Annotated in this window: 46 protein-coding genes, 2 tRNA genes and 2 rRNA genes (2 of these 50 only partly in view); 13 read left to right on the forward strand and 37 right to left on the reverse strand. The window is 35.4% G+C overall.

The window, feature by feature from the left end; translation table 11 throughout:
* From ACRASX_RS03290 to ACRASX_RS03315, 6 genes are all read right to left on the reverse strand, one after another.
* Window positions 1-1600, reverse strand: a 23S ribosomal RNA gene (locus ACRASX_RS03290); it reaches 1286 nt to the left of the window's first position.
* A 157-nt stretch (window positions 1601-1757) separates the two neighbouring features.
* Window positions 1758-1831: transfer RNA gene (locus ACRASX_RS03295), tRNA-Ala, on the reverse strand.
* A gap of 88 nt (window positions 1832-1919) precedes the next feature.
* Window positions 1920-1993, reverse strand: a tRNA-Ile gene (locus tag ACRASX_RS03300).
* Between the two features lie 216 nt (window positions 1994-2209).
* A 16S ribosomal RNA gene (locus ACRASX_RS03305) occupies window positions 2210-3725 on the reverse strand.
* Together the 16S and 23S rRNA genes with 2 tRNA genes alongside form the textbook arrangement of a ribosomal RNA operon.
* Before the next feature lie 1021 nt (window positions 3726-4746).
* A complete protein-coding gene (locus ACRASX_RS03310) occupies window positions 4747-5982 on the reverse strand; it encodes an ABC transporter permease (protein ID WP_432222404.1) in 1236 nt (411 codons plus the stop codon).
* 108 nt (window positions 5983-6090) lie between these two features.
* Window positions 6091-6585 carry a YkgJ family cysteine cluster protein gene (locus ACRASX_RS03315; protein ID WP_432222405.1) on the reverse strand — a complete coding sequence of 165 codons (495 nt, stop codon included), beginning with the start codon at window positions 6583-6585 and terminating at the stop codon, window positions 6091-6093.
* A gap of 69 nt (window positions 6586-6654) precedes the next feature.
* On the opposite strand from ACRASX_RS03315, the gene ACRASX_RS03320 reads away from it, so the two are divergent.
* On the forward strand, window positions 6655-7362 hold the full coding sequence (locus ACRASX_RS03320) for a class I SAM-dependent methyltransferase (protein ID WP_432222406.1): 708 nt from the start codon (window positions 6655-6657) through the stop codon (window positions 7360-7362).
* 118 nt (window positions 7363-7480) lie between these two features.
* On the opposite strand, the gene ACRASX_RS03325 is transcribed toward ACRASX_RS03320, so the two are convergent.
* The 7 genes from ACRASX_RS03325 to ACRASX_RS03355 all read right to left on the reverse strand — a co-directional run bounded on the left by ACRASX_RS03325 (window position 7481) and on the right by ACRASX_RS03355 (window position 13928).
* Window positions 7481-8113 carry a 7-carboxy-7-deazaguanine synthase QueE gene (locus tag ACRASX_RS03325; RefSeq protein ID WP_066311190.1) on the reverse strand — a complete coding sequence of 211 codons (633 nt, stop codon included), beginning with the start codon at window positions 8111-8113 and terminating at the stop codon, window positions 7481-7483.
* A gap of 101 nt (window positions 8114-8214) precedes the next feature.
* A complete protein-coding gene (locus ACRASX_RS03330) occupies window positions 8215-9882 on the reverse strand; it encodes a tetratricopeptide repeat protein (protein ID WP_432222407.1) in 1668 nt (555 codons plus the stop codon).
* Between the two features lie 10 nt (window positions 9883-9892).
* Entirely contained in the window at window positions 9893-10813 is a 921-nt protein-coding gene (locus tag ACRASX_RS03335; RefSeq protein ID WP_066311192.1) for a substrate-binding domain-containing protein, read from the reverse strand.
* A gap of 232 nt (window positions 10814-11045) precedes the next feature.
* Entirely contained in the window at window positions 11046-11843 is a 798-nt protein-coding gene (locus ACRASX_RS03340; protein ID WP_066311196.1) for an energy transducer TonB, read from the reverse strand.
* A gap of 40 nt (window positions 11844-11883) precedes the next feature.
* Window positions 11884-12429 carry an ExbD/TolR family protein gene (locus ACRASX_RS03345; RefSeq protein WP_066311198.1) on the reverse strand — a complete coding sequence of 182 codons (546 nt, stop codon included), beginning with the start codon at window positions 12427-12429 and terminating at the stop codon, window positions 11884-11886.
* Window positions 12430-12448: 19 nt separating this feature from the next.
* Window positions 12449-13060 carry an ExbD/TolR family protein gene (locus ACRASX_RS03350; RefSeq protein WP_066311205.1) on the reverse strand — a complete coding sequence of 204 codons (612 nt, stop codon included), beginning with the start codon at window positions 13058-13060 and terminating at the stop codon, window positions 12449-12451.
* A 46-nt stretch (window positions 13061-13106) separates the two neighbouring features.
* Window positions 13107-13928, reverse strand: a complete 822-nt coding sequence (locus ACRASX_RS03355) for a MotA/TolQ/ExbB proton channel family protein (protein WP_066311206.1) — start codon at window positions 13926-13928, stop codon at window positions 13107-13109.
* 375 nt (window positions 13929-14303) lie between these two features.
* On the opposite strand from ACRASX_RS03355, the gene ACRASX_RS03360 reads away from it, so the two are divergent.
* Window positions 14304-15824, forward strand: coding sequence for a helicase HerA-like domain-containing protein (locus ACRASX_RS03360; protein ID WP_432222408.1), 1521 nt, complete (start codon window positions 14304-14306; stop codon window positions 15822-15824).
* Between the two features lie 45 nt (window positions 15825-15869).
* Here ACRASX_RS03360 and ACRASX_RS03365 read toward each other — a convergent pair whose 3' ends face one another.
* Both ACRASX_RS03365 and ACRASX_RS03370 read right to left on the reverse strand, forming a co-directional pair.
* A complete protein-coding gene (locus ACRASX_RS03365; RefSeq protein WP_432222409.1) occupies window positions 15870-17213 on the reverse strand; it encodes an FAD-dependent oxidoreductase in 1344 nt (447 codons plus the stop codon).
* A gap of 195 nt (window positions 17214-17408) precedes the next feature.
* Window positions 17409-19793 (reverse strand): penicillin acylase family protein, encoded by a 2385-nt coding sequence (locus ACRASX_RS03370; protein WP_432222410.1) that lies wholly within the window; start codon window positions 19791-19793, stop codon window positions 17409-17411.
* Window positions 19794-19881: 88 nt separating this feature from the next.
* Between ACRASX_RS03370 and ACRASX_RS03375 the strand changes: the two genes are divergently transcribed.
* A complete protein-coding gene (locus ACRASX_RS03375; RefSeq protein WP_432222411.1) occupies window positions 19882-21444 on the forward strand; it encodes a hypothetical protein in 1563 nt (520 codons plus the stop codon).
* Between the two features lie 84 nt (window positions 21445-21528).
* The gene (locus ACRASX_RS03380) at window positions 21529-23322 is read left to right on the forward strand and encodes a hypothetical protein (RefSeq protein WP_432222412.1); all 1794 of its coding nucleotides are present in this window, start codon (window positions 21529-21531) and stop codon (window positions 23320-23322) included.
* Window positions 23323-23381: 59 nt separating this feature from the next.
* Here the strand turns inward: ACRASX_RS03380 and ACRASX_RS03385 are convergent, their stop codons facing one another.
* The 7 genes from ACRASX_RS03385 to ACRASX_RS03415 all read right to left on the reverse strand — a co-directional run bounded on the left by ACRASX_RS03385 (window position 23382) and on the right by ACRASX_RS03415 (window position 32325).
* Window positions 23382-23816, reverse strand: coding sequence for a YMGG-like glycine zipper-containing protein (locus tag ACRASX_RS03385; RefSeq protein ID WP_066313400.1), 435 nt, complete (start codon window positions 23814-23816; stop codon window positions 23382-23384).
* A gap of 86 nt (window positions 23817-23902) precedes the next feature.
* Window positions 23903-25186 carry a kynureninase gene (kynU, locus tag ACRASX_RS03390; protein ID WP_432222413.1) on the reverse strand — a complete coding sequence of 428 codons (1284 nt, stop codon included), beginning with the start codon at window positions 25184-25186 and terminating at the stop codon, window positions 23903-23905.
* Window positions 25187-25389: 203 nt separating this feature from the next.
* Window positions 25390-26439, reverse strand: a complete 1050-nt coding sequence (queA, locus tag ACRASX_RS03395; protein ID WP_066311235.1) for a tRNA preQ1(34) S-adenosylmethionine ribosyltransferase-isomerase QueA — start codon at window positions 26437-26439, stop codon at window positions 25390-25392.
* Window positions 26440-26729: 290 nt separating this feature from the next.
* Window positions 26730-27953: a 3-phosphoshikimate 1-carboxyvinyltransferase gene (gene aroA / locus ACRASX_RS03400; RefSeq protein ID WP_432222414.1), complete on the reverse strand. Its 1224-nt coding sequence runs from the start codon at window positions 27951-27953 to the stop codon at window positions 26730-26732.
* A 76-nt stretch (window positions 27954-28029) separates the two neighbouring features.
* Complete coding sequence (locus ACRASX_RS03405; RefSeq protein ID WP_066311237.1) at window positions 28030-28356, reverse strand: nucleotide pyrophosphohydrolase; 327 nt, start codon at window positions 28354-28356, stop codon at window positions 28030-28032.
* Window positions 28357-28400: 44 nt separating this feature from the next.
* Window positions 28401-30413 carry a transglutaminase domain-containing protein gene (locus tag ACRASX_RS03410; protein WP_432222415.1) on the reverse strand — a complete coding sequence of 671 codons (2013 nt, stop codon included), beginning with the start codon at window positions 30411-30413 and terminating at the stop codon, window positions 28401-28403.
* Window positions 30414-30417: 4 nt separating this feature from the next.
* Window positions 30418-32325 (reverse strand): DUF3857 domain-containing protein, encoded by a 1908-nt coding sequence (locus ACRASX_RS03415; RefSeq protein ID WP_432222416.1) that lies wholly within the window; start codon window positions 32323-32325, stop codon window positions 30418-30420.
* Between the two features lie 228 nt (window positions 32326-32553).
* On the opposite strand from ACRASX_RS03415, the gene ACRASX_RS03420 reads away from it, so the two are divergent.
* The 6 genes from ACRASX_RS03420 to ACRASX_RS03445 all read left to right on the forward strand — a co-directional run bounded on the left by ACRASX_RS03420 (window position 32554) and on the right by ACRASX_RS03445 (window position 39350).
* Window positions 32554-32925 (forward strand): hypothetical protein, encoded by a 372-nt coding sequence (locus ACRASX_RS03420; protein WP_432222417.1) that lies wholly within the window; start codon window positions 32554-32556, stop codon window positions 32923-32925.
* Between the two features lie 102 nt (window positions 32926-33027).
* Window positions 33028-33534, forward strand: a complete 507-nt coding sequence (locus tag ACRASX_RS03425; RefSeq protein ID WP_432222418.1) for a hypothetical protein — start codon at window positions 33028-33030, stop codon at window positions 33532-33534.
* Between the two features lie 396 nt (window positions 33535-33930).
* Window positions 33931-35430, forward strand: coding sequence for an ankyrin repeat domain-containing protein (locus tag ACRASX_RS03430; RefSeq protein WP_432222419.1), 1500 nt, complete (start codon window positions 33931-33933; stop codon window positions 35428-35430).
* Between the two features lies 1 nt (window position 35431).
* Complete coding sequence (locus ACRASX_RS03435; protein ID WP_432222420.1) at window positions 35432-35914, forward strand: DUF2271 domain-containing protein; 483 nt, start codon at window positions 35432-35434, stop codon at window positions 35912-35914.
* A gap of 117 nt (window positions 35915-36031) precedes the next feature.
* Complete coding sequence (locus tag ACRASX_RS03440; protein ID WP_432222421.1) at window positions 36032-38218, forward strand: PepSY domain-containing protein; 2187 nt, start codon at window positions 36032-36034, stop codon at window positions 38216-38218.
* A 121-nt stretch (window positions 38219-38339) separates the two neighbouring features.
* Window positions 38340-39350 carry an FAD:protein FMN transferase gene (locus ACRASX_RS03445; RefSeq protein WP_432222422.1) on the forward strand — a complete coding sequence of 337 codons (1011 nt, stop codon included), beginning with the start codon at window positions 38340-38342 and terminating at the stop codon, window positions 39348-39350.
* 75 nt (window positions 39351-39425) lie between these two features.
* Here the strand turns inward: ACRASX_RS03445 and ACRASX_RS03450 are convergent, their stop codons facing one another.
* The 11 genes from ACRASX_RS03450 to ACRASX_RS03500 all read right to left on the reverse strand — a co-directional run bounded on the left by ACRASX_RS03450 (window position 39426) and on the right by ACRASX_RS03500 (window position 53395).
* On the reverse strand, window positions 39426-39824 hold the full coding sequence (locus tag ACRASX_RS03450) for a GlcG/HbpS family heme-binding protein (RefSeq protein ID WP_432222423.1): 399 nt from the start codon (window positions 39822-39824) through the stop codon (window positions 39426-39428).
* A gap of 166 nt (window positions 39825-39990) precedes the next feature.
* A complete protein-coding gene (gene dtd / locus ACRASX_RS03455) occupies window positions 39991-40443 on the reverse strand; it encodes a D-aminoacyl-tRNA deacylase (protein WP_432222424.1) in 453 nt (150 codons plus the stop codon).
* 82 nt (window positions 40444-40525) lie between these two features.
* Window positions 40526-41503 carry a ribosome small subunit-dependent GTPase A gene (gene rsgA, locus ACRASX_RS03460; RefSeq protein ID WP_066311270.1) on the reverse strand — a complete coding sequence of 326 codons (978 nt, stop codon included), beginning with the start codon at window positions 41501-41503 and terminating at the stop codon, window positions 40526-40528.
* Window positions 41504-41759: 256 nt separating this feature from the next.
* Complete coding sequence (locus tag ACRASX_RS03465; RefSeq protein ID WP_432222425.1) at window positions 41760-42842, reverse strand: chorismate mutase; 1083 nt, start codon at window positions 42840-42842, stop codon at window positions 41760-41762.
* Window positions 42843-42850: 8 nt separating this feature from the next.
* Window positions 42851-43711, reverse strand: a complete 861-nt coding sequence (locus ACRASX_RS03470) for a prephenate dehydrogenase (RefSeq protein WP_432222426.1) — start codon at window positions 43709-43711, stop codon at window positions 42851-42853.
* A gap of 121 nt (window positions 43712-43832) precedes the next feature.
* The gene (locus tag ACRASX_RS03475; protein ID WP_432222427.1) at window positions 43833-44978 is read right to left on the reverse strand and encodes a pyridoxal phosphate-dependent aminotransferase; all 1146 of its coding nucleotides are present in this window, start codon (window positions 44976-44978) and stop codon (window positions 43833-43835) included.
* A gap of 71 nt (window positions 44979-45049) precedes the next feature.
* On the reverse strand, window positions 45050-45889 hold the full coding sequence (locus tag ACRASX_RS03480; RefSeq protein WP_066311282.1) for a prephenate dehydratase: 840 nt from the start codon (window positions 45887-45889) through the stop codon (window positions 45050-45052).
* A 380-nt stretch (window positions 45890-46269) separates the two neighbouring features.
* Window positions 46270-48723, reverse strand: a complete 2454-nt coding sequence (locus ACRASX_RS03485; protein WP_432222428.1) for an AsmA family protein — start codon at window positions 48721-48723, stop codon at window positions 46270-46272.
* Between the two features lie 110 nt (window positions 48724-48833).
* A complete protein-coding gene (locus ACRASX_RS03490; RefSeq protein WP_066311292.1) occupies window positions 48834-51224 on the reverse strand; it encodes a ribonucleoside-diphosphate reductase subunit alpha in 2391 nt (796 codons plus the stop codon).
* Between the two features lie 287 nt (window positions 51225-51511).
* Window positions 51512-52489 (reverse strand): ribonucleotide-diphosphate reductase subunit beta, encoded by a 978-nt coding sequence (locus ACRASX_RS03495; RefSeq protein WP_066313402.1) that lies wholly within the window; start codon window positions 52487-52489, stop codon window positions 51512-51514.
* Window positions 52490-52813: 324 nt separating this feature from the next.
* Entirely contained in the window at window positions 52814-53395 is a 582-nt protein-coding gene (locus ACRASX_RS03500; RefSeq protein ID WP_432222429.1) for a DUF3109 family protein, read from the reverse strand.
* Window positions 53396-53580: 185 nt separating this feature from the next.
* On the opposite strand from ACRASX_RS03500, the gene ACRASX_RS03505 reads away from it, so the two are divergent.
* The 3 genes from ACRASX_RS03505 (at window position 53581) to ACRASX_RS03515 (ending at window position 55071) form a co-directional block, all read left to right on the forward strand.
* On the forward strand, window positions 53581-54159 hold the full coding sequence (locus ACRASX_RS03505; RefSeq protein WP_066311298.1) for a MarC family protein: 579 nt from the start codon (window positions 53581-53583) through the stop codon (window positions 54157-54159).
* 100 nt (window positions 54160-54259) lie between these two features.
* Entirely contained in the window at window positions 54260-54463 is a 204-nt protein-coding gene (locus ACRASX_RS03510) for a hypothetical protein (protein WP_066311301.1), read from the forward strand.
* A gap of 2 nt (window positions 54464-54465) precedes the next feature.
* Window positions 54466-55071 carry an FAD-dependent oxidoreductase gene (locus ACRASX_RS03515; RefSeq protein WP_432222430.1) on the forward strand — a complete coding sequence of 202 codons (606 nt, stop codon included), beginning with the start codon at window positions 54466-54468 and terminating at the stop codon, window positions 55069-55071.
* A 96-nt stretch (window positions 55072-55167) separates the two neighbouring features.
* Here ACRASX_RS03515 and ACRASX_RS03520 read toward each other — a convergent pair whose 3' ends face one another.
* The 4 genes from ACRASX_RS03520 to ACRASX_RS03535 all read right to left on the reverse strand — a co-directional run.
* Entirely contained in the window at window positions 55168-55389 is a 222-nt protein-coding gene (locus ACRASX_RS03520) for a hypothetical protein (RefSeq protein WP_066311306.1), read from the reverse strand.
* 88 nt (window positions 55390-55477) lie between these two features.
* The gene (locus tag ACRASX_RS03525) at window positions 55478-57052 is read right to left on the reverse strand and encodes a S41 family peptidase (protein WP_432222431.1); all 1575 of its coding nucleotides are present in this window, start codon (window positions 57050-57052) and stop codon (window positions 55478-55480) included.
* Window positions 57053-57083: 31 nt separating this feature from the next.
* Window positions 57084-57515, reverse strand: coding sequence for a deoxycytidylate deaminase (locus ACRASX_RS03530; RefSeq protein WP_432222432.1), 432 nt, complete (start codon window positions 57513-57515; stop codon window positions 57084-57086).
* A gap of 4 nt (window positions 57516-57519) precedes the next feature.
* A protein-coding gene (locus tag ACRASX_RS03535) for a HupE/UreJ family protein (protein WP_432222433.1) crosses the window boundary here: on the reverse strand, window positions 57520-57671 show its final stretch. The gene runs 442 nt beyond the window's last position; the window shows 152 of its 594 coding nt (coding positions 443-594); its start codon lies beyond the right edge, outside the window; it ends in the stop codon at window positions 57520-57522.

Genomic DNA, 57671 nt, shown 5'->3' on the forward strand with positions numbered 1-57671 from the left:
GGAAGCCCTTAGGCGCACTATCTATTTGTCCGAAGACTCCTAGTACTATCGTATTTCCCCAAGCCGCGTGGATTTGCCTGCGCAGCTTATAGGTAGGTACTTCAACGAACTATTCCGTCAGTTCGCGGCGCTTTCATCACTCCGTCACCCCATCACAGTAATCAGTAGTACGGGAATATTAACCCGTTGGCCATCGACTGTCCCTTTCGGGTTCGCCTTAGGTCCCGACTAACCCACAGCTGATTAGCATAGCTGTGGAAACCTTAGTCTTTCGGTGTGCGGGTTTCTCGCCCGCATTATCGTTACTTATGCCTACATTTTCTTTTCTAACCAGTCCAGCATGCCTAACGACACACCTTCAACCCTGTTAGAATGCTCCCCTACCACTTACAATAAATTGTAAATCCATAGCTTCGGTAATATACTTATGCCCGATTATTATCCATGCTCGTCCGCTCGACTAGTGAGCTGTTACGCACTCTTTAAATGAATGGCTGCTTCCAAGCCAACATCCTAGCTGTCTGGGCAGACGAACCTCGTTCTTTCAACTTAGTATATATTTGGGGACCTTAGCTGATGGTCTGGGTTCTTTCCCTCTCGGACTTGGACCTTAGCACCCAAGCCCTCACTGTTATGAAACATTATATAGCATTCGGAGTTTGTCAGGAATTGGTAGGCGGTGAAGCCCCCGCATCCAATCAGTAGCTCTACCTCTATATAACTTTACGCATAACGCTGCACCTAAATGCATTTCGGGGAGTACGAGCTATTTCCGAGTTTGATTGGCCTTTCACCCCTACCCACAGATCATCCCAAGACTTTTCAACGTCAACGGGTTCGGTCCTCCACTGTGTGTTACCACAGCTTCAACCTGTCCATGGGTAGATCACACGGTTTCGCGTCTAACACTACTGACTAAAGCGCCCTATTCAGACTCGCTTTCGCTACGGATCCGTGGCTTAACCACTTAACCTTGCCAGCAACGTTAACTCGTAGGCTCATTATGCAAAAGGCACGCCGTCACCCCACGAAAGGGCTCCGACCGCTTGTAAGCGTATGGTTTCAGGATCTATTTCACTCCGTTATTCACGGTTCTTTTCACCTTTCCCTCACGGTACTGGTTCACTATCGGTCTCTCAGGAGTATTTAGCCTTAGCGGATGGTCCCGCCAAATTCAGACAGGATTTCTCGTGTCCCGCCCTACTCAGGATACCACTATCCTTTACATTCATTACCTATACGGGACTATCACCCTCTATGGTTCTACTTTCCAGTAGATTCTAATTCTTCATGCAAGAAATATCGTGGTCCTACAACCCCAATATTGCCGTAACAACATTGGTTTGGGCTAATCCGCGTTCGCTCGCCACTACTTACGGAATCACTTTTGTTTTCTTCTCCTCCGCCTACTTAGATGTTTCAGTTCAGCGGGTTTGCCCACCTATCGGTGTACTATGTCTTCAACATAGTGGGTTGCCCCATTCAGGTATCTACGGATCAATTCGTGTGTGCCAATCCCCGTAGCTTTTCGCAGCTTATCACGCCTTTCATCGCCTCTGAGAGCCAAGGCATCCCCCATACGCCCTTATTTTGCTTATTGTACTACTCTTTAAGTCTAAAAAAATAAGTACTACGTATTAAGTTTACACCAAATACACAAAACTTACTCATTCATAACTAAAAAGTGTTCTTTCTACTTATTTTTTTACTATTTTCTTATCTCAATATGTCAATGAACTTTTTTCCTTTCGGAACTGTGGAGAATAACGGAGTCGAACCGTTGACCTCCTGCGTGCAAGGCAGGCGCTCTAGCCAGCTGAGCTAATCCCCCAATTTAATTATGAATTGTGAATTATGAATTATGAATACCATTCATAACTCCTCAACTCTAGAATTTCTTCTTCTTTTTAAGTAATTAGTTGTCTCGGACAGACTCGAACTGTCGACCCCTACATTATCAGTGTAGTACTCTAACCAGCTGAGCTACGAGACAATATGATCTTTTGATTTAAGTGATTTGATTCCCTTTGCTCTAGATCCTAAAATCCAGGGCTGAAAATCAGCATTAAACAATCATAAATCTGTACCTTTTACTTAATTGTATTATTTGAACTAACAGCAGAGTAATAAAATAAATCCTTTTTGAAACCAATAAAAATCTTCGTCTTTTTCCCAAGAGTGCAATAAATTGCTAACACTTAGGCTCTAGAAAGGAGGTGTTCCAGCCGCACCTTCCGGTACGGCTACCTTGTTACGACTTAGCCCTAGTTACCAGTTTTACCCTAGGCAGCTCCTTGCGGTCACCGACTTCAGGCACCCCCAGCTTCCATGGCTTGACGGGCGGTGTGTACAAGGCCCGGGAACGTATTCACCGGATCATGGCTGATATCCGATTACTAGCGATTCCAGCTTCACGGAGTCGAGTTGCAGACTCCGATCCGAACTGTGACCGGTTTTATAGATTCGCTCCTGGTCACCCAGTGGCTGCTCTCTGTACCGGCCATTGTAGCACGTGTGTAGCCCAAGGCGTAAGGGCCGTGATGATTTGACGTCATCCCCACCTTCCTCACAGTTTGCACTGGCAGTCTTGTTAGAGTTCCCGACATGACTCGCTGGCAACTAACAACAGGGGTTGCGCTCGTTATAGGACTTAACCTGACACCTCACGGCACGAGCTGACGACAACCATGCAGCACCTTGTAAATTGTCTTGCGAAAGATCTGTTTCCAAACCGGTCAATCTACATTTAAGCCTTGGTAAGGTTCCTCGCGTATCATCGAATTAAACCACATGCTCCACCGCTTGTGCGGGCCCCCGTCAATTCCTTTGAGTTTCAAACTTGCGTTCGTACTCCCCAGGTGGGATACTTATCACTTTCGCTTAGCCACTGAGATTGCTCCCAACAGCTAGTATCCATCGTTTACGGCGTGGACTACCAGGGTATCTAATCCTGTTCGCTACCCACGCTTTCGTCCATCAGCGTCAATATATTAGTAGTAACCTGCCTTCGCAATTGGTATTCCATGTAATCTCTAAGCATTTCACCGCTACACTACATATTCTAGTTACTTCCTAATAATTCAAGTCTAGCAGTATCAATGGCCGTTCCACCGTTGAGCGATGGGCTTTCACCACTGACTTACTAAACCGCCTACGGACCCTTTAAACCCAATGATTCCGGATAACGCTTGGATCCTCCGTATTACCGCGGCTGCTGGCACGGAGTTAGCCGATCCTTATTCTTACAGTACCGTCAAGACTCTACACGTAGAGTTGTTTCTTCCTGTATAAAAGCAGTTTACAATCCATAGGACCGTCATCCTGCACGCGGCATGGCTGGATCAGGCTTGCGCCCATTGTCCAATATTCCTCACTGCTGCCTCCCGTAGGAGTCTGGTCCGTGTCTCAGTACCAGTGTGGGGGATCTCCCTCTCAGGACCCCTACCCATCGTAGCCTTGGTATGCCGTTACCATACCAACTAGCTAATGGGACGCATGCTCATCTTTTACCGATAAATCTTTAATTACATCTTGATGCCAAGTCGTAATACTATAAGGTATTAATCCAAATTTCTCTGGGCTATCCCTTTGTAAAAGGTAGATTGCATACGCGTTACGCACCCGTGCGCCGGTCTCTAAGTAGCAAGCTACTTATACCCCTCGACTTGCATGTGTTAAGCCTGCCGCTAGCGTTCATCCTGAGCCAGGATCAAACTCTTCATCGTATATTGTGCGAGACAGATAAATCTATCTCTATTTATTTTTGACTCCGAATTATCTAGTGGTTATTCTCAAAATCTTTCGATTCTATTACTCTTATTCTTTGTTTTGAAATCTCTCTCAAAACGGCTGTCAATTCAATATGTCTAGGAACGTATTCTTCTGTATTTTAAAACCTCAATTCTCACTTGTTTAAGTGTCTCTCAAGGCGGCTGCAAAAGTACAAACTCTTTTCTAATCTCACAAGAAAAAAATGAAATTTATTTTGAGCCTTTTTACAAACTCTAAAACCATTCTTCCTTGTCAGTATCTCAAATAACTTGCGCCTTTAGCGGGGTGCAAATGTAAAACGTTTTTTCTTAGTACACAAACTTTATTTTGATATTATTTTTGAAGAAAATCTCCGCTGTAATATCTCAATTCGTAGTCAGTAAAAAGTAGAACGTGTCGCTGTTGCGGGTGCAAAAATAGTCACTTTATTTACATAAACAACCCTTTTTATTGCATTATTTCAATCTTTTTTTTAATAAATTCTTAACTCTTTGGAAACCTTAATCTTGTGAACACTTTACACTATTCTCTTTTTAGCCTTTTACATCGCTTTCGATCGGTTTCTTTGGATTTACGTGGGGTATTTGCTTTTATTCTACTCCTCTTTCCTGCTTCTGGTGGGATTTTATGAGAATATGTTGGGTATTAACTTTTAAGTTTTTTAAAACTTCACTGTTTTTATTGGGTTTTGAGAGGTTTCTTTGTCACTTTATAATAATGCTAGAACTTCGAACTCGATTCAGTTAATTTTACTGCTTTATTTACTCCTTATATATAGGTCGCAAAAACTTGCTTGATCTGAAACACAAAATTTAAACAGAATAGCTAAATCCTAGCCCTGGTAGCAGCGGCATCCTTCTATTGCTTTCTTTAAGCAATAGAAGATACAGCGAATGACAGGAAATAGCTCCTAAATATAAAAAACCTTCCTAAACCTATATATAAAGGAAGATTTTAAATAGTACAAAATTAGCTTTAGTCAAAACGGATCGCCTTGACCGGAGATATTTTTGTAATGATGTAGGATGGAATAAGTAGAACCACAAAACAAACAACAATCGTTAATCCGTTTAAAAGTAAAATGTACATCCAATTTAAATAAACTGGAGCTTGATCTACGTAATAATTTTCTGGATTGAGCTTTACGATTCCGAATTGTTGTTGAACTAGCAAAATTCCGACACCTATTAGATTTCCCCAAAATAGACCTCGCACTATTAGATAGAATGCATTATATAAAAATACTTTTCTGACCGTCCAATTGTTTGCACCAAGTGCTTTTAAAATTCCGATCATTTGAGTGCGCTCTAAAATAAGAACCAATAATGCTACTACCATATTAATTGTAGCCACTAAAATCATAATAACTAAAATAACAATGATATTAAAATCAAATAAATTAAGCCAGTCGAAAATGTAATTGTACTTCTCGATTATTGTCTTTGTATCTAACGAAGACGAAGTCTGTTCGTACACTTTTTCTCCAGTACTTTTTATTTCACTGAAATCATTGGTAAACAACTCAAAAGCTCCAATTTCATTTGGTTTCCATTTATTGATGCGTTGAATATGACGAATGTCTCCTATTATATAAGTAGCATCAAAATCTTGAAAACCTGAATTGAATAAACCAACAATTTGAAAACGGCGAATGTTGGGCATTTTATTTTGTTCTTCCTTAACAAAGAAGGTATTGAATTTATCGCCGACTTTGAGATGAAGCCTATTAGCGAGATAACTCGAAATTAACACTTCTTCATTGAGTTGATTGATAAAAATAGGCAACTGACCCGCGATTAGATATTCCTTTATATTATTCCAATCATAGTCAGTTCCCACTCCTTTAAAAATAATTCCTTCAAAAGCAGTTTCAGTTCTTATAATTCCAGCCTTTGTTGCAACAGCTTGCACATGAGTTACCTCAGGGACCGTTTTAAAATAAGGATAAAACTCTTGTTTTTTTGAAATTGGACTTAAGGTTACCTCCGATTGATTGTTATCGTAATTTGAAATTATTATTTGTCCGTTGAAAGCAGAAACTTTATCCCGAATCTTCTGTTGTAAACCGATTCCCGTTGCTACAGAGACAATCATCATAATCATACCAATGGCAATTGCCGAGATAGCAATCTTGATAATAGGCGCTGATATGCTACTTTTATTATCTTTTGAAGTAATGAGTCGTTTGGCTATGAAATATTCTAAATTCAATTTTAATGTCTGCGTTTAAAATTAATACCTGATTTTGTCATCATCAAAAATACATCTAAAATAGAGAACTCCTGACTGTTGGAAAATAATTATGAAAAGTTTAAAATTCTATAAGGGTAATCTCTTTTTCATTTCTTCTACAATATTAAAAGCAGCTGGGCACATTGCTACATTTTTTAAGGTAAGATCAGATATTTGCTGAAATTTCTTTCGGTCTGTATGCGGAAATTCTCGACACGCTTTGGGCCTAACATCATAAATCATACAATAATTCTCGTTATCCAAGAATGTACAAGGCACGGCTTGCAAGACATAATCACGATCTTCATCGATGCGTAAATACTGTTCGATAAACTGTTGTGGCTTTTGCCTAAGATGTTTTGAAATACGCTCGATATCAGCCAAAGTAAATAAAGGTCCGGTTGTTTTGCAACAATTAGCGCACGACAAACAGTTGGTTTTTTTAAATTCTGCTTCGTGAATTTCTTGCATCACGTAATCCAGATTTTTAGGCGTTTTCTTTTTTAACTTATCAAAATACTTTTTGCTTTCGATATGCTTATCTTTGGCTAACTTGCCAAGTTCGTTCAATTGTGGTTTCAAGTTTAAATTTTTAAAGTTGACTCGCAAAGTTACTCAACTTGAAAGATTGAACCTTAAACTTTAGATAAAATGTTAGATTTGTTCGGAAAAGCAATGTTGGATTATCAGACCAACAATAATCCAGAAGATATAATTACAGAAACTTCGATCTCAGATCCTGACGAAATGAGCATTTCCTACTTGTTTCGATCGTACAATGAAATGCCTGAAATTGAAAAAAAAGCATTACAACTCGCTAGAGGCAAAACGCTAGACGTTGGTTGTGGAGCCGGAAGCCACAGTTTATCATTACAAAATGATCGAAAGCTTGATGTATATTCCATCGATATTTCTCCAAAAGCAATAGAAACCTGTCGTCTTCGTGGTTTGCAAAATACAGAAGTTGAAAATATTTTAGATTATTCTGGAGAAAAATTTGATACTGTTTTGCTGTTAATGAATGGAACTGGAATTTTCGGCAAACTAGAGAATTGCAATTTGTATCTACAAAAGTTAAAATCGCTTTTAAATATTGGAGGACAAATTTTAATTGACAGCTCTGATATTATCTATATGTTTGACGAAGATGAAGATGGCGGAAAATGGATTCCTTCAGAAAAAGAATATTATGGTGAGTTGACTTTTACACTAACTTATAAAAACGAAAGAGAGATTCCATTTGACTGGTTGTATTTAGATTATAATACTTTGCAAAATGCCTCGATAGCAAATGGCTTGAAGTGTGAGCTAATTCAAGAAGGAGAACACTTTGACTATTTAGCTCGATTGACACTCTAATTTTTCACATTCACTTTCAATGAAAATTAAAATTAATTAAACTGCCGAACTTAAAAATAAAAAAGTCATTTCTTAAAAATTGAAATGACTTTTATTTGTGCTATACTTCTACAAAAACCTACGGAATGTTTAAGTATTTGTGCGTTTGCAATGAAACCCTCCATTTAGGGTTATTCATAACATAGTCAACAATAAGCGGCGTCATTTCGTCATTTTTACTCCACTCTGGTTGCAGAAATAAAATAGCATTTTCGTTCACTAAGCTCGCTTGCTCTTCGGCAAAAATAAAATCATGCTTATTGTAAATGATCACTTTAAGTTCGTGCGCATTATCATAAACGGTTTGAGTAGGTAACTTATTTTTCTTTGGAGAAAGACAAATCCAATCCCAAGTTCCAGACAGTGGATAAGCTCCAGAGGTCTCTATATGCACTTTTCTATTTTTTTCCTTTAATTGCTTTGTCAATAAACTCATATCCCACATTAAAGGCTCTCCTCCCGTTACTACGACTGTATCTGCAAACTTACTCGCGTTCTCCACTATAGTTTCGGTGCTTGTTGGCGGATGCAATGCTGCATTCCAACTTTCTTTAACATCACACCAATGGCAACCTACATCGCAGCCTCCAATTCTAATAAAATACGCGGCTGTTCCTGTATGATATCCTTCTCCTTGTATAGTGTAAAACTCTTCCATCAAGGGCAACATTGCTCCTTTATTTACAGCTAATTGTATTTCTTTTGATAACATTATAAAAATTTAAAGTGCAAAGATAGTGTTTTGAAAATGGAAAAATAAAAAACCCGATAGCTTAAAGCTATCGGGTTTACATATTGATTCTTTATCAATTCTTATTTTAATGCAGCTAGCGATTGAGTTGCATACGCATTAGTAGGATCTAACGCTAACGTTTTGTTTAAATACTCTATTGCTTTCGCTTTGTCAGTATTTGCATAACTTGATGCTATATTATTATATGCTTCAATAAACTTCGTTATTGTAGATGGATTTGCAAGTTCTTCAGCTCCTTTTTCTGTGGTTACAGCAATGTACTTGTCGTAGTTAGTAACCATTAGGTCATCTTTTTCTAACAATCTATTGATTCTAGCTTTAAAAAGATACGCTTCTTGATAGGTCGGTGAAGCAACAATTACTTTTTCAAAAGCAGCGTCCGCTTTTTGAAGAGAAGCTGTATCGATTTTATCAACACCGTTTACATTTGCGTAATAAAGTGACAAACCATAGTACACGTTATCATCTAAGTAACCATTTCCTTCTGGATTGTTTGCTCCAAATTCAAAAAATGCAGCAGCTTCTTTATATAATTTTTTACCAAAGAAAATTTTACCTTGATCACTTAACTCTTCAGAAGCTAGAGGTTCCATTTCTAAAGCTTTTTTAATATCCAACATTCCTGCCTCAAAAGCTGCTGGCTCAATTTTAGTACCTTCTACATTAGTGCCTTTTTTAATTTTTGCTAAACCTAGATAAATATAATCTTTCGCAATTACATTATTGGTAGGTGAATTAACAAAGTCATTTAAAGATTTGATAGCTAAATCTACATTACCGTTCTCATAAGCCGAATATCCTAAATATCTGTAAATTCTTGGATTTACTTTATCCAATTCGATCATTTTATTAGCCTCAACTTCAAGTGCTTTGTAATCTTTTACTAAAATTAAAAAATCAGCATGACGCATTCTTGAATCTAAAGAATAATCGGTAAGTGTCAAATATTTTTCATAATTCTGAATCGCTTTTTGCATATTTTCTTCAGACTTAGAAGGTTTATTTCTTCCCCATTTGTAATAAGTCTCTGCTAATTCTCTATAAACTGGACCGTAATTTGCATTCATTGCAATTACTTCATTAAAAGACTTAATCGCTTCGTCGTATGATTTAGCACCTTTTAGTAAAACCCCCAATTGCATTTTTGCTCTTAATAAAGTGTTATCTGCACTAAATGCATTACGATACGCTTTGTAAGCTTCATTTTGATTACTCTCTCCATAATAGGCGTCACCTAAAGAAAGTAATGCTTGCGAATTATTGGAATCAATAGCTAGCGCACGATTTAAAACTGTAATCGCATTCTTGTAATCTGGATTAGTAGAATTAATATATGCTCTACCAACGTAAATAAATTCCTCTACATCTTTACGACGCATCGGTTTTGTCGCTAAGTTGATATTTGCTTGCGCAGAAGCTACATTTTTATTATTTAAATCAAGTTGTGCTAAACCAATGTAATTGAAATTAGCATTGTCCGCCGCTTGTAATCCGTTTAAATAATAGATTTTAGCTGAATCAACGACTGCTTGATTTAAATATACATTACCTAAAATAAAATTTGCTTTTCCGCTTTTAGGATTTTCTTTAATAATAGTTTTCAATAACGATTTTGCTTTTTCAAACTGTTCTGCATCAATCGCTTTTTTTGCTTCTGTTAAATCTTGTGCATGACCTGCTCCAGCAGTAACCAATAATCCAAGAGTAAAAATTTTAAACTTATTCATCTTTTTTAATTTATTTTTTATCATTAATGATTTCATTTCTTATTATAATCTTTCTTCCAGGAGTCTTGTATGGTAACAATTCTGATTTCAAAATTATTCTTTGACCGATATCCCCAGCTACGAATGAAGAAATCCCCATTCCTAAACCAGCACTACCTTGACAGTTGACAATATACAATTCGCGTGCCAAAGGATAAAAACCTTTAGCTAAGCTGTTTTGTGTAGGCGCATAATACTTTTCGTCGTTAAGACCTCTAACACTTAATATATTAACTTTATTGATGAATTCATTCATCTCTGGCAAAGGCTGAGTCAACCAATTGACTCCAACTACTCCTATCATTCCTTCATTTTCTGCTACAAATTTAATAACCTCTTCGTTAGTTTTAAATGAATAAACTCCTTCAGTAGGAATTGCAGCAACTTTCGCTAAATCTTTCAAATAGCGTACGGTACTAGAATTTGGATTGTCAAACACTAATCCTTTGATACCTTTAGCAGATTTCCCTTCCATAAAACTAATCACGTCTTGTAACGCAATTAAAGTATCATTATTACTTTTATTACCAATCAATGCAATAGCATCGGTAGCAAAAGGAGTTACTCTAGGAACTATTTTCTTCTGTTCAAAAACCATTTTCTCTTTGTCACTTAAATTACGAGCCATAAAAGCTACTGCAAATTTCTGATTTAATAAATCATTTACAATTTCAGCTTCTGACTTTGAAACCACCGTAACTTTCGCTCCATAAATATCTTGAAAAATTAACATCTGGTCGTCAACAACTGGAGTTAATGTTTCATCTGTTAAAACGGTTACACTACCCTTAAGTATTGTTTCTTTGTCTTGTTTATCTTTATCGTTCTGATTGCATGTAATCAGCAATAGACTAAAACTTACCAACGCTAAAACTTTACTTTTATTTAACATACTTACTGCGTATTAGAATTAAAAAAACGAACAAATCGAATAAACGAATATACAATCAACAATGCTCCGAATGCAATACGATACTTTGGCTCCATTGCGATTGGAAGTGATTTTGAAAAGATTATTATCAAGCCCAATACCAAATATAGTAAAAAAAAGGACATTCCTAAAACAAGAAGAAACCGCTCGTGAAGCGATTTCTTCTTAATATTTTCAAGTATTTTCTTCAACATTAGTCAGCGCTTTGAATAGTAATTGGTAGTGAGTATAAAACTCTAACCTTTTTACCATTTTGCTCTCCTGGCTGCCATCTCGGACATTTCTTAAGTACTCTAATTGCCTCTGCTCCAGTTCCGTAACCGATATCTCTTAAAACCTTAATATCTGTTAATGAACCATCTTTTTCAACAACAAAAGTAACATAAACTTTACCTTTTAAACCTTCTTCTTCTGGCGCTCTATAGTTGTTTCCAACAAACTTGTAGAATTTCTCAATTCCTCCAGGAAATTCTGGCTTTACTTCGATACCCGCAGTGTTGTACACTTTGTTATCCTCTTCAACTACTGCTGCAGTTCCTGTACCAACAGGTTCTACAGTTAATACTGCATCTGGATTACCTTTTATTGTTTCTTTACCAACGTTTTTGTCCTTCATCTCCACAATCTTAGGCGGCTCTTCAGTTACTTCTTCTGTTTTAGCCACAACTGGCTTAACAAATTTCACTTGATCCACTTTAGGAGCGGGTGGTGGTGGTGGTGGTAAATTAGGCTTAATTGGTTCCACTTTCTTTGGCGGTAATTTTACTGTCGTAATCTTAACATCCATATTCACTACCTTATCTTTTGAACTTGGCAACAAATTGATGATAAGTGGAATAGCAACAGCCAAACTGAAAAGAAACGCTCCAATAATAAGTGCTTTTATTGTAGTCGATTTATTTTCTTTTCTTAACTGATATGCTCCGTAGATCTTATTACGACCTTCGAAAACAATGTCAAGCCATTGATTTTTTAAAATATCTAATTTCATCTTTCTTAATTATTAGGTTATTAAGAAAATAGGACAAAGCCTATTTTCCGTCTAACAATTTTGTTTCTTCTGGCGAAAAGTCATTTACAATTGCATATGTCTCTACTCCAGTAATTGCCATCTCATCTAATACATCAACTAAGTTTTTATATTTAGATTTCTTACTCGGTTTGATAATAACGATGATACCTTTATCTTTAGTACCTGTATACTCAATAACCGATTGTTTTCTTGCTACAAGCTCTGGACGGATTCCGTTTTTGCCATAAGCGATCTCTTTTGGTCCTGCAATTGGATTATCTAGTAACCCCATATAATAAACCAACTTCCCATTTTCACCTAATAACAAAGTTAAAGTTCTCTTTTCATCAACTTTAATTTCTGCGTTTAAATCAGGATTCTCGTCTTTATCTGGCAATGCCAAACTCATCGATTGAGGCTTTGACAACGTGGTAGTCAACATAAAGAAAGTAATCAATAAGAAGGCCAAATCTACCATAGCAGTTAAATCTACTTTTGAGTTTTGTTTTTTACTTCTTACTTTACCACCTTTACCGCCACCGTCGCCGGTATTTAATTCAGCCATTTTAGTGTGTTTTTTTTAATTAAAAGTCATGTCCTCTTTTACCGGTCACTAAACTAAAAGTATTTACTTTTTGATCTTGCAACATATCCATAATCTTTCTGATTGCTGGATATTCTTCTTTAGCATCTCCCTTTATAGCAAACTGTAATTCCTTATCGTTTACTTCTATGTTTGCTTTACGCGCACTGAAAACCCAGTCTTTCAACTGATTATCCAAAGAATCTTGAGGTATACCCGGTTGATCTGCTTTACTTCTATCTGCACCTTTCATTTCAATGATCGATTTCAAACTTGTCATAGGGACACCAAAATCATTCATTAAAGAAAAAGCAGTTTTATCGCCTTCAGAAAAAGTAACACCGTACTTCTCCTCCATTAACTCTAAAGTTTTAATTCTAACGTCTTTTCCTTTTAAATCAAAAAAGACTTTTCCTTTACCAACCGTTAGAGTAGCTAAATCAGAATCTGGTAATTTAGTCTCTACTGTTGAAGCAGGAGTATCCACTGGCAGTGCCTCTGGAACTTTAGAAGTAGCGGTCAAAATGAAGAACGTCAACAAAAGAAATGCAACATCACACATGGCAGTCATATCCGTAGACATAGACTTTTTTTTCATTTTTATTTTCGCCATTATCTTTTATTTTAAATTTGGCATTACTAGCATGCCAAAAAAATTATTATTGTTTTAAACTTCCTCTGAATTTTCTGTATGTGTTAACAATAGTAACACCAGCCTCATCAATAGAGTAAGTTAAATCATCAATTTTAGATGTAAAGAAATTGTAAGCAATAATTGCAAAGATAGAAGTAGCAATACCTGTAGCTGTATTTACAAGTGCTTCAGAAATACCTGTTGCAAGAGCTGCTTGGTCAGGAGAACCTGCAGATGCTAATGCACCAAACGCTTTGATCATCCCTGATACTGTTCCTAATAATCCTCCAAGAGTTCCTAAAGATACTAATGCAGAAATAATAGTCATATTTTTCTCTAACATTGGCATTTCTAATGAAGTTGCCTCTTCGATTTCTTTGTGAATTGTTTCAGAAGCTTCTTCAGAATTGAATCCTTCTTTTTTCACATCTTGGTATTTAACTAACGCAGATCTAATTGCATTTGCAACAGAACCTTGTTGTTTATCGCATAAAGCAATAGCTCCTTCGATGTTTCCTTCTTTAATGTTTCTTTGAACATTAGTCATAAACGTATCTAAATTAGATTTTCCAGCTGCTTTAGAAATAACAAAAAATCTTTCAAATGAAAATACAACAACCATTAACAACATACCTAACAAAATCGGTACGATAAAACCTCCGTGGTAAACCATTCCTAGCGTATTCAAAGGAGTTCCTTCTGGATTACCGCCTTCAAAGTTAGCTGGAGCACCCATGATAAATTCCCAAATTAACCAACCAACAAAAACACAAGCTACAATAATGATTCCTGAAACCATTCCTCCTCCATTTGAAGTGCTTTTCTTTTCAACTTTAACGTTTGCCATTTTTTTAATTTTAATAGTTTTAAATAATTTTATTTTTTAGTTATAATAAACTTGTAGTGGAGCAAATTTATATGTTTCATTGAAATAAAAAAACTTTTTTTAATTTTATTGCAATTAATTTAACGCAACAATCAAAAAAGCGACATCGTTTTCGATAGTGCATTGATGAAATAAAACATAAAAAATAATTTTTTATGAATAAAATTGCATCCTTTCATTAAAAAACACGCTAAACACGTAGATTATTCACTAAATGTTAATTAAAAAAAAATAATCACTATTTAAATAAAAACGTGATAATTAGGTGTCGATGCCAATTTTCAGCTATTTCCGCAAAAAAACATATATTGCAAACTCTAAAAAACGCTAAAGAACATGGGTAAAAAAGACGATTTCATTCAAAATATAACAAATGGGTACCAAACCAAGGGAGAAAGCATCATTTTGGGTGGAGCTATGTTGGACGGTGAGGCAATTGCAGATACGTTTGTAAAAATCCCTCTCAAAACACTTAACCGACACGGGCTAATTGCAGGAGCAACAGGAACGGGAAAAACTAAAACAATTCAGGTTTTTTCAGAGCAACTTTCGCAAGCTGGAATTCCTGTTTTAATGATGGATATTAAAGGAGACTTTAGTGGAATTGCCAAAGAAGGAGAAGAGAAGTCCTTTATTACGGAACGTCATGCAAAAATAAATTTACCGTATAAGACTGCACACTTTCCTATTGAATTAATGACGCTCTCTGAACAAGGTGGTGTTCGATTGCGAGCGACTGTCTCTGAATTTGGACCCGTCTTATTTTCTAGGATTTTAGATTTGAATGCTACGCAATCTGGAGTGGTTTCGGTCATCTTTAAGTTTTGTGATGATAAAAAAATGCCTTTACTGGATTTAAAAGATTTTAAAAAAGTAATTAACTATATTACCGAAGAAGGGAAAGAAGAAATTAGCGCGAACTACGGAAAAATCTCGACTTCGACCACTGGAACTATTCTGCGCAAAATTATAGAATTGGAACAGCAAGGTGCCGATTTGTTCTTTGGTGAACTTTCGTTTGAAATAGATGATTTGATGCGAATTGATGAAAATGGACGCGGCTACGTGAATATTATTCGTCTAACCGACATTCAGGATAAGCCAAAATTATTCTCGACTTTTATGCTAAGTTTATTAGCTGAAATATACCAGCAAATGCCAGAAAAAGGAGATGCTGAACAACCCGAATTGGTTATTTTTATTGATGAAGCACATTTAATTTTTAATGAAGCGAGTAAGGTTTTATTAGATCAAATTGAGTCTATTGTAAAATTAATTCGTTCGAAAGGCGTGGGTATTTACTTTGTAACGCAAAATCCAATGGACGTTCCTAGCGGAGTTTTGGCACAATTAGGACTAAAAATCCAACATGCTCTGCGCGCTTTTACCGCTAATGACAGGCAAGCAATTAAGAAAACTGCGGACAATTACCCAACCTCTGAATTTTACAAAACAGACGAGCTTTTAACGAGCTTAGGAATAGGTGAAGCTTTGGTTACGGCTTTGAACGAAAAGGGAATTCCAACCCCGTTAGTTGCTACCATGATGCGTGCTCCAGAAAGCAGAATGGACATACTAACCGAAAGTGAAATTCAGGAAATAAATTCGAAATCGAAATTAGTTAAGAAATACAGTGAGCTTATTGACCGAGAAAGTGCTTATGAAATGTTGACAAAAAAAATCAACGAAGCGGAAGTTATTGCTACGAAGCAACAAGCTGAAAAAGTAGTTAAAAAAGCAACCAAGTTAGAACCAACTACGACAGAAGTAGTAGGAAAGTCAGTTTTAAAAATTTTAACAAGCGCGACTTTTATACGTGGGGCTTTTGGCGTTCTGTCTAAAATGCTTAAAAAATAAATCAAAAAATAAACCCGTTTAAAATATTTTAAACGGGTTTACTTTTTACGCTTTAGCTAATAGCTCTAGTATTTTATTCTCTACTATTTCAGAATCCCAAATTGTTTCAATATCGGGTAATTTTAATACATTTTGCATGATCTCATTTTGAAAATCACCTAGCGCTAACGCCTCGGTATACGGTCGATCGCTAAAGGTTACTCTACTATATAAGGGAATCCATTTTTCGGGAAATTTTTCCGCAAATCTTTTTTCTATTTTCTTCTGCAATAGAAATTTTTCGTCGGCAGTTTTAGAACTCATCTCCATAAAATTACGGTACGATAATTCAGCGATGGCGTCTGCGTTGGGTTTTCTATCAATTTGATATTCAGAAAAAATGGTTTTCCAATCGTCTCCAAATTCCTGCATCTTTTCAAATAAAACAGTAATATCCTCGAAACCGGCGTTCATTCCTTGTCCATAAAACGGGACAATTGCGTGACAAGCATCTCCAATAAGAGCAATTTTATCAGTGTACGTCCATGGAAAACACTTCATGGTGACCAAAGTACTTGTTGGATTTTTAAAGAAATCTTCCGCTAACATGGGAATTACTTGAATGGAATCTGGGAAGTTTTTCTTGAAAAAAGTTTCTAATTCTTCTTCATTATTTAACTCTGCTAATGAATTTTCTCCTTCAAAAGGCATAAATAAAGTACATGTAAAGCTACCGTCTTGATTGGGCAAAGCAATTAGCATGTATTCACCTCGTGGCCAAATATGAAAAGAGTTTTTATCTAATTTATGAGAACCATCTGCATTAGCAGGAATGTGTAATTCTTTGTAACCAATATTTAAAAATTCTTGCGAATAATTAAACATACTCTGACGTTGCATGCGATGTCTGATTCTAGAAAAAGCACCATCAGCTCCAAAAACCATATCGTATTTTTTTTCGGTCCACTCACCTCTTTCGCTTTCCCCAATGTGCAAAGTAGCATCGCTTAAAGTAACGTCCCAAATTTTTTGATCGAAGAAAAAAGCAGCTCCTGCGTGCTCAGCCAGATCAATCATTTTTCGATTTAAAGTCCCTCGAGAAATAGAATAAATAGATTCGCCCTCTTGCCCATACGGCTGATAATTGAACTTATCAACCAAATGAATAGCACGTTTGTCCATTGGGATAGCAATTTCGCGAACTGCATCGCCAACTCCTACACCATCTAATGCTTTCCAACCTCGATCAGACATTGCTAAATTAATTGAACGGCCAGAAAAAGTAATGTTACGAATATCAGGACTACGATCGTATACATGAACTTCGTGACCTGCTTTTTTAAGATAAATTGCCAATAGTGAACCTACTAATCCTGAACCTACAACAGCAATTTTAAGTGGTGTTTGCATGAATAACGAATATTTATAAGTTCGTAAAAATACTAATAATCTAAGGAAAGAATTTGCAAAGCTCTAAATATTTGATTTTTACTTCGAAACAGCTTCGAAATTTATGGACTAAACAGATTCACAGATATCAATTCCGCTATAAAAGTTAAACTCAAAACCACGATTCAATCGCAAATAATTTATTCTGAAAGAAGCTTATTTAGTTTTAAAAACAAGCTTAGTGGACGACTTTACAATTTCATTTTTGTTCAATTTCATTTTTCTATATTTTCCACTGTTATACAACAAGGCTTGATCTTTATAATGTTTGCTAAAAGGATTTCCTGATTGTCCTGTTGGCAAGATACTCCAGCTATTTTCGATATCTGCAAAATCAACAACACGTCTTGTAGATGGCCCACCAGTCACTTTATAATTTCCGTCTTCAGAGAAAGAAAAAAATTGATTATCAATAACCTCGTTCGATCCAGCAGTACCAAAAGGTCCCACATTAAAAATACTACGTAATGCTTTGACAGTTCCTAACGGATGCCCGTATTCGACAGTGTGGACATTTTTCCATTGCCAATCGTTTGTCTTTGTTCCTAATTGCTTTTCTAAGTCTACCACAGCTTGGTGAAAGGATTTTAAAATAATATCATTTTGGGTTTCTTTCAAATCGACAGTTCTCACATCATCCCACCAAATCGATTGCTCATTATCCAATTGTTTGGCGATGACTTGCTTCATTAAATGCGTCCCTAAAAAAGATTCAAAATGGTCTTTTCCTAATTCATCTTCAAAAGTGTTTTTTAAGTACAAATAAATCCATTTGTTATAAATGGTCGGTGCTACATCTTCTAAATTATTTGTCCCTTTCCAGCTTTTCATTATCGAAAGTACTTCGCTTTCTTTAGGAGTTAATTTCTCGCCTGCTACAAACTTCACTAATTTTTTTACCACTTTTGACGCAACGCTCGACGTATTATCAAACATCATTGTACTAACACTTTTTTTATCCCAGTTCGACTTTTCATCCAGCAACCGGACAATTCGTTTCGCGCGATCTTCTGGTAAATAATAGCCCGGATATAAATAACCATCAATGGCTGCTGGCTGATTGTTTGCAGAGTAAACGTAACCTAATTTTGGGTTTTCAGCCGACGGATTTTTATCAAAATCAAAGTATTCCATAATGTCATCGGTACCAGAAGCACCAACCAAGATAAAATTTGTATTGACTCCTTTGTTGTGTTTATATAATTTTCCAGTTGCCCACCATGCTACATTGCCCTTTGCATCACCGTACATTACATTTAATCCTGGCGCAGCGACCAATTCAACTGCTTTTTTAAAGTCGTCTTTGCTTTTCGCATGAGACAATCCGTACACTGCATCTAAAAGCAAGATTGGTTCTTGGGTATAAATCCAAGACATGGCGAGCGGTTTTTTACTCTTTACATCCAATAATAAATCATTCATCAGTGGTCCGTGACGACTTACTTTCACCTTTAAAATAACATCTGACGTGTCTTTTACCTTGATTGTTTTAATTCTCGTAGTGTAGTTTTCAAATCCATTTGGTGTCTGATATTCGTTTTCATCATTTACGTTATTTGTCTCTTCATAAAAATCAACATCATCATTTTCGAACATCGTCAAACCATACGAATACTCACGATTATGAGCTAATAACGGAAATGGAGTTCCCGCCAAATAACAGCCATACATTTCATAATCTGGCGTTATCAAATGCGCTTCGTACCACGTACCCGGCTGTGAAAACCCGATGTGCGGATCGTTAGCAAAAATTACTTTACCACTTTTGGTTTTCGTACCAGCTACGACCCAACTATTACTTCCTACAAAAGCAGCGACAGGCATTTTCTCTAAAAGAGCCGCAATTGATTTGGAAACAGCGGCATATTCTTCACTTTGATTTTTGGTGCTTTTAATCTGTGTTGTATTAAACTCTCCTTGCAAACCAAAATCTTTAAGATATGCTGCCCCCAACTTATTTTTGATATCTGAGAGTAATGGATCTGTTTTTTGCGCTATGGCAAAACTAAAAGCCATATAACCGTAAATATTATACACATCTTTTAATGTGAACTGCTGCTTTTTGATTCCTAATATTTGAAATTCAATTGGAGTAACTCCCTCTTCTAAATATTGATTAATTCCCTTTAGATAAGCCATTGTCTGCACATAACTCGGGCTATTTTTATCCAGCTTAGCAATCGCTTTAGCGGAAGCTTCTTCGATACCAAGTCCGACAAAAAAGCGGTCATTATCCAAAGCTACTGTTCCAAAAATTTCAGACAGACGTCCTGAAGCAATTCGGCGCATCAATTCCATTTGCCACAATCGATCTTGTGCATGAACGTAACCCAATGTAAGCATCGCATCTTTTTGTGAACTGGCATAAATGTGCGGAATTCCAAATTCATCAAAATAAACTGTAGTTTCTTTTTCTAGATTTTTTAGGCGCAACTCTCCTTCGTACTTTGGTTTCATATAAAAAATAAAACCTAAAACTCCAAAAATAAGGAGCAGCAACACGCCGCCAAATACAAATAAAATTCTCTTCAAGTTTTTCATAAAATCCACAAATAATAATTTCAACAACTTATAATCATATAAGACTAACTGTTTTTAAATGTATACATTTAAGCTAAATAACCAACAAATGACTTTAAATAAAAAAATAATTATCGGGATCAGTAGTATAGTGGTGGTTTTGGTAACCGCTAATTTCGGTTTGAATCTTTGGCTCGAAAAAAAACTGCCGCAAATCATTCAAGAGAACAACACTACTCCGTACGAAATCGGCTATAAAAAATTAACTATAAATATTTGGTCAACCAGTATTCAAGCCGATACTGTGGTAATTAGTCCCAAAGTAAAACCAAAAAACAGCAAAGAAAAACTTGGTATTTACGGTACCATCAACACTATTTCTGTAGCAAATTTTAGCATTTGGGAACTCTTGATCGGCAATACGATCAGGGCGCAAAGCATTACGATCAATCAACCTGATGTTATTTTATACTACCAAAAAGAGAAAGACAAAGACCACTTTGACCGTGTAAAAAATGATGTGGTCGGTCCGTTTGAGAAAATAATTAAAGTACACGATATTTATCTTAAAGAAGGTGCTGTAACTATGGTAGCAACTACTACCAATAAAGTATTTTTTGATGCCAAAAACGTTGCGATGAATGTCGAAGGAATCAAAATCGATGAAAATACGTTACAACAGAAAATCCCATTCACGTATTCAAAATATGAGTTGAAGATTGATTCGATTTTATATCAGCCTAACGTTTTTTATAAAATGAGAATGGAACATCTTATTATTGAAAACCACGAATTAAAGGCCAGTAATTTTCAGTTATTGCCTCTTTTAGATCGCCATCAATTTGTGCAAACCGTAAAGACAGAAAAGGATTTGTTTATTGTAAAAGCCAAAGAATTTACGGTAAGCGATATCGATTGGGGATTTAAAAACGAGCACTTATTTTTTAATGTGAAGAACATTTTACTAGACAAAGTGGATGCTAACATCTATCGAAATAAAATTCCGGCCGATGATTTGAGTAAAAAGAAATTGTATAGCGAATTATTACGGAATTTAAAGTTTGCGATGACCATTGAAAATCTTGAAATGCGTAATTCAAAATTGGTGTATGAAGAAGAGGTTACTTTCGATAAAGGGCCAGCTGTACTGACTTTTGACCGCTTTAATTTAAAAGCTACTAACATTCAAAGTGGCTTAGGTTTGATAAAAACGGAAGATTTAAAAATAAAAATCAATTGTATTTTTATGAAAAATTCAGCTTTAAACGTTGACTGGAAATTTAATGTCCTCGACAAAAACGATAGTTTTAACATTAAAGGTACGATTGCCGACTTTGATCTAAACGCGATGAAGCATTTTACTATGCCGTATGTTAATGCTTCTTTTGACGGAAAATTTAAAAAATACAAGTTTGACATTTGGGGAAATGATCTAAATTCTAAAGGAAATGCATCTTTAGATTATGACGATTTGGACGTAACTTTTTATAAAAAGAAAGAGCCTCGCAAAGAAGCGAAATTAAAAAGCGCCGTGGCCAATTTATTCGTAAAAAAGGATTCTGATGAACACGCAAAAACGTGCACAATGGAATTAGAGCGCATTCAGGAAAAATCATTTTACAATTTCTTATGGAGAAATGTAGCAGAATCCTTGAAGAAAATCTTGATTTAACACCGCGCTTAAAAAATGTTAATATGATAAATATCAGCTTTTAACATTCAGATTTTAGCAATATTTGTCGTTTATTTTATACTTATGAAAACAAACGACATACATACTTTTCACATTCCAGTAATGGGATTGGCGTACACGATCGACACTCCGATTCGTGTAGCGCAGTACGGAATATCATCAGTAATTTCGATTGCAGATGATGATTTAATTGAAAAAATGAATGCTTTTTACAGCAAGAAATTCCAATTACCGTATCAAGAAATCACTCAAAAAGTAGCTGACTACAGAGCAAAGAGAATTACATCGTATCTTAACTTAGTAGATCACATTGTGACGCAGAAAGTGGAAAATTTTAAATTAGAACTAGCTAAAAGCAAAGAAACGTTAGACAGCTATTTAGAAATGCTTCCTAATACTTCTGATCTAAAAAAGAGCGTTCATCACTTTATTCAAGAAGGTCTTGATTTTAAAGAATCGGTTCAAAACTACATTGAAACACAGCTTTGTGCTGGCGCAATTGATGTGAACATAATGACAAAATTAGATAAAGATAATTTTGTAGACAATGTTGCTCTGCCTGTGGAATTTAACGACGCTCACGCTGCATTGCGAGGTTTTGCTAACAGTAATTTGAGCTCATCTGTTGTATTATCTGCAGGAATGAACCCAAGATTATTTGCTTACTTCGAAAATTTTGATGTGTTCTTTCCTTCGAAAGACCAACCTCTAAAAAAGAAAATAACTTTAAAAGTAAGCGATTACCGGTCGGCCTTAATCCAAGGAAATTTTTTAGCTAAAAAAGGATTGTGGGTTTCTGAATACCGAATTGAATCTGGTTTAAATTGCGGCGGTCATGCATTTGCCACAGATGGTTTTTTATTAGGTCCAATCTTAGAAGAATTTAAGGAAAAGAAAGCCGAACTGCAAAATACCGTTCACGAATTACTGAGTAAGACGTTAGAAAGCAAAGGAAAATACGTTCCCGAAAAGCCGTTGGCGATAAAAATTACCGTTCAAGGCGGGGTTGGAACTGCAGAAGAGCACGATTTTTTATTACAACATTACGAGGTGGATTCGGTGGGTTGGGGTTCTCCTTTTTTATTAGTTCCCGAAGCTACATCTGTGGATGCTGAAACCCGAGAATTATTAGCCAAATCAAAAGAAGAAGATTTGTATTTGAGTAACATTTCGCCTTTAGGCGTTCCCTTTAATACTGTAAGAGGAAGTTCTAACGAAAATTTTAAGCAAAAAAGAATTGATCAAAATAAGGCAGGAAGTTCGTGTCCAAAAAAATTCTTGGCTTTAAGTAAAGAAATGGGGCCAGAAGGAATTTGTACGGCTTCTAAAAAATACCAAGACCATAAATTGGGAGAGTTAGAATTAGAAAAAGCAAACTTAGACCCCCAAACCTATGAGTATAAAAAAGAGGCAATTACTGAAAAATCTTGTCTGTGTGTTGGTTTAGCGAATGCTTCTTATCTTGAAAATGATATGCCAATAAAAGGCCAAGCGCAAGGTGTAGTAATTTGTCCTGGTCCAAATATGGCTTATTTTGACCAAGAAGTTTCTCTGAGTAATATGGTACAACATATTTATGGAAACAAGTCAGTTTTACGAGTAGATAATCGTCCGCACATGTTTGTGAAAGAGTTGAAAATGTATGTTGACTATTTTAAGAAAGACTACCGTTTAAAATTTTCTACGGCAAACGCCAAAGAGCTTAAAAAACTGGAAGCTTTTAGAGATAATCTGATTACTGGAATACAGTACTACGAAAACTTATTTAAAAACGTATTTTCTTTTACGAATGAAAAAAGCATCATAAGCAATCAGCTCAATACTTATAGAGCGGAATTATTAACTATTACTTTTTAACAAAAAAGGCTGAAATCAAAATGATTTCAGCCTTTTTTTATGTTTGTATTTAAGTCTTTCTAATTTTTATTCTTTTTAGAATCGTCAATTATAGCTCCAGTACCAGCACCAACACCAGCTCCTACTACACCACCAATAATTGCGCCTTGTCCTTTTTTCTTACTCGTGATTGCTCCAGTCGCAGCACCAACTCCAGCACCAATTACCGCTCCCTTAGCCGCATTGCTCCAACCTTTCTTTTTCGCTACAGGTTGTGCTTGTGTCGAAGCATTTTCGGAAGTATTAGTGTAGGTATGCGTTTCAATCCTTTCGATTTGTTTTGCTTCTTTCGCTTTTGCAATTTCAATTTGCATAGAATCGATTACTTTCTGCTTTTGCATCTCCACTTTCATTGAATCAATTGTAGCTTGTTTCGCCAATTGCATATCTGCTTTTTCTTGATTTTGACAAGAGAACAAAGTAATAGCTATCGCTAATGTGTATAAGATTTTCATGGTATTATTTTTTAAATTAGTATTAGCAAATATCGTTCCTTTTTTAAAAAAAATTGTTACATAATTACATTTATATTTTACATCGATCACGATTCTAATTTCGTTAAAATCCCTTTTTTAAGAGTCTGTCCAAAATGATACATGTCTTCGTAAGAGCAATACAATGGAACTGGTGCTAGTCTAATCACATTAGGCTCACGCCAATCTACAATTACACCACTCTTCATCAAGTAACCAAATAAGTCGCGGCCTTCTCCGTGCAATAAAACAGATAATTGACATCCTCGTTCATCAGGATTCGATGGTGTAATTATTTCGAAAGTGCTATCTACTTCTTTGTCTATTTCGTTTAAAATAAATTCTAGGTAAGCGGTGATTCTAGTTCTCTTTTCAATTAAAAGATCCATTCCTATTTCGTCAAACATTTCGACAGAAGCTAAATACGGCGCTAAAGAGAGCACAGGTAAATTACTAATTTGCCATCCTTCGGCTCCTTGAACGGGATCAAAAGTGGGCTCCATTTTAAAACGGCGTTCTTTATTGTGTCCCCACCAACCGGCAAAACGTGGCAAGTTACTATTGTGATGCTTTTCATGTACAAAACAACCCGAAGCATTTCCAGGTCCCGAATTCATGTACTTATAACTGCACCACGCGGCAAAATCAACGTTCCAATCGTGGAGTTCTAATTTAATGTTTCCAGCGGCATGCGCCAAGTCCCAACCTACTTTTGCACCGGCTTCATGCCCCGCAGCAGTAATGGTTTTCATGTCAAAAACTTGTCCGGTATAATAGTTCACTCCGCCAATTAAAACTAAAGCCAACTCGTCGCCAACTTCTTTTATTTTAGCGACAACATCTTCGGTACGAATGTTATGTTCTCCTTCTCGACGTTTTATTTCTACAATCGTATCCTCGGATTTGTAGCCGTGAAAATGGACTTGACTTTGAAACATGTATTGATCGGAAGGAAATGCTTTTTCTTCACAAATAATTTTATACCGTTTGCCTTTGGGTTGGTAAAAAGAAACCATTAGTAAATGCAAATTGACCGTTAGCGTATTCATTACCGTAACTTCTGACGGCAATGCACCGACAATTTTACTAAGCGGTTTTGCAAAACGCTCTTGGTAATCCCACCACGGTTTTTCAGCATAAAAATGACCTTCTACCGCTAAGTTTGCCCAATCGTTCATGACTTCATCTACATACGCTTTGGTTCTTTTGGGCTGTAAGCCCAACGAATTTCCAGTAAAATAAATAACCCGTTTGTCGTTTATTTTTGGGAAGATAAATTCGGATTTGTATTTGTTTAAAACATCTTTTTTATCGAGTTTTTGAGCAAATTTAAGGTTGTTTTGAAAAGTCATTGTTTCTTATTTTGTTTTGTAAAAATAACATCTTTTGAATAAAAGACCTTGAATTTAACAAAATGTTGTTGGGAATTGTAAATGCGTTAGGGATAGAAGCAGAACGCTTTTGATAACAAAACGTGGAGCGGACAGCCCGCAATACGTCATAAAAAAAGCCCATCAAGATTGACGAGCTTTTTTAAACTATTGAATGGTATGTCTTAGATGATTAACATCGCATCTCCGTAAGAATAGAATTTGTATTCTTCTTTAATTGCTTCTTCATACGCTTTTTTCATTAAATCGTGTCCACAGAACGCAGAAACCATCATTAATAAAGTCGATTTTGGAGTATGAAAGTTCGTAATCATGCAATTTGCAATACTGAAATCGTGTGGTGGAAAAACAAATTTGTTCGTCCATCCTTCGAATGTATTAAGTGTTCCTTGCGACGAAACAGCACTTTCGATGGCACGCATAGAAGTAGTACCTACAGCACAAATACGTTTTTTCTTAATTTTGGCATTGTTCACGATATCACACGCTTTTTGCTCAATAATTAATTCTTCTGAATCCATTTTATGTTTTGATAAATCTTCTACCTCAACTGGATTAAAAGTTCCTAATCCTACGTGAAGTGTAACTTCAGCAAAATCAATTCCTTTAATTTCTAAACGTTTCAAAAGGTGTTTAGAGAAGTGTAATCCCGCAGTTGGCGCAGCTACAGCTCCTTCTTCTTTAGCATAAATCGTTTGGTAACGTTCCGCATCCTCTGGAGTTACCTCACGGCTAATGTATTTTGGAATTGGTGTTTCTCCCAGTTCTGTTAATTTATTTCTGAATTCTTCGTACGAACCATCGTACAGAAAACGAAGGGTTCTTCCGCGAGAAGTGGTATTGTCAATTACTTCAGCCACTAATGCATCGTCATCACCGAAATACAATTTGTTTCCGATTCTGATTTTACGTGCTGGATCTACCAAAACATCCCAAAGACGTTGTTCTGCATTTAATTCTCTTAGCAAAAATACTTCGATTCTTGCTCCTGTTTTTTCTTTATTTCCGTACAAACGAGCAGGAAAAACTTTGGTATTATTCAAGATCAAAACGTCTCCGTCATCAAAATAATCGATAACATCTTTAAACATTTTGTGCTCGATTGTCTGTTTTTTACGGTCGATAACCATTAGACGAGATTCGTCTCTGTTTTCCGCAGGAAATTCAGCAAGAAGTTCTTTTGGTAAATCAAATTGAAAATGAGATAATTTCATGCAGTCTTATTATTTAGACTGCAAATATACGACTGTGAGATAGGCGTTGTCAAGTGTTTTGACCTTTATTTTCAAAAACATCTGATTTAATGATAGTTACAAACGATTTATAAAAATTATTAGCTGTTAATTTGGTAGAAAGTTGCTAAAATAGATAAAAAAACCTCTAACTGAAGCTAGAGGTTATTGCATTTGGAAACACTTAAAAGTCAAATAATTGAAAAAAAATATTAAAAAAAGCGTTAAAAAAAATGATTTTACCCCTTTAGTAACTATTTATTTACTACGCGTTATACTTCTGAAACTTGAAATTGCAAGGCTTTGAAATCTTCCCAAAAATCAGGATACGATTTGGAAACTACCTCGGCATTATCTATAATAATAGGCACTTTTAAAGCTAAAGGTGCAAATGCCATTGCCATACGGTGATCGTTGTAGGTGGCAATATGTACGTTCTTATGAATCGTTGTTGATGGTTCTAACTTCAAGCTGTCATTGGTCACTGAAATTGTAGCACCTAATTTAGTTAACTCTACCTGCAGCGCTTCTAGACGATCGGTTTCTTTAATTTTTAAAGTATGTAATCCTGTCAAATGGCAAGAAATTCCTAAGCCAAAGCAAGTAACTACAATCGTTTGGGCAATGTCTGGTGTATTATTTAAATCGAAAGAAACCGCTTTAGGCAGATAATTGGTTTGTTTTTCGAGCATTAAATTGTTGTTTTCGAAGGTAGCATTTACTCCGATTTCTTTGTAAATATTTACTAAATCAGAATCACCTTGCAAGCTATTTTTTTTGTAACTGCTGATCGTGATTTTGGCAGTATCAGCAAGCGCTACTAAACTGAAAAAATAAGAAGCTGAACTCCAATCGGATTCGACTACCATTTCTTTAGCAACTACGGCTGCTTTTGGATATACTTTAATTATGTTGCCTTCAAAACTGGTCTGTATTTCTAAATCGTTTAACAAAGCCAATGTCATTTTGATGTAAGGAACCGAAGTAATTTCGCCTTCTAAAGTCAACTCTAAACCATTTTCTAATTTAGAAGCTACCAAGAGTAGAGCAGAAATGTACTGGCTGCTTACATTTGCCGCCAAATTAACCTTAGATTCTGTCACTTTTTTTCCTTTAATTTTTATGGGCGGATAACCTTCTTCTTTTTCGTACGTGATTTCTACTCCCAACTGTCTGAGCGTGTCGACCAAAATTTTTATCGGACGTTCTTGCATGCGTGGCGATCCTGTCATGATTACTTCACGTCCTTCGCTTACTGCAAAATAAGCCGTAAGAAACCGCATTGCAGTTCCTGCATGGTGAATGTCTACAATCGCATCATGGCCAACTAATGCTTTTTGCATTACTTCGCTATCATCAGAATTGGAAGTATTTGAAAGAGTTATGTTTGGAAATAAAGCTTGCAATAACAACAAACGATTGGTTTCGCTTTTAGAACCAGTAACGGCAATTTTTCCTTCTAAATTGGTTTGGCTGGTTTGTACTAATAAATTCATTTCGGCTAGTTTTTTTGCTTTGAGCAAATTTATCTTAAAAAAAGAAAACTCCAAAGGTTCCTTTGGAGTTATAACATTATTGTAACTTTTCGTTATTCTTATGACGGTCTTTGTCACGAATTGACTTGAAATCTAGTTTTTTGTCAAAAGCAGCTTGCAAATCGATACCGGTTTGATTGGCTAAACACAAAACTACAAAAACAACATCGGCCAATTCTTCACCTAAATCTTTGTTTTTATCGCTTTCTTTCTCCGATTGTTCGCCATAACGACGCGCAATTATACGTGCTACTTCGCCCACTTCTTCTGTCAGTTGTGCCATATTGGTTAGTTCATTAAAATAACGAACACCGTGCTCTTTAATCCAAGTATCAACGTCTAATTGTGCGTTTTGTAAGTTCATAAATACTGATTTTGAACAAAAATAACGCTATTCTTTGAATTCGGCTAAATTCTTTTTAAAACAATTTTCTCGCTTTCCTTGGCTACCAGTGTCGTATAATATTCCTTCAGCATTTCATAACCTTCTGCAGGGACGATTGGCTCATTAATTTGCTTTAAAATCGACAGCTGTAGTAGATTTCCTTTGACTGCAATATCAAATTTAAAAATCCCTACATTGTTTTCCATAGAAATCAGTGCGGGAGTAGGCAAGCTCTCGACCGTAAAACCCTCTGGAATGGTAATCGCAATACTATACTTATCTGTAAATGGAAAACCAAAATCAACCGGATATTGTCTTACTTCTTGATTAAACGGATTCTTGTCATTGGCAAAAAACAACATCGGACTCAGATATATTTTACCACCAATTACTTCGCTTAAATTATTTCCAACAAAAGAATAGCTCTCGACTACTGGCGACATTAATTCATTAACGTTGGTTCGAGCATACTCACTTATTTCGATTTTACCATTTTGGTTTTCTAATTTTTCTAAATAATCGTCTTCTTTTAAACCGTTAAAATTGGCTCTAGTGATCATTGCATTGTAGTCCGTATATTGCCTTCTACTTTTCCCTAGTACTTTACCTTCCGCATCGACTGTGTAACTCAAAAAAACATTATCCATCGAAGGCTTTACTGGCATTAAATTTACCTCATCAGAACTACCATCTTTTCTAATTAATCTGCCTTGCCAATTTAACGCTCGAAAAGGCAAAATATTTGGAGTTGAGAACTGATCCGAAGCATCTAGTAAAACGTTGCCATTGGCTGTCTCAACAGCAGCAATTACGTAATTGTACGCATTACGATTGGGAAACAACGCAATTCCGTTAGCTCGTGTGCTCACTAAAACTGGATTAGCAGTGAGTCCAGCTGAGCGCAACATCGCAGTCATCATTAGGTTGATATCTGCAATATTTCCTGATTTTTCTTTGTAAGCCTTTTTCACTCCGTTATCACAAGCATAGCCAAAATATTCGTTCCATTTGACATTTGATTTTACATGATTTAAAATCGCTAGTATCTTTTCATTCTCGGTATTTTTACCGTTCAATATTTCTTTTAAATCAGCCTCAAAGTAGCCTGTTTTATTTAGCTCGGGTCCAAAATCATCATATTCGTAAATTGTTTTTACAACTGCGTTCCAATTCGTTGAATATGATTTGGGCAACTGATTTGGAAAATTAGTAACAGCCAATTCATGCGCTACACTAGAGGTGTAATTATCTATATTATTTACAAAAGATTCTTCCTTCATTGCTGGAAAATGTTGTGCAACGTAGGTAGTTTGGGTTTCACTGTAATCTATTTTGTCAGAAGAAAAACTAGTTTGTGTGTTTTTTGATTCAGATCGTTCTTTACTGACGATCGTAATTGTTTTTCGATTAAGTTGCGTGCTTACTTTTGGAGAAATATAGCCTTTCTGTCTTGAGTTAAAAACATAATACTCTGGAATATAAGTTACAAACTCCGAATAATTTACAGGAATACTTTCTTGAAAACTCCAATCCCTAATTAAGCGATCTGTTGGCGTTCTAATGCTGTACTTGTATTCGATAACTGAACCTTCTTTCACGTTTGGCATCGTGATTTTTTTAATTGCTCTAACTTTATTAAAATTTTCATCAAAAATCCCTTCGCTATTTAGTTTGGTTTTTTCAACGCTCCCGTTAACTAAATTATAAGTTACGGCGTCCTCAAATCGTACCTTTTCAGAAAGATTGCTGTTGTTGTAGTAATAAACTTTTTGAGTAGCCCATTCGTACCCTTCCTTTTTGTAAATTTTTATTCGAGTTTCCACTTCCGTCACCATTACAAAGCCATCGTTTTGTATGTATTCAATTCTAGATTTTCCTTTTTTAAATAAAATAGCAGCCACAGCACTAGTGTCTTTTGGATGTGCTCTTTCTTGCAGTTCTGCAACCGATACTTTACCTAGTTTAAATTCTTGTGCGGTAGTTTTTGAAACCGATAGCACTAAAAATAGCAGACAAATAATTTTAATACATTTCATGGGATTAGATCTTGGTTAATATAATTTTGGCATTATCATTTTTGGAAACTTGTTCCATAAAAATTCGATATTCATCATATTCTACGTTCGAATAATATCCTTTTTGGATAAAAATGGAGCGTTTAAAGATTAATTTAGTAGTATCGGTTTTGATGATTTCCGTTTTATACTCTCCAAATTTATTTTTTAATTCAAAATTGGGAGGTGAAAATTCAACTGTAAATCCAGTTGGAAGATTTATTTCGATTTCGTCTGTATGCATAAAACCACGCTGAATTTGAAATGGATTTTTTCTATTTCTAATGCGTTTTACGTTATCGACGCTCTGGTTAAACGCGTTAATTACAAACATCATTTTAGTACCCGAAATCGTCCCGTAATTTGCTGCACTCAATTGTACATTTTCAGTAAAACGAACATTTTCTTTATCGTTTGTAACTGTTATGGGTGCTAATTTTAAATTATTAATAGTGCCCCAATAGTGCTTGTAGTATCTCTCTTTTTCTACTGGTTGTAAATTAGACACCTTTACTTTAGTATCATATTGTGAGCCTTCAGAAACCATCGTAAGCGAACCTGTAAAATTTCCATTTTCAGCGATTGTATAATTTCCTATAGTACTTTTCACATTACCCTCGTCTTCATATATTTTAGTTCTAACAATTTCACCACCTTCTGGTTTAATTATAACTACATTTCGATCGTCAGTAAAGTTCGCCTGATATCCAAAAGGATCATCTTGACTTGTACATTCTAAGAAAATATATTTTTCTTTATTTGGAATGCAGAGTATCACATGATTTCCTTGAATTGAAAAGAAATCTGGATCCATATCAATTTTATCTTTATCTCCATATAGTTCTGTGTAATACGAAGGAACATCTACCACATTTAATAGCGCTCGTGTGTAATTAGACAATGCTTTGCAATCGCCATACCCCAAGCGATCAACATCGGCGGCTAGCATGGGTTTAAAACCACCAATACCTACTTGAACACTTATGTATCTGCATTTTTTTTGAACAAAATTGTAAATAATTTTTGCTTTCTGTATGGGGTTTTTTTCAGTACCAACCAGCAATTTAATTTTAGATTTTGTTTCTTCTGGCAACGCTGTAGTCCCAGATAATATTTTATCCGAAAACCATTTGCCGTACTCTTGCCAATTCTTAGCATTTCCGTCTACTCCTTCCAAATTAAAATATTCTACACGCATCATAACGCGCGGAAAAATATGGTCATAAGAAGGACTGTAATCTTCTGGTTTTTGCGCTAAAATCGCTGAGGCAACATACGAAAGTTGGGTATCTGTATCTGTGGTTTTTTCAATGGCATGATTCGAAAAATTAAATTCTTTTTTCTCAAATCCTAGCGCATTTGGATAGGTAACGCTCATCGAAGATTTTTCGACACTAGTATTAAAATTAGACACAGGCATCCATCTTGGAATAAATGCTGTAGTCGAAGTTTCCAGTTCACTGTTGTAAACGATGGTGTATGGATAAGAAATTGGTGTGTATTCTAGATAAAGATATCTACTGTCGGATACTAGTGTTCCTTGAGCAACAGCACTTTCATCTTTAAAATCTTTTCTTTTTATCTTTTTAATTTCTGATCCCGAAGCATCATAAACAATAGCTTCTATATTCTTAATAGAGGAGTTTTTGTTATACCGCTCTACAGCATCAATAGCGCTTTTCCCTTTTTCATTAAAAACAGTTATTGCTCTTTGGGTTTTAATCGTCATGCTGCGCTGCGAAGCAATAATGATATCAATTTGGTTCAAGCGCACGACCGCATTCGCATTTTCTTTGAGGTTATCAGCAATAGTTGCGCTACTATAATCGATCTTTTGGGCAGTAACGAAGTTAATTAGTAAAAAAAACAGCAGTGAAAAAGAGGTAACTTTCATTTGTAGGTTTTATTTTTCAAATGTAATTTTTTTTATAAAGCGTTTAACATTTATTTATGAAAATTAATTCAAGCCATTAAGGTTGAACCTTATTTATAAAACTTTCATTTAACACACTTAGATCTACGTTCCGATCTGGCGTGCAAGCTAGTACATGCTAAATCCTAATAAATCAGCCCCTACTTTACCTCAAATTTTAAATTGATTATTAATGAGTACTTTTGCGCTATGAAAAATGTGCTACGGTTTTTCGGAATTTTATATATCACAGCTCTTTTTGGATCTGTTGTATTCGTGGCTACAAAATCATTGGAGAAGGAAGTTCAAAATGACTATTCAAGAAAAGCGGAAGAAAATGTTGCGCCAACTTTCTCTAAGAGTATCATTTGCTTTATCCATGCTTCTCAAAATTCAAACTACGGTATAAGTAATTTGGCTTTTTTCAAGATAAAAATTCCACTGCACTTAGGAGTTTCTTTCGATAAAATTCCAGAATCAGTTTTGCAACGTAAGCTATCTCAGTATCTTAATTTTTCGAAGCATTTCTTAATTCGACATCGAAAAACGAATATTATTTTTCCGTTTCATTCCCATTGGTAATTTCTTTTAATTTTTAAGTAAACAGCAATTGCGCTGTAATTTATTTTGGCTTTGCTTTTGGCGAAGTCCTCTTTTGTATATCTAAATTTTAAAAAAAATATCATGGATTTAAATAGTGCTATAATCGGAATTGTTTTAATAATAATTAGTGTTTTACCTTTTATCATATTAAGCAATAACAGAAAAAAAAGAACCAAAGAAACCATTCAGCAATTGACACGATTGGCAAATGATCAGCAATCAACCATTCATGACTATGAGATTGGTACCAATTTTATAATAGGAATCGACAATGAAAAAAAGTCAGTCTTCTTTATACAAAAAATAGGTAAAGAAGAAAATTCTAAAGTCATCAACCTAAACGACTTTCACACGTTTACCCTAGTTAAGAACGAACGAACTATTGGTGACAAAAAGAATAATTATACTGTTATTGAACGCCTTGCTTTGACGTTTGCGCCAGCTTCGGCAAGCACTCTAGATCATGAACTAGAATTTTACGACTCAAACAAAACAGTGCAACCTTCGGGCGAATTACAATCTATCGAAAAATGGGCTCAACTTATAAAAGAGCACTATAAGCAAGCTAAAGTTAAAGTAGCAAATTAAGTAGGTAAATAAATAAGAAGTAGTAAGTCGGAACTAAAAACTCCGACTTTTTGCTTTTATTAAATGTCTTTAAAAGAAATCATCCTTACAGAAATTTCTATTTTCTAATTTAATTTCAAAGCTACATGCTTTATCTCAGCTAATCTTCTACTATTTTCCTACTACTAAAAGTCTAAAACGAGTCTTCCGTAATCGATCGACCGCGCTAGCAACTAACTACTATTCTTTATCTTATAGATTTTTAGGCGCTTTTCTATAAAATTGTCCTGCTTTTTTTGTTCAAAAATTGCAAACCGTGAGTTGGTTAACTCTTATATATTTTTATATTTGCATTATTCTTATTTATTCTAAATAGAAATAATTCAAAATAAATAGAAACCACCATAACTCGGAATCATGAAAAATAAAGTTATTCTTTCTTTTGCCTTCGCAGCTACTCTTTTTGTCAATGCTCAGCAAAAAAACAGTCTCTTAGATCAAAATTTTTGGAAAACAACTCCAAACGCAATCGCTGTTGAAGCGGAAATAACCAAAGGAAATAATCCTTCAGAATTAAACGATCGCTCTTTTGACCCTGTAGTTCTAGCAATTAATAATGAGGCACCTACTGAAACAATCAAACTTTTGTTAGAGCAAGCGGGAAATCCAGTAACCAAATCGACACATGACAATCGCAACTATTTGCATTGGGCGGCATACAAAGGCAACAGCGAAATTGTTAATTATTTAATTGCGAAAGGTGCTGACATTAACTTGGAAGACAGCCACGGTACGACTCCAATTACATTCGCAGCAAATGCTAGTCAAAACAACACAGCGGTTTACGATGCATTTTTTAAAGCAGGAATTAATCCGAAGACAAAGTATAAAAATGGCGCTAACCTGCTGCTTATCGCAATAGCAGGAGATAAAGATTTAGCACTAACCAACTATTTTATTTCTAAAGGAATGGCATTGAAAGATGTCGATAATCGAGGAAATACCGCATTTGATTACGCAGCAAGGTCAGGTAATATCGCACTTTTAAAAACATTGATTCAAAAAGGCGTTAAATATACCGACAATGCACTACTCATTGCTGCTGAAGGTTCTCGTCGTGAGGCCAATACAATTGGAGTATATCGCTACTTAGTTGAAGATTTAAAACTAAAACCAACTACAGTTTCAGCTGAAGGACAAACAGTTTTACATGCTATCGTTAGAAAACCAAAACAAAGTGACATCATCAATTACTTTTTAAGTAAAGGCGTTGATAGTAATAAAGCAGATAAAGAAGGCAATACGTCTTTACTAAATGCTGCAAGAGCAACAGATACTGAAGCTTTGGAGTTACTACTCCCTACAGTAAAAAATATTAATTTAAAAAACACAAAAGGAGAATCGGCTTTGACAGTGGCTGTTCAATCGGGAACTCCTGAAGCAGTTGCCGTTTTACTCAGTAAGAAAGCAGATGTAAAAGTACTTGATAAGGACGGAAACAATCTTGGTTTTTATTTAATTCAGTCGTACAAGCCTCAAAATGGTAAAGAAAAAACGCCTGCGGAAGATCCTTTTACAGCAAAAAAGCAATTGCTACAAAACAACGGATTAAATCTTGCCTCTATTCAAAAAGACGGCAGCACTTTGTATCATGTTGCGGTTTTAAAAAACGATCTGAATTTACTTGAAAAATTAGCAGATTTGAAAATCGATATTAATGCAAAAAATCAAGACGGAATGACCGCGTTGCACAAAGCAGCCATGGTTTCTAGTGATGATACTCTTTTAAAATATTTAGTTGCTCATGGTGCAAAAAAAGAAATTACCTCCGAGTTTAACGAAACGGCTTATGCGTTAGCCAAAGAAAACGAAACGCTCAGCAAACAAAACGTATCTGTAGAATTTTTAAAATTATAAAATGAAATCAATCCTTAAAATAGCTTTTTTAAGCATCTTCTTTTTTCTAGCTTCATTTCAGTCTTCGGCACAAAGTAGCAAATACAAGTGCATGTTACAAATGTCTAATTATATGGGAGAAGGCGCTTATGTAGTCGTTTCTTTGGTCAGCGACAAAGGTGCTTACGTAAAAACACTTTATGTAATGGGAGACGATAAAAAGTGGTACAATAGTTTAAAAGAATGGAACAAATTTTATTCTAAAAAGCCAACCAATATTAGCGCTACGACTGGCGCTTCTGTTACAGGAGGTGATCGAAGTATTGCTACTATTGAAATTGAAAATTCTAAAATTAATAGTGGCTATAAATTGCGATTTGAAACTGCGGTTGAAGATCAAAAGTACCATGTTACTGATGTAGAAATTCCGTTAACCACAGAAGGTATTGCCGCAAAATCAGAAGGCAAAGGATACATTCGATACGTACGATTAAGCAAAATATAACTATATATTAGAATTCAATCTGCAAAAATCTAGTTCATCTGTCCACTACATTTTATGTACAGATGAACTAGATCGAGCAGATTTTTTTAGTAGAATTCCTAAAATACAATTGCACTAATGACACTTTCTTTTTGGCGCTATACGCACTTGGCTTTAGCCGTTTTTTCTTCTTTATTTTTAATTTTAGCATCCGTAACAGGTACTATATTGGCTGTTGACGCCATACAAGAGAAAATTCCGTCCTACCAAGTGGCTAATTTCGATGCTATTACTTTACAAGAATCGATACTAAATCTTAGGAAAATATATCCCGAAATTACCGAAATAAGTATCGATCACAATAAGTTTGTTACTTTACAAGGCATCGACAAAGAAGGAGCTGACGTTAATGCCTACATTGACCCACTAACAGGCAGAATAATTGGTCATCCACACAAGAAAAGTGATTTTATACAGTGGATTACTGCACTGCATCGTTCATTATTTCTTCACGAAACAGGACGTTTTTTTGTGGGTCTGATTTCTTTCTTACTAGTATTAATTTCTATTTCAGGATTTGCACTCGTGGTTCACAGACAACGCGGTTTGCGTAACTTTTTCTCTACAATCATTAAAGAATACCTTGCACAATATTACCACGTTCTTTTAGGAAGGTTAGCGCTGATTCCGATTTTAATAATGGCACTTTCAGGAACATATTTGTCGCTAGAACGTTTTAATTTCTTTGAAACCACAACAAATGAAAAAACAACTGTTGAAACGAAATCAAATGCAATTCCTAAAAATATTTTTGATTTTAAAAACGCGCTTTTAGCAGATGTTACTAAAATTGAATTCCCATTTTCTGAAGATGCAGAAGATTATTTCACCTTTCAATTAAAGAGCAAAAAAATTGAAATTGACCAATATTCGAATGAAATAATTGCTGAAGAAATTTTTCCGGTCTCCGTAATTTTCTCCGAATTGAGTTTAGATTTACATACAGGTCGCGCCAGCATGATTTGGGCAATTATATTAGGACTGGCTTCATTAAATATTTTATTTTTTACCTATTCTGGATTTGCAATGACCTTAAAAAGACGTGCAAGTCGCATCAAAAACAAATACAACTCTAAAGAAAGTAAGTACATCTTGTTGATCGGATCTGAAAACGGAAGTTCGTTGCGTTTTGCGAACTCGGTTTTAAATCAATTAAATGATTCTGGACAAAAAGCACATCTCGCCCAACTGAATGAGTATACTATTTATCCAAACGCAGATCATTTACTAATTTTCACTTCTACTTATGGTCTAGGCGAAGCGCCTGTAAATGCTAGTAAGTTCATGAAATTAGTAACCGAACAGCAACAAGAGCAACCGCTTAATTATACGGTAGTTGGATTTGGATCAAAAGCATATCCTGACTTTTGCGGATACGCCAGAGCAATTGATAGCGTTCTCGCCAATCAAAAATGGGCCATTCGGCTGATCGATCTGCAAACAGTAAACGATAAATCGGCGGATGAGTTTGTGAATTGGATCAAACTATGGAATATGAAAACTTCATTTAATTTATCTACGACTCCATCTGTGTACAACCAAGTACCCAAAGGACTTGAGAAGTTAATGGTACTTGAAAAAACAATGGTATCAGAAAAGGAACAAACGTTTATTATCACTTTACGAGCCGGAATTCGAAGTAAATTTAGCTCTGGAGATTTACTCGCTATTTATCCAGCCAATGACAATCGAGAACGTTTGTATTCGATCGCAAACATCAAAGGAAACATTCAACTAGCGGTCAGATTACATCCGAACGGTTTGGGTTCTGAATTTTTATACAATGCCCAAGCAGGAGATTTTTTTAAAGCAAGAATCATCCGTAATAATGCTTTTCATTTTCCTGAAAAAATTAAAAAAGTAGCTTTAATTTCAAACGGAACCGGAATTGCTCCCTTTTTGGGAATGATTGCTCAGAACACTAAAAAAGCCGAAATTCATTTGTATAGTGGCTTCAGGCAAAAAACGAATAGTACTGCGCATTACGATAATTTTACCTCAAAAATGATTCAGAAAGAAAGACTGAAGCATTTTCATTTGGCTTATTCTCGAGAAGAAAATCAGCATTATGTAATGGATTTAATTAAAAGAGACGACGACTTTTTTGCCAATTTATTAAGAGATGGCGGAACGCTAATGATTTGTGGCGCTTTGAAAATGCAGTTTGATGTCGAAAATGTTTTGGATGCAATTTGTTTAGAAAAAAACAATACCGCCTTATCTGAATATAAAGGAAATGGTCAAATTCTAACGGACTGTTACTAAGTTTTACTTTTAAAAAGAGATCTGAATTTCAATAATTCACACAAATGAATTGGGAGGAAATCAATAAAAAAAAAGCTGCAAAGTATAATCTTTTAAATCTGTGGCAAAAAAACATATAAAAATGAATTCGAAATTAAAGTCCATCATAATTATCTTTCTACTTATAGGTCTAAACGGTACTGCACAAGTTTTACGAAAAAGAGCTGCATTATTAATGGGAGGTCGATTTGACGTTACTATTGTTGCGAAAGATTCGCTTTCCGCAGAGCAAAATATCGATGAAGTAATTGCTGAAATCAATCGAATAGAAAATTTAATCTCCGATTGGATACCGACTACTCCAATTTCTCAAGTGAATCAAAACGCCGGAATTCGACCCATAAAAGTAGATCGTGAAGTTTTTGAATTGACACAGAGAGCACTTCAACTTTCCAAAATAACTAATGGTGCTTTCGATATTAGTTTTGCCGCGATGGATCGAATTTGGAAACTTGACGGTTCGATGACCAAAATGCCTTCGGCGGAAGCCATAAAAAAATCAGTCGAAAAAGTCGGCTATCAAAACATAATTCTAGACAGCGTCAATTCAACTATATTTTTAAAAATCAACGGAATGAAAATTGGTTTTGGTGCATTGGGTGAAGGGTATGCGACGAACAAATGCCAAGAAATGATGCTTGCGAAAGGAATTAAATCTGGAATTGTAAATGCTACTGGTGATATGAGTACTTGGGGACAACAACCCAACGGAAAACACTGGAATATTGGCATTACTAATCCATTTCGAACTGACGAATTGCTGGAAGTCGTCGAACTACAGCAGGGCGCCGTTACCACTTCTGGTTCTTATGAAAAATTTGTTGTTTTTGATGGCAAACGCTATTCGCACATTATTAATCCAAAAACAGGCTATCCAGCTACTGGATTGTGCAGCGTGACTGTTTTTGGTCCCAACGCAGAAACTGCTAATGGTTTTAGTACTTCAGCGATGGTTTTAGGTCAAAAAGCGGGTATAAAATTACTTGACCAATATCCTGATTATAGTTATTTGATGATTACCGATAGTGGAAAAATCAGTAAATCGAAGAATTTTAAGAAAGATAAAGTTCTTAAAAAGAAGAAAGCTGATTAACAAAATACTCATTCTGTCGTTTAGTGATTTATGATCAAACAACAGAATGAGTATTGATAGTAGTCTGAAATAATATTAGATTGCTAACGCACCCGATTCTGCCACAGTATGATCATTCTCTACTGAACTTCCGCTTACACCAATCGCTCCAATAATATCTCCAGCTGCATTTTTGATAGGAACGCCTCCAGGAAAAGTAATTAATCCTCCGTTAGAATGTTCAATATTATACAAAGAACCTCCAGGCTGAGATAAACTACCCACAACTCCTGTGTTCATATCAAAGAAACGAGCTGTTTTTGCTTTTTTAATAGAGATGTCTAAAGATCCCAACCAAGCGCCATCCATGCGGACAAAAGCTACTAAATTAGCTCCCGCATCTACTACAGCTATATTCATTTTTGTATCTATTGCAATTGCTTTTTCTTTTGCAACTGCAATTAATTTTTCGGCTTGAGCTAATGAAATGTTCATAATTTTCCTTTTTTTGTTATTTGATAAGTAACAAATATAAAGAATGAATTGCAATTTTTCTTTACAATTCAAATCATAAGACAAAAATTTGAAGTCTTAAAGTGCTACCGTAAAAATTATATTTTTGAGAGAATTAGAGTATTTTACATGCAATACTGTAGCATATTTATTCTCTGTTTTTACTGTCGACCAAAATAGTGACTGGACCATCATTAAGCAAACTGACTTTCATATCCGCTCCGAAAATACCGGTCTGCACCTTTTTCCCCAATTCGTTTTCTAAAGAAAAAATAAATTTTTCATATAGCGGAATGGCAATTTCAGGCTTCGAAGCTTTAATATACGAAGGACGATTTCCTTTTTTGGTCAAGGCATGCAATGTAAACTGACTCACCACAAGTATATCGCCGTGAATGTCTTGAACCGAGCAGTTCATGACGTCATTTTCATCTCCAAAAATGCGCATTTTAATGATTTTACCTACTAGCCAATCAATGTCTTCTTGCTGGTCTGCATCTTCAATTCCAACTAAAACAAGAAGTCCTTTTTGAATATCAGCAATGATTTTCGAGTCGACAGTGACCGAATCTTGAGAAACGCGTTGAATAACTACTTTCAAAATAATGGAAAATTAGAAATGTATGAAGAATTGAAGGATTGAATGACTAATAATTAATAATTTACAATTAACAATTAGATTACTACTTTCTTGTTTCATCGCTAGCTTTTCGATCTTCATCGTACGTATCTACACGGTAATGTTCGTCGTCTCCTTCTAATATTTTCAGGTAACTATTGTAGCGTGACCAAGCAATTTCATCTCTTTCTAATGCTGCTTTTATAGCGCAATGTGGTTCTTCTTTATGCAAGCAATTGTTAAATTTACATTGCTCTTTTAATCGAAAAAATTCTGGAAAATATCCGCTAATTTCTTCTTTCTCCATATCGACAATTCCAAAACCTTTAATTCCTGGCGTGTCAATGATACGGGCATCAAAACTTAGGTCGTACATCTCTGCAAAAGTAGTGGTATGTTGCCCTTGTTTACTGGCTTCAGATATGGTTTTTGTCTTTAAATGCAACGTAGGTTCCATCGCATTGACCAAAGTAGATTTCCCGACACCCGAATGTCCAGAAAACATACTGACCTTACCAATCATTAATTCTTTCAGTTTATCAATTCCTTTTCCTTCTGCTGCAGAAACGCGCAAACATTGGTATCCAATTTCTTGATACACATGTTGCATGTACAGTTGTTCGTCTAAAGTTGCCTCATCAAAAGTGTCAATTTTATTAAAGACTAAAATAGTCTCTATTCCGTACGCTTCAGCAGTCACCAAAAAACGGTCTATAAAATTAAATGTGGTTGGCGGATTATTAATCGTAACCAAAAGAAAAACGCGATCGATATTCGATGCGATAATGTGCATTTGATGCGATAAATTGACCGACTTTCGAACGATATAATTTTTTCTTTCGTGAATATTATGAATGGTTCCCGTTATTGTATCTGAAGTTTCTTCGAGTTCATAATCCACAATATCGCCTACGGCAAGAGGATTGGTACTTTTAATACCTTTCATTCTAAATTTCCCTTTCATTCTACACTCTATAAATTCGCCCGATTCGGCTTTTACGGTGTACCAACTTCCTGTCGATTTGTAAACGGTTCCTGTCATAGTACAAAGGTAAAATTTTGTTTGAAGTTTGAAGTTGAAAGTGTAAAAGTTTTTACAAGAAGAATACAAGCGTTTTTTGTCCTTCTGAAGAAGGAAGTAGCTCTATCAAATTGTGCGGAGATCTCTCCTGCGTCGAGATGACAAAATAAAATAACTCCTTTTTCAAAATACTATAAACAAACTCGTTTGGACAAGACAAAAAAATCTCCATTACTTTAAAAGCAATGGAGATTTTTAATAAAATATGAATCTTAAATTATGAATTAATCACTTTTTCTTGGTGACCAATACTTTCTTGGTGTATTGCTTTAAACATTTTTAGAACAAACTCTTCCGTTAATCCGCGTTTTTCGCCTTCTAAGATCATTTTTCCTAAAATTTCGTTCCAACGTGTGTTTTGAAGAATTGCTACGTTTCCGTCTTTTTTCACTTGACCAATTTGTTTAGCCACTTCCATACGTTTTCCTAGTAAATCCAATAAATTAGCATCCAAGACATCAATATTGGCTCTTAGCTTACTCATCTTATTCTCATAATCAGGAGTATCACCGCTTACTTTTCTTATCTTCAAATCTTTAAATATTTGTTTCAAAGCAGCTGGCGTTACTTGTTGTGCTGCATCAGACCAAGCATTGTCTGGATCAATATGCGTCTCGATAATCATACCGTCGTAATTCAAATCTAACGCCTCTTGAGTTACTTCTAAAATCATTTCACGGTTTCCTGTAATATGTGATGGATCAATGATCAAAGGTAAATCAGGGAATTTATTTTGCAATTCAATAGCAATTTGCCATTCCGGAATATTTCTGTATTTCGTTTTTTGGTACGTAGAGAAACCTCTGTGTATTACTCCTAGATTCTTGATTCCAGCAGCATACAAACGTTCTACACCACCCAACCATAAAGCCATGTCTGGATTTACAGGGTTTTTAACCAATACTATTTTATCTGTTCCTTTTAAGGTATCAGCAATTTCTTGAACTGCAAACGGATTTGCAGTCGTACGAGCTCCAACCCATAATACATCAATATCATGTTCTAACGCTAACTTACAGTGTGCAGCAGTTGCAACTTCAGTTCCCATCAATAAACCAGTTTCTGCTTTTGCTTTTTGCAACCATTTCAATCCAATTTCTCCAACACCTTCAAATCCACCCGGACGCGTTCTTGGTTTCCATATACCTGCTCTAAAAACGCTCACGTCAGAATCCTTCAATTCGTGTGCAATTTTCAATACTTGTTCTTCTGTTTCTGCGCTACAAGGTCCAGCAATCACAAATGGATGATCTAATTTGAATTCGTTCAACCAATTTCTCATTTCTTTCTTGTTTTCCATCTCTTTAGTTATTTTTTGATAGTTGTTATTCCGTTTAATATCTCTTTTATTCTATTGGTATTCGCCATTTCCTCATAAATTGCGTCATAGTCATCCGACACTAGTAAGTCTTTAAAATGTGTCAAATTGGCTATATATTCTTCAAGGGTTTTAACCACTTGTTTTTTATTTTGTTTGAATATTGGTGTCCACATCGCTGGTGAACTTTTGGCCAAACGAACCGTACTTTCAAATCCAGAACCCGCCATATCAAAAATATCTTGTTCGTCTTTTTCTTTATTCATCACCGTTTTACCCAACATAAACGAACTAATATGCGACAAATGCGATACGTAAGCAATGTGTTTGTCGTGCGATTTCGGATCCATATATCGTATTCTCATACCCATATTTCGAAACAAGTCTAATGCTTTTTCTTGCAACTTAAAAGCCGTTTTTTCGACCTCACAAATAATATTTGTTTTGCCTTGAAACAATCCTTTAATAGCTGCCGAAGGTCCCGAAAACTCGGTTCCTGCAATCGGATGAGTAGCAATAAAGTTTCTTCTTTTTGGATGATTCGCTACGATTTCGCAAATCGGCATTTTAGTCGATCCTACTTCAAAAACGATGGTTTGATCTCCAATCGCGTCCAACACTTTTGGCAAAACCAGTAACGCTACATCTACAGGCACCGAAACTATTACAAAATCGGCCGTTGCCAAATCTTCAAAATTCCCTTCTTTTTCAATCACGCCAAGCGCCATCGCTTTTTGTACGTGTTTTTCATTCGTATCAATTCCGTAAATAGTCGCTTCAGGATGTATTTCTTTGATGTCCAACACCATCGAACCACCGATTAATCCTATTCCTATTACGTGTACATTCATTTTTTCTATTTATTTGAAGCTGTTTCCTGCTATTCGCTGTATCTTTTTTGGCAGAAAAAACCAAAAAAGGATGCCGCTGCTATCAGGGCTAGACTTCTCGTTTTTTCAACGCAATGCCAATTTAAAATCGACTAATTGCTTCTTCTATTTTTTCTTCTTTCACACACAACGCGAAGCGAATATATCCTTCACCGTTACTTCCGAAAATGGTTCCTGGTGCAATAAAAATATATTTCTCGTGTAAAATTGTATTGATAAAATCTTCTGCCGAATCAACACCTGCAGGCAATTTTGCCCAAACAAACAAACCTACTCCTTCTTTATATACTTCGCAACCTAATTTCTCTGCCAATTTTTCGGTTAGCACTCTTCGTCTGCGATAGACTTTGTTCATGTCTTCAAACCACGATTTGTCACTATTTAAAGCAGCAGTAGCGCCTTTTTGAATCCCGTAAAACATTCCGCTGTCCATATTGCTTTTCACTTTCAAAACCGCATCAATGCAGGCGGCATTTCCTAAAACCATTCCCACGCGCCATCCGGCCATGTTAAACGTTTTACTTAGCGAATTCAATTCCATCGCTACTTCTTTTGCACCTTCTACTTGCAACAAACTCATGGGGTTGTCATTTAAAACAAAACTATACGGATTGTCGTTGACCAATAATAAGTTATGCTTTTTAGCAAATGCAATTAATTTTTTAAACAATGCCAAACTTCCGCGAGCTCCTGTTGGCATGTGCGGATAACCCAACCACATTAATTTTACTTTGGATAAATCTAATTTTTCTAACGCTTCAAAATCAGGCTCCCAATTTGTTTCTGCTTTCAAATCGTAATACACAGGAACAGCCTCAACTAATTTTGTTACCGACGAATACGTTGGATAACCAGGATTCGGAATCAATACTTGATCTCCTTTATTTAAAAATGCCAAAGAAATATGCATGATTCCTTCTTTCGACCCCATCAAAGGCAAAATTTCTGTATTCGGATCTACTGCTACTCCGTAATTGGCCTGATAAAAATCAGCCATTCCTTTTCGCAATTCTGGCAAGCCCTGATAACTTTGATACTGGTGTGCATTTTCGTCTTGCATTGCGGCAAGAACGGCCTCCATTACCGCTGGTGCAGGTTTTAAATCGGGACTTCCTATTCCCATGTTGATGATCGGTTTCCCGTCGGCAGCTAATTGACGTACTTCTCTTAATTTTGAAGAGAAGTAGTACTCTTCCACTACTTGTAAACGATTTGCTGTTGTAATCATTTTATTAAAATTTTGCTTATTCTCTGTTCTAGACCCTGCTCGAACTGACAAGCGACTTACTATTTATACCACTATTGAATTGAAAGTGGCTTTGTGTTTTTATATTCTCCTAAAACTTTAAAATATTCTGCCATAATTTGCAATACAGATTTGGCTTTAGAAAAATCTTCGTATTTGTCAAAAGTAACATCTACAAAAAATGAATATTTCCAAGGTGTTTCAATTTTTGGTAGCGATTGAATTTTCGTTAAATTCAGTTTGCAATCACTCATCACATTTAAAACCGCTGCTAAACTGCCGCGCTTGTGATCCAACTCAAATTTTATAGAAGCTCTATTAATATCGCTTTCTGGTACAAATGAATTTTCTCTATTAATAATAACAAAACGAGTCATGTTATTTTTTATCGCCTGAATTTGTGGCGCTATAATTTCTAATTCATACAACTCTGCAGCATTGGTGCTCCCAATCGCAGCAATTCCTTTCAATTGATTTTGCTGAATCCGACGCGCTGTTTCTGCGGTATCTTTATCTTCTACTAATTTTATGTTTGGATACATTTTTAAGAAATCCATACACTGCAACAAAGCCATCGGATGTGAATGCACTTCTTTAATATCGGCAATCGTTTGTCCGTGCAGACACATCAAGTTTTGATTGATATTTAAATAATGTTCTCCAATAATATGAAGGTTATTTTTATCGATCAGAGCATAATTGGGAATGATCGGACCCGCGATAGAGTTCTCAATTGCCATCACCGCTTGGTCTGTTTTTCCCGACAGTAAACTATCAATCAACTCATCAAAAGACAGGCATTCATCAATGCTTACATTCGTATCATAATACTCCTTAACTACCTGATGATGAAAGGATCCCTTGATCCCTTGTATTGCAATTTTTGTTGTCATAACTTCAAAAAAAAATCCTGATTGATATCAGGATTGTATATTAGTCTTACTTGTTTTATATATTTCAAATAACCATAGCACAATCCTTACTTCTACTAAAGAAGAAATAATAAGAGTTGCTAAAATAAAAACGGTTACTTGACATTTGCTTGTATTTTCGAATAAATTCTATGCGAATGTATAAATTAAATCCAGCGCACCAAAAAAAAAAGCGATATTTATCAAACAATAACAAATTTGTTATAAAAATGATTTGATTTTTTTCTATTGTGCATTTTAAGAGGCATAAACTGCGATATCTCAAATTGTATTTTGCTCTTTTTTGGCAGAACGCAGCGTAATTGTCAGCAACAAATTAAGTTAGTTAGAATTATTATCGATTAATCTTTAGCCTTATTTCCCCACTTAATTTTAATTTTACCTGCTTCGTCAACCGCGCTCAAATTCAAAACTATACCGCGTTCTCGAATTAATTTTTGCTCTTCGACGGTCAGTTCTTCCAAATCATTTTTAGGATTTCGCAAAGGTATTGTCAAATTTAAATTGGTGTTCTTGCCGAATGAATAAATGCCACTCATATCAAAATTGATGACATTGGAAGTTGCTGCAAATTTATTTATTAAAACGTCTTCCCCTAAAAGATCTAAATCGGCAGATAAATTACTAAAAGCGACATTCTTGACATCTCTAAAAGGAAAAGCTATTTGACCAATATTTACAAAAGGTCTAAAATTGACTAACGCACCATCTTTCACCTTAAAAGAAACAGCGCCTTTACTTTCTTTTTTCATTAAAGTTCCATTTGCATTTAAACGTCCAGCTATTTTTGCACGACTGTATAGGTTTCCTTTAATATTAGTAGGATCAAACGAAGTAATTCCGAAATTATCAAACGCCCTTAAAAACGTAGCAATTTCAACCTTTTCAATTACTACATCGCCAGCAAAAGTATATTTTTTAGCAGGATTAGAGAGCTGCCCATTAAATTGTACTGTTCCGCCGGCCATCCTAAAGAAGCCCTTGTTAATTGACAACTTAGCATTGTCTACTTTAATTTTCATTTGTGCTTGAGTAGCGCTCAGTTTACCATAAACCATTTTATCTGCCTTTATATCGAGGACAGCAGTAGATTTGTATATTGCTTTCTGAAAATCACTTGACACATTCTTTTTCTTAGAAACTACCGCTTTATTGGGCTTGGACAAAAGACTCAAAAACTGCTTGATATCCAAACGTGGACTATAAATGGACCAGTTTACAATCATTTTTTCGGGAGCATCGTAATACAAGTTCAAAAAGTTATCGACGCGTCCTTTCATCTGAACAATTGTAGTGTGTTCCTTAAAAGTAAATTCGTCTATAACTAGCGCATCTGGCAAAAATCTAAATTGCAAATTTGTTTTCTCGACCTTAATGTCCTTAGGAAAATATTGAAAAGAAGCATTTGCAACACTAATATTTCCTGTAAAAAGTGGTTTGGTAATGTAGAAATCAAGAATATCGAACTTGAAATCAAGAGCTACTTTTGCGTTTCCACCAGAAAAACGCAGCCATTTTTCATTTTCAGGATCATTTAATTTCTCTAATTTGAAATCAGAATTTAACTTTCCCGTTGCTATTGGCTGATCTAAATTTATGATTTTCCCGTTGGTAACTCGAAACGGCATATTGTGATAACTCGCATTGAAATCACTAAATAGTATCGCAGAATTTGCGTTTACGAATCCTTTATTTTCATTTATGTGATTGGTAAAAGTGGCCATAAAAGTGCAATTGGTCAAAATTGCATCAGGAATCTTTACTTCATCATCTTTTACATCTGCAGTTACAACAATCAATGGGTCTTCTTTTACAGTCAAATCACCATCAATTGTACATCGAACGTCTAACGGTTTTTTGAGATCGAAGCGATCGAGTTTTTTAGTAATATTTTGAGACAACAGTTTGGATGCGTCAGACCACATGATCTTAGTTCGGATATCGATTTGATAAGTATTGTCCTTATCCGTAAAATTAAAAAAAGAAGTAATGTCAAAAACCTCTTTACCTATATGCAAATCATTAGTTTGTATGGTGATATGTTTTATAGCATCAGTATAGTTGATTTTAAAAATTCCTGCCACAATTTGATCTTTTGCAAAACTTCCACGAGATTTATTAAACGTTAATTGGTGCACTTTTGTGTTTAATATAACTTCTGAAGTCCAATTCTTATCTTCAAAATCAGGTTTAGCTTTTAATGTAGCAACATCAAAATCGAAAATTTTATTCCCCAATTGGTTGTCGACAACAAAACGGACTTGCTCCATTGCAAGTTCCTTTATCTGAAAACCAGTTGTTGATGGATCTGCGTTTTTTGATTGATTCGAATTTCTAAATACAGAGGTATTAGAATATCCGCTGCTGTCTTTGTAAATGTAAACAGCCGCCTCTTTTATGGCTATTTTCTGAAAATCAACTTCATTTCTAAGCAACTTAAAAATATGCAAACGCACTTCGATTTCAGCTGCGTTTAACAATTGATGCTTGTGTTGCTTGAACAAACTGTCCTCTATTGTAACGTTTTTTAATATTAAAGTCACATTAGGAAAACCCTTTAAGAACTGATATTCGAAGTCACCAATTTGGGTTTTTCCTGCAATATTTTCATTAATTGTACTATTTATTGCAGTGGTAATTTGCGTTTTATTGGTATTAAAATAATAAGCGAGACCAACGCCAGCTACAACGATTATTAGCACTACAGAAATTATAAAATAAAAGACACGCCGAGCCCATTTCTTTACGATTTCCGACTGAAACAAACTTTTCCATTTTTCTGCAAACACTCCCATAGTTATCATTCAGTTTAACTAAAGGTAATCGAAAAAAAATAACAAATAGCAATAAAAAAAGCAGCTATCGAGTTGATAGCTGCTTTTGTAAGTTGTATTTGATGCGAAGATTAGCTTCCACACATATCGCAGTCTTCTGGACCTGCTGCTTGTGCTTTTAGTAACATCGCTTTATAGTCTTCTACATTTATTGGTTCAGGCTCCACTTTAGCTTCTGGAGTTTCTGCTTTCTTATCGTTGTTTAACGTGAACTTAATGGCATCTACCGCCGATTTTGTTCTTAGGTAATACATTCCTGTTTTTAAACCAGACTGCCATGCATAAAAGTGCATTGAAGTTAATTTAGGATAATTCGCATCTTGCATGAACAAGTTCAGCGATTGTGATTGGTCAATAAAATACCCTCTTTGACGTGACATGTCTAAAATATCTTTCATCGACATTTCCCAAACTGTTTTATACAATTCTTTTATGTCTGCTGGAATTCCATCAATGTTTTGAACCGACCCATTGTGACGCATAATTTCTTGCTTCAATGTTTCGTTCCAAATCCCTAATTTCACTAAATCTTCAAGTAAATGCTTGTTTACTACGATGAACTCACCCGAAAGTGTTCTTCTAGTGTAAATGTTAGAAGTATATGGCTCAAAAGCTTCGTTGTTTCCTAATATCTGAGAAGTAGAAGCTGTTGGCATTGGCGCAACCAATAATGAGTTACGAACACCATGCTCCATTACTTCTTTACGAAGTGAAGCCCAGTCCCAACGACCTGATAATTCTTCGTCTTTCATTCCCCACATATTGTACTGAAATTCTCCTTGTGACATTGGAGAACCTTTAAATGTAGAGTACGGTCCTTCTATTTTTGCCAACTCCATAGAAGAGGTAACGGCAGCAAAATACAAAGTTTCGAAAATTTCGTGATTTAGTTTTTTGGCTGCATCACTGGTAAATGGCATTCTTAATAAGATAAAAGCATCGGCCAAACCTTGCACTCCCAAACCAATTGGTCTGTGACGTACGTTTGAATTTTCTGCTTCTTTTACAGGATAGTAGTTTCTATCAATTACTCTATTCAAGTTGAATGTTACACGTTTGGTGACATCATATAATTTTTGGTGATCAAACTTTCCATTCTCTACAAACATTGGCAATGAGATCGAAGCCAAGTTACACACGGCAACTTCATCGGGAGAAGTGAACTCAATAATCTCGGTACATAAGTTAGAAGAACGAATTGTTCCTAAATTCTTTTGGTTCGATTTACGGTTCGCTGCATCTTTATACAACATGTATGGCAATCCAGTTTCAATTTGAGATTCTAGAATTTTTTCCCAAATTTCTCTCGCTTTGATTGTCTTTCTTCCTTTTCCAGCTGCTTCGTAACCTAAATACAGAGCATCAAATTCTTCACTGTGCACATCGGATAATCCTGGACATTCATTCGGACACATTAAGGTCCAAGTCGTATCTTCTTGCACTCTTCTCATAAATAAATCAGGAATCCACATTCCAAGAAATAAATCACGAGTTCTCATTTCTTCTTTACCGTGATTTTTTCGTAAATCAAGGAAATCAAAAATATCAGCATGCCAAGGCTCAATGTACATGGCAAAACTTCCTTTACGTTTTCCTCCACCTTGATCTACATAACGAGCTGTCATGTCGTACACACGAAGCATCGGTACAATTCCGTTTGAAGTTCCGTTGGTTCCACTAATGTAAGAACCTGTTGCTCTAACGTTATGAATTGCCAAACCAATTCCTCCCGCAGATTGCGAAATTTTAGCTGTTTGCTTCAACGTATCGTAAATACCATCAATACTATCATCTTTCATTGTTAATAAGAAACATGATGACATTTGAGGTTTTGGAGTTCCTGAATTAAACAAGGTCGGTGTCGCATGCGTAAAGAATTTCTTCGACATCAATTCGTATGTTTCAAAAACAGATGCAAGATCGTCTTTGTGAATTCCGATAGAAACGCGCATCAACATATGTTGTGGTCGCTCTACAATTTTTCCATTTAATTTTAATAAATAAGAACGCTCTAACGTTTTAAATCCGAAATAATCGTAATTAAAATCACGATTATATATTATAGTTGAATCTAATGCTTGCGCATTATTTTTAATTACTTCATACACGTCATCTGCCAATAATGGTGCCGGATTACCTGTTCTTGGATTTACATAATGATACATATCAGACATCGTTTCTGAGAACGATTTTGTAGTATTAGAATGTAAATTAGAAATAGCAATACGAGCCGCTAATTGCGCGTAATCTGGGTGCGCAATGGTCATAGAAGCAGCAGTTTCTGCCGCCAAATTATCTAATTCTGAAGTTGAAACCCCATCATATAATCCTTCAATAACACGCATGGCAACCTTAACAGGATCTACCAATTCATTAAAACCGTAACATAACTTTTTTATTCTATCCGTAATCTTATCAAACATTACTGGCTCTTTGCGGCCATCTCTTTTCACTACATACATAAGCTTACTATTATAAAGGTTAAACAATTTCGATCCAGAAAAAAAAGTCTAGACGTGCAATTGGGATTTTGTGTTTTTTTATACGAATTAAAGTATTCGCACTACTGTACTTGGTTAAGAATCGCAAAAAGGCAATTATTAACTATTTTCTGTTAGCGATTGAAGCTTCGATTTGGGGAAACAAAGTATTCAATCGCCTTAGAGCAACGAACACAGAAAAGCATTCGTTTGTATTTTTTAGGTTTCTTTATTGTGCGCGTCACACACTAAAAAGTAAAATTATTTTATTAAAATTCTGCGTCAAAAGAAATTTTTTGCGAATCAGAATCGGTACTCATTACTCCTGCTTTTTGGTATTCTGCTACACGCTTTTCAAAGAAGTTTGTTTTTCCTTGTAATGAAATCATGTCCATGAAATCAAAAGGATTACTCGCTCCGTACACACGGTCGCATTCTAACTCTACCAGTAAACGGTCGGCAACAAATTCTAAGTATTGCGTCATTAAAGTCGCATTCATTCCAATTAAACTTACTGGCAACGATTCTGTAATGAATTCTCTTTCGATATTTAAAGCATCTACAATAATCTCTGTGATTCTTGCTTTCGAAACTTTATTTACTAAGTGATGGTTGTGCAAGTGAACTGCAAAGTCGCAGTGCACTCCTTCATCACGCGAAATTAGTTCGTTTGAAAAAGTCAAACCTGGCATTAATCCTCTTTTTTTCAACCAAAAAATAGAACAAAAAGCACCCGAGAAGAAAATCCCTTCAACCGCAGCAAAAGCAATTAAACGCTCTGCAAACGAATCAGAATCAATCCATTTTAAAGCCCAGTCTGCTTTTTTCTTAATCGCTGGAAAAACCTCCAATGCATTAAACAAATCATCTTTTTCTGCATCATCTTTCACATAAGTATCAATCAATAACGAGTAGGTTTCGCTATGAATATTCTCCATCATGATCTGAAATCCGTAGAAAAATTTAGCTTCTGCATATTGCACTTCATTTACGAAGTTTTCGGCCAAATTCTCATTTACAATTCCATCAGAAGCAGCAAAAAATGCTAAAATGTGTTTGATAAAATATCTTTCGTCTTCAGACAGCTTATTATTCCAATCTGCCAAGTCTTGATGTAAGTCAATTTCTTCAGCAGTCCAAAAGCTGGCTTCCATCTTTTTGTACCATTCCCATATATCATGGTGCTTGATTGGAAAAATAACGAAACGGTTTTTGTTTTCTTGTAAAATTGGTTCTATCTGAGACATGTTGTATGAGTTTTCTATAAATATTTGTGCTCTTTTTTTAGCTTTTGAGTACATTACAAAGATTGCAATTTGTTGTCAAAAATAAAAGCCAAACTTATCCACAATAAGGCTTAGTTTTTAACAACCGAGGAAAAATGGGAGTCTTGGAGCTAAAAAACCAACTAATTAAAAAACAACAGATTAAAGAGGATTGCAGTTACACAATCTGACCTAGAATATAGAAATTTTATAACAATAAGCAAGTTAAAATTATAAAATTTAAAATTCTGAAATCAGTCTGCACGGCTTTAAAAATGCTCTTTTTTTCCGCTTCTAAAAGTCTTTCTAAAACTTATGTTTTTGTTTCTCCCATTCTGTAGCAATTACCTCTAATTCTGCATACCAATCTTCGCCAAATTTACGCACTAACGCTTCTTTTACGAATTTATAAACAGGCACTTCTAGCTCTTTTCCAAGAGAACAAGCAGCATCGCAAATATCCCATTTATCGTAATTAACAGCTGCAAATTCGGTAAAGTCTTTTACTCGAATAGGATATAAATGACATGAAACTGGTTTTTTCCAGTCTACAATTCCTTCATTGTATGCTTGTTCAATTCCGCAAAGTGCGGTTTTGCCGTCAAAAATAACGTAAGCGCAATCTTTATTATCTATTAAAGGCGTTTCTAATTCGCCATCTGTTCCTGTTACCCACGTTCCTTGCGCTTCGATTGCCGCAATGCCTTCTTTTCTTAAATAAGGCTTAACTTTTGGATAAATTTCTTCTAAAATTTTGGTTTCAGCTTCGCTCAACGGCGCACCCGCATCCCCATCTACGCAGCATGCACCATGACACGCTGATAAATTACACACAAATTCTTTTCCAAGAATATCCTCCGACACTATCGTTTTTCCTAACTGAAACATAACTCTAATTGCTAAAAAATTGTAAGCTGCAAAGATAGACAAAGCTTCGAGATTAATTCGACTCGATTAGAATTTAGAACAATTTAAAAAGGGCTGATTTTTGGTAAGAAATAAATGATTTTTTAAAACATGTGAACTACTATTTATCATACCTTTGCAAAAAAATATAACTTAATTTGTTAAAAATGTTACATATCGACTTAAATGAAATCATAACTGTTAGTATGGTTCTTTTTGCTGTCATAGATATTGTGGGCTCTATTCCGATTATTGTAAATCTAAAAGCAAAAGTTGGCGTCATTGAGTCTGAAAAAGCATCTATTGTAGCAGGGCTAATAATGATCATTTTTCTTTTTGTCGGAGAAGGATTTTTAAAGATAATTGGTATTGATGTACATTCGTTCGCGGTAGCAGGTTCGTTCGTTTTGTTTTTTCTTGCCCTCGAAATGATCCTCGGTATTCATATTTATAAAGACGAAGAAGCTAGCTCTGCCTCTATTGTTCCGTTGGCATTTCCTTTAATTGCTGGAGCAGGAACAATGACGACTTTACTTTCGCTGCGTTCACAATTTCACACCATTAATATTGTAGTAGCCATTATATTGAATATTATTTTAGTCTATATTGTTTTAAAATCTTCGGCTAAAATCGAAAAAATGCTAGGCCAAAATGGATTAGGTGTAGTTAGAAAAACTTTTGGGGTCGTACTTCTAGCTATTGCTGTTAAATTATTTGCAGCTAATGTTAAAGGTTTGTTTGTCTAAACTATATTTTTATAAATTTACACCCTAAAACTCAGCTAAATAAGTTGTTTTGCTTGAATTGTAAGAAAAAGCTAATTTATTTAGAATAAAACTAATAATCATGAAAATTTTTACCGGCGTCTTAGTATTTTTAGCATTAGCCTTAATTGTTTTTAATATTACTTTAATTGATTTTAAAAGTCCGTTTCAAGGAGATAGCGCAGTTGCATTTATTGGTATTGCTGCTTCATTCTGTGCCGTTTTAATTCTATTAATTTTTAGAATGTCAAAAAAGATCGAAGAAAAAATGAGTAACCGAATGTAATTATGTTTGATGTTTTAATTATTGGAGGTGGAGTTTCGGGCGTTTCTTGCGCTTTGATTTTAGGATCAGCACAGCAAAAACCATTTATGTCTGATAAAAAAATCGGCATTATTACCCATCAAAAAAATTCGTCTTTGCAAGAAGCTTTATTTAATAATGCTTACGGAGTTCCTGAAGGCAAATTAGGTGCTGAAATTCTTGTCGAAAGTACAACGCATCTTTCAGAAACCTATCCTCACATTACACAAATAGCAAACGAAAAAGCAATTCGTGTTGCAGTTATTTACCCTAACTTTACTGTTTTTACGAATAAAAACACCTATCAAACAAAAAATATAGTAGTCGGCATTGGTTCTGCTAATACATTTGCTATCGAAGGCTTACTGCAATACGTGGAACCTCATAAAAAATCAATTCCCGAAAAACAACGCATTCAACTTAGCAATACCGATCACAAAGTTACCGATGGCATATATGTCGCGGGAACTCTTGCCGGTTGGCGCAGTCAGTTGGCCATCGCCGCAGGAAGTGGAGCTGCAGTGGCTACCGATTTATTGACTTTATGGAATAACGGAATTCAAACTCACGCGCACGACAGCACACGATAAGAGATTTGTTTATAAAATAAAAAACCATTCAAGAGGCAAATAGCAGTTAATATACCTACTACAATTGCCAATTTTGAATGGTTTTTTTAATTCTTATTATTTAGCTTTGTTCACGGTATACAGTCCGCCACCAAAAAGCAAAATTGCTAATCCTAAATACAAATATCCTTGTGTTTGACCTTCTTCGTTTGAGGCGTCAATTTTTAATCCTAAGAAATTAATTTCCTTCGTACTATTGGCTACTTTATTAAAGCCAACATATCCTACCGAAAGACTAATTACAATTAAAACGATTCCTATAAGTTTTGATGCATTCATATTTTTAAAATTTAATGTTTATCGAATATAAAGAATAGATCAATACCATATTAACTCTATCGCATTAAAAACTTAAAATATAGATTAGTTATTTCTGATTCAAAACTGCCTTTACCATTGCATCTTCACCCAGAGTAACCAAATAAAAGTAATTTTCGCCGTACAATTGGCGCGCAAATTCTGCAGTAATAAAACGATTGACTAAACTTTTATTCCCATTTAAAGGCAAGTCAAAGCCTGAAGCATATAGGTATTTTTGAAATTGCTTGTAATACAGATCCGATGTTTTCATTTTGGCTCTAAATTCTAAAAAAGACAATCCTTCGAAAGTATTTCGATTGGAATCTAAGGTTTCAAACACAAATCGACCAATCATGCCTGATTGCAGTAAAAAAGCAATGTGCTCATTTCCGTGTTCTACTTCTGTAGGTACAAAAACATCAGGAACAATTCCGCCTCCACCAAAGACTATTTTACCTTTTGGCGTTTTAAACTTTAATGAATCCGCTACTTTAATGCTGTCTTTCTCGTACATCTCACCCGACTTAAAGCGCAAATCAGACTCTTTAAAATAATCTTCATTTCCTTGCGCATATGGTTTTTGAATAGATCGACCAGTGGGAGTGTAATATCTTGCAACGGTCAAACGCACCGCAGAACCATCTTTAAAATCCATTTCGCGTTGCACCAATCCTTTCCCAAAAGAACGGCGGCCCACAATAATCCCTCGGTCATTGTCTTGTATGGCTCCGGCCAAAATTTCACTAGCCGAAGCGCTATTTTCATTTATTAAAACATATACTTTTCCGGTTTCAAACGAACCTTCACTAGTCGCAAATGTCTTTTCTTCCGTAGCATTTTTATTCTTGGTAAAAACAATCAATTGTTTGTCTTTTAAAAACTCATCGGCTATTGCAATAGCTTCTTCCATGTAACCACCGCCGTTATCACGAAGATCAACAACCAACGACTTAATTTTACTTTTCTGTAATTGATTCAAGCCTTTCTTAAACTCGGAGTATGTAGATTCTGCAAAGCGATTAATTTTTATATATCCAATTTCTTTAGTCAGCAATAACGCCGCATCTACACTTTTAATTGGAATAACATCTCTTTTTAGTTTTACTTTTAATTGTTTGTTTTCCGATTTTCGATATAAAACTAACTCTACTTCAGACCCTTTTGTACCTTTTAATTTGGTAAATAAGCTGTCTGTTGGTAAGTTTCGACCGTATAATTTGGTTTTTCCTGCGTACAAAATACGATCGCCCGCTAAAATTCCTGCTTTGGCAGATGGACCATTTTCTACTGGTTTAATAATAGCAACCGAATCTTTATACATGTAAAAATTAACACCAATGCCTACAAAATCACCTTTCATGTTTTCGGCAACTTGGCTTTGTTCTGCAGGCGGAATATAAACGGAATGCGGATCTAACTGCGACAAAATCTTATCGACAGTCATATTTACAATAGAATCGGTATTGACGCTATCTACGTATTCATTATTAATAAAATCAATGAGTTTGTTGAGTTTGTTTTTGGAGATGCTTTGCGTTCCATAGGTATTTAAATTTGTTTTGTGCACATAACTCCCCAACAGAATCCCGATTGCTAAGGAACCTCCGATTATAATTGGTAAATAGTTCGTATTGAATTTCATCTTAAAACAAATTAAGTTTAAACAAACCTTTTTATTCTTCTAAAACAGGAATATGCGTTACTTCTATTCCCGCTTTCTGCAAGAAAGCAAGACCGGCATCGTCACGATACCCATTTTGATAGACAACTCTTTTAATGCCCGATTGATGAATGAGCTTACTGCATTCTTTACACGGCGAAAGTGTTATATATAAGGTAGCACCTTCACACGATTGTGTCGAGCGCGCCACTTTTAGTATCGCATTGGCTTCGGCATGCAGCACATCCCAACGCGTTAATCCTTCTTGATCTTCACAGCAATTTTCAAAACCCGAAGGTGTGCCATTGTAACCATCTGAAATAATCATACGGTCTTTTACGATAATTGCACCTACCTGTTTTCTTTTACAATACGACAACAAACTCCATTCTTTAGCAATTCGCAAATAGGCTTTGTCGTATTTATTTAATTTTTTAAATTCCATTTTTTTAGCGGTTCCAAATTTCGCTTTCGATAAGCATTGGTATAATAACACCAATAATAAACGACGACATTACCAAAGTCCAATCGCGTTTAGAAAAACGAAATATTGTTTGTACAATATAAGAAAGTATTAACACCACAAAAACTACAAGAATTT

This window comes from Flavobacterium sp. TMP13 (assembly GCF_050847115.1).
In the GTDB taxonomy this organism is placed as follows: Bacteria; Bacteroidota; Bacteroidia; order Flavobacteriales; family Flavobacteriaceae; genus Flavobacterium.

Coding starts and splice junctions, on each gene's coding strand:
- ACRASX_RS03320 (WP_432222406.1), top strand. CDS start 6,655: ATGTTAGATTTGTTCGGAAAAGCAATGTTGGATTATCAGACCAACAAT.
- ACRASX_RS03325 (WP_066311190.1), bottom strand. CDS start 8,113: ATGTTATCAAAAGAAATACAATTAGCTGTAAATAAAGGAGCAATGTTG.
- ACRASX_RS03330 (WP_432222407.1), bottom strand. CDS start 9,882: ATGAATAAGTTTAAAATTTTTACTCTTGGATTATTGGTTACTGCTGGA.
- ACRASX_RS03335 (WP_066311192.1), bottom strand. CDS start 10,813: ATGTTAAATAAAAGTAAAGTTTTAGCGTTGGTAAGTTTTAGTCTATTG.
- ACRASX_RS03340 (WP_066311196.1), bottom strand. CDS start 11,843: ATGAAATTAGATATTTTAAAAAATCAATGGCTTGACATTGTTTTCGAA.
- ACRASX_RS03345 (WP_066311198.1), bottom strand. CDS start 12,429: ATGGCTGAATTAAATACCGGCGACGGTGGCGGTAAAGGTGGTAAAGTA.
- ACRASX_RS03350 (WP_066311205.1), bottom strand. CDS start 13,060: ATGGCGAAAATAAAAATGAAAAAAAAGTCTATGTCTACGGATATGACT.
- ACRASX_RS03355 (WP_066311206.1), bottom strand. CDS start 13,928: ATGGCAAACGTTAAAGTTGAAAAGAAAAGCACTTCAAATGGAGGAGGA.
- ACRASX_RS03360 (WP_432222408.1), top strand. CDS start 14,304: ATGGGTAAAAAAGACGATTTCATTCAAAATATAACAAATGGGTACCAA.
- ACRASX_RS03365 (WP_432222409.1), bottom strand. CDS start 17,213: ATGCAAACACCACTTAAAATTGCTGTTGTAGGTTCAGGATTAGTAGGT.
- ACRASX_RS03370 (WP_432222410.1), bottom strand. CDS start 19,793: ATGAAAAACTTGAAGAGAATTTTATTTGTATTTGGCGGCGTGTTGCTG.
- ACRASX_RS03375 (WP_432222411.1), top strand. CDS start 19,882: ATGACTTTAAATAAAAAAATAATTATCGGGATCAGTAGTATAGTGGTG.
- ACRASX_RS03380 (WP_432222412.1), top strand. CDS start 21,529: ATGAAAACAAACGACATACATACTTTTCACATTCCAGTAATGGGATTG.
- ACRASX_RS03385 (WP_066313400.1), bottom strand. CDS start 23,816: ATGAAAATCTTATACACATTAGCGATAGCTATTACTTTGTTCTCTTGT.
- kynU (WP_432222413.1), bottom strand. CDS start 25,186: ATGACTTTTCAAAACAACCTTAAATTTGCTCAAAAACTCGATAAAAAA.
- queA (WP_066311235.1), bottom strand. CDS start 26,439: ATGAAATTATCTCATTTTCAATTTGATTTACCAAAAGAACTTCTTGCT.
- aroA (WP_432222414.1), bottom strand. CDS start 27,953: ATGAATTTATTAGTACAAACCAGCCAAACCAATTTAGAAGGAAAAATT.
- ACRASX_RS03405 (WP_066311237.1), bottom strand. CDS start 28,356: ATGAACTTACAAAACGCACAATTAGACGTTGATACTTGGATTAAAGAG.
- ACRASX_RS03410 (WP_432222415.1), bottom strand. CDS start 30,413: ATGAAATGTATTAAAATTATTTGTCTGCTATTTTTAGTGCTATCGGTT.
- ACRASX_RS03415 (WP_432222416.1), bottom strand. CDS start 32,325: ATGAAAGTTACCTCTTTTTCACTGCTGTTTTTTTTACTAATTAACTTC.
- ACRASX_RS03420 (WP_432222417.1), top strand. CDS start 32,554: ATGAAAAATGTGCTACGGTTTTTCGGAATTTTATATATCACAGCTCTT.
- ACRASX_RS03425 (WP_432222418.1), top strand. CDS start 33,028: ATGGATTTAAATAGTGCTATAATCGGAATTGTTTTAATAATAATTAGT.
- ACRASX_RS03430 (WP_432222419.1), top strand. CDS start 33,931: ATGAAAAATAAAGTTATTCTTTCTTTTGCCTTCGCAGCTACTCTTTTT.
- ACRASX_RS03435 (WP_432222420.1), top strand. CDS start 35,432: ATGAAATCAATCCTTAAAATAGCTTTTTTAAGCATCTTCTTTTTTCTA.
- ACRASX_RS03440 (WP_432222421.1), top strand. CDS start 36,032: ATGACACTTTCTTTTTGGCGCTATACGCACTTGGCTTTAGCCGTTTTT.
- ACRASX_RS03445 (WP_432222422.1), top strand. CDS start 38,340: ATGAATTCGAAATTAAAGTCCATCATAATTATCTTTCTACTTATAGGT.
- ACRASX_RS03450 (WP_432222423.1), bottom strand. CDS start 39,824: ATGAACATTTCATTAGCTCAAGCCGAAAAATTAATTGCAGTTGCAAAA.
- rsgA (WP_066311270.1), bottom strand. CDS start 41,503: ATGACAGGAACCGTTTACAAATCGACAGGAAGTTGGTACACCGTAAAA.
- ACRASX_RS03465 (WP_432222425.1), bottom strand. CDS start 42,842: ATGGAAAACAAGAAAGAAATGAGAAATTGGTTGAACGAATTCAAATTA.
- ACRASX_RS03470 (WP_432222426.1), bottom strand. CDS start 43,711: ATGAATGTACACGTAATAGGAATAGGATTAATCGGTGGTTCGATGGTG.
- ACRASX_RS03475 (WP_432222427.1), bottom strand. CDS start 44,978: ATGATTACAACAGCAAATCGTTTACAAGTAGTGGAAGAGTACTACTTC.
- ACRASX_RS03480 (WP_066311282.1), bottom strand. CDS start 45,889: ATGACAACAAAAATTGCAATACAAGGGATCAAGGGATCCTTTCATCAT.
- ACRASX_RS03485 (WP_432222428.1), bottom strand. CDS start 48,723: ATGGGAGTGTTTGCAGAAAAATGGAAAAGTTTGTTTCAGTCGGAAATC.
- ACRASX_RS03490 (WP_066311292.1), bottom strand. CDS start 51,224: ATGTATGTAGTGAAAAGAGATGGCCGCAAAGAGCCAGTAATGTTTGAT.
- ACRASX_RS03495 (WP_066313402.1), bottom strand. CDS start 52,489: ATGTCTCAGATAGAACCAATTTTACAAGAAAACAAAAACCGTTTCGTT.
- ACRASX_RS03500 (WP_432222429.1), bottom strand. CDS start 53,395: ATGTTTCAGTTAGGAAAAACGATAGTGTCGGAGGATATTCTTGGAAAA.
- ACRASX_RS03505 (WP_066311298.1), top strand. CDS start 53,581: ATGTTACATATCGACTTAAATGAAATCATAACTGTTAGTATGGTTCTT.
- ACRASX_RS03510 (WP_066311301.1), top strand. CDS start 54,260: ATGAAAATTTTTACCGGCGTCTTAGTATTTTTAGCATTAGCCTTAATT.
- ACRASX_RS03515 (WP_432222430.1), top strand. CDS start 54,466: ATGTTTGATGTTTTAATTATTGGAGGTGGAGTTTCGGGCGTTTCTTGC.
- ACRASX_RS03520 (WP_066311306.1), bottom strand. CDS start 55,389: ATGAATGCATCAAAACTTATAGGAATCGTTTTAATTGTAATTAGTCTT.
- ACRASX_RS03525 (WP_432222431.1), bottom strand. CDS start 57,052: ATGAAATTCAATACGAACTATTTACCAATTATAATCGGAGGTTCCTTA.
- ACRASX_RS03530 (WP_432222432.1), bottom strand. CDS start 57,515: ATGGAATTTAAAAAATTAAATAAATACGACAAAGCCTATTTGCGAATT.